55 protein-coding genes (2 of these 55 cut by a window edge) are annotated in these 57,671 nt (G+C 65.9%); 28 read left to right on the top strand and 27 right to left on the bottom strand.

Features of this window, described 5'->3' with window-relative positions; all coding sequences use genetic code 11:
* Positions 1–875, top strand: the end of a protein-coding gene (gene eccA / locus NWF22_RS15865) for a type VII secretion AAA-ATPase EccA (protein ID WP_160903453.1). 901 nt of this gene lie to the left of the window's left edge; 875 of the gene's 1,776 nt are visible here — the last part of the coding sequence; its start codon lies off the left edge, out of view; it ends in the stop codon at positions 873–875.
* A 116-nt stretch (positions 876–991) separates the two neighbouring features.
* Here eccA and NWF22_RS15860 read toward each other — a convergent pair whose 3' ends face one another.
* Genes NWF22_RS15860 through cysD form a run of 3 tightly spaced genes read right to left on the bottom strand, consistent with a single transcriptional unit; the run spans position 992 to position 4,556 of the window.
* Positions 992–1,747 (bottom strand): 3'(2'),5'-bisphosphate nucleotidase CysQ, encoded by a 756-nt coding sequence (locus NWF22_RS15860; protein WP_160903454.1) that lies wholly within the window; start codon positions 1,745–1,747, stop codon positions 992–994.
* Between the two features lie 8 nt (positions 1,748–1,755).
* Entirely contained in the window at positions 1,756–3,594 is a 1,839-nt protein-coding gene (gene cysC, locus NWF22_RS15855; RefSeq protein ID WP_160903455.1) for an adenylyl-sulfate kinase, read from the bottom strand.
* Positions 3,594–4,556: a sulfate adenylyltransferase subunit CysD gene (gene cysD / locus NWF22_RS15850; protein WP_160903456.1), complete on the bottom strand. Its 963-nt coding sequence runs from the start codon at positions 4,554–4,556 to the stop codon at positions 3,594–3,596. The genes cysC and cysD overlap by 1 nt, the downstream gene beginning before the upstream one ends.
* A 46-nt stretch (positions 4,557–4,602) precedes the next feature.
* On the opposite strand from cysD, the gene NWF22_RS15845 reads away from it, so the two are divergent.
* The 12 genes from NWF22_RS15845 (at position 4,603) to NWF22_RS15790 (ending at position 18,992) form a co-directional block, all read left to right on the top strand.
* On the top strand, positions 4,603–5,502 hold the full coding sequence (locus tag NWF22_RS15845; protein WP_160903457.1) for an IclR family transcriptional regulator: 900 nt from the start codon (positions 4,603–4,605) through the stop codon (positions 5,500–5,502).
* 67 nt (positions 5,503–5,569) lie between these two features.
* Complete coding sequence (locus tag NWF22_RS15840; protein WP_160903458.1) at positions 5,570–6,520, top strand: enoyl-CoA hydratase; 951 nt, start codon at positions 5,570–5,572, stop codon at positions 6,518–6,520.
* A 1-nt stretch (position 6,521) separates the two neighbouring features.
* Positions 6,522–7,688, top strand: a complete 1,167-nt coding sequence (locus tag NWF22_RS15835; RefSeq protein WP_160903459.1) for an acyl-CoA dehydrogenase family protein — start codon at positions 6,522–6,524, stop codon at positions 7,686–7,688.
* 4 nt (positions 7,689–7,692) lie between these two features.
* Positions 7,693–8,658 (top strand): acyl-CoA dehydrogenase family protein, encoded by a 966-nt coding sequence (locus NWF22_RS15830; RefSeq protein ID WP_160903460.1) that lies wholly within the window; start codon positions 7,693–7,695, stop codon positions 8,656–8,658.
* A 2-nt stretch (positions 8,659–8,660) separates the two neighbouring features.
* A complete protein-coding gene (locus tag NWF22_RS15825; RefSeq protein ID WP_160903708.1) occupies positions 8,661–9,755 on the top strand; it encodes an acyl-CoA dehydrogenase family protein in 1,095 nt (364 codons plus the stop codon).
* Between the two features lie 188 nt (positions 9,756–9,943).
* Entirely contained in the window at positions 9,944–10,294 is a 351-nt protein-coding gene (locus NWF22_RS15820; protein ID WP_258321167.1) for an L-rhamnose mutarotase, read from the top strand.
* Between the two features lie 78 nt (positions 10,295–10,372).
* Positions 10,373–11,728, top strand: a complete 1,356-nt coding sequence (locus tag NWF22_RS15815; protein WP_160903461.1) for an MFS transporter — start codon at positions 10,373–10,375, stop codon at positions 11,726–11,728.
* A 111-nt stretch (positions 11,729–11,839) separates the two neighbouring features.
* On the top strand, positions 11,840–13,000 hold the full coding sequence (gene rhaI, locus NWF22_RS15810; RefSeq protein WP_160903462.1) for an L-rhamnose isomerase: 1,161 nt from the start codon (positions 11,840–11,842) through the stop codon (positions 12,998–13,000).
* Positions 13,001–13,035: 35 nt separating this feature from the next.
* Positions 13,036–15,072: a bifunctional aldolase/short-chain dehydrogenase gene (locus NWF22_RS15805; protein ID WP_160903463.1), complete on the top strand. Its 2,037-nt coding sequence runs from the start codon at positions 13,036–13,038 to the stop codon at positions 15,070–15,072.
* Positions 15,069–16,556: a rhamnulokinase gene (locus tag NWF22_RS15800; RefSeq protein ID WP_160903464.1), complete on the top strand. Its 1,488-nt coding sequence runs from the start codon at positions 15,069–15,071 to the stop codon at positions 16,554–16,556. Before NWF22_RS15805 ends, NWF22_RS15800 begins: the two co-directional genes overlap by 4 nt.
* Before the next feature lie 20 nt (positions 16,557–16,576).
* Positions 16,577–17,812: an alpha-hydroxy acid oxidase gene (locus NWF22_RS15795; RefSeq protein ID WP_160903710.1), complete on the top strand. Its 1,236-nt coding sequence runs from the start codon at positions 16,577–16,579 to the stop codon at positions 17,810–17,812.
* A gap of 160 nt (positions 17,813–17,972) precedes the next feature.
* The gene (locus NWF22_RS15790; protein ID WP_160903465.1) at positions 17,973–18,992 is read left to right on the top strand and encodes a LacI family DNA-binding transcriptional regulator; all 1,020 of its coding nucleotides are present in this window, start codon (positions 17,973–17,975) and stop codon (positions 18,990–18,992) included.
* A gap of 22 nt (positions 18,993–19,014) precedes the next feature.
* Here NWF22_RS15790 and NWF22_RS15785 read toward each other — a convergent pair whose 3' ends face one another.
* The 7 genes from NWF22_RS15785 to hsaA form a co-directional block, all read right to left on the bottom strand.
* Positions 19,015–19,218: a hypothetical protein gene (locus NWF22_RS15785; RefSeq protein WP_160903466.1), complete on the bottom strand. Its 204-nt coding sequence runs from the start codon at positions 19,216–19,218 to the stop codon at positions 19,015–19,017.
* Between the two features lie 86 nt (positions 19,219–19,304).
* Positions 19,305–20,453: a sulfotransferase family protein gene (locus NWF22_RS15780; RefSeq protein WP_160903467.1), complete on the bottom strand. Its 1,149-nt coding sequence runs from the start codon at positions 20,451–20,453 to the stop codon at positions 19,305–19,307.
* Positions 20,446–21,240 (bottom strand): SDR family oxidoreductase, encoded by a 795-nt coding sequence (locus tag NWF22_RS15775; protein ID WP_160903468.1) that lies wholly within the window; start codon positions 21,238–21,240, stop codon positions 20,446–20,448. Before NWF22_RS15775 ends, NWF22_RS15780 begins: the two co-directional genes overlap by 8 nt.
* Positions 21,237–22,466, bottom strand: a complete 1,230-nt coding sequence (locus NWF22_RS15770) for a hypothetical protein (RefSeq protein WP_160903469.1) — start codon at positions 22,464–22,466, stop codon at positions 21,237–21,239. Before NWF22_RS15770 ends, NWF22_RS15775 begins: the two co-directional genes overlap by 4 nt.
* Positions 22,463–23,035: a 3-hydroxy-9,10-secoandrosta-1,3,5(10)-triene-9,17-dione monooxygenase reductase subunit gene (gene hsaB, locus NWF22_RS15765; protein ID WP_160903711.1), complete on the bottom strand. Its 573-nt coding sequence runs from the start codon at positions 23,033–23,035 to the stop codon at positions 22,463–22,465. The genes NWF22_RS15770 and hsaB overlap by 4 nt, the downstream gene beginning before the upstream one ends.
* 16 nt (positions 23,036–23,051) lie before the next feature.
* Positions 23,052–23,960 (bottom strand): iron-dependent extradiol dioxygenase HsaC, encoded by a 909-nt coding sequence (hsaC, locus tag NWF22_RS15760; RefSeq protein WP_160903470.1) that lies wholly within the window; start codon positions 23,958–23,960, stop codon positions 23,052–23,054.
* A 72-nt stretch (positions 23,961–24,032) separates the two neighbouring features.
* A complete protein-coding gene (gene hsaA / locus NWF22_RS15755; RefSeq protein ID WP_160903471.1) occupies positions 24,033–25,217 on the bottom strand; it encodes a 3-hydroxy-9,10-secoandrosta-1,3,5(10)-triene-9,17-dione monooxygenase oxygenase subunit in 1,185 nt (394 codons plus the stop codon).
* Positions 25,218–25,452: 235 nt separating this feature from the next.
* Here hsaA and NWF22_RS15750 point away from each other — a divergent pair, with 235 nt between their 5' ends.
* The 3 genes from NWF22_RS15750 to NWF22_RS15740 all read left to right on the top strand — a co-directional run bounded on the left by NWF22_RS15750 (position 25,453) and on the right by NWF22_RS15740 (position 27,681).
* On the top strand, positions 25,453–26,670 hold the full coding sequence (locus NWF22_RS15750; RefSeq protein ID WP_160903472.1) for a 3-ketosteroid-9-alpha-monooxygenase, oxygenase component: 1,218 nt from the start codon (positions 25,453–25,455) through the stop codon (positions 26,668–26,670).
* A gap of 4 nt (positions 26,671–26,674) precedes the next feature.
* The gene (locus tag NWF22_RS15745; RefSeq protein ID WP_160903473.1) at positions 26,675–27,076 is read left to right on the top strand and encodes a hypothetical protein; all 402 of its coding nucleotides are present in this window, start codon (positions 26,675–26,677) and stop codon (positions 27,074–27,076) included.
* Between the two features lie 101 nt (positions 27,077–27,177).
* Positions 27,178–27,681 carry a C40 family peptidase gene (locus NWF22_RS15740; protein WP_160903474.1) on the top strand — a complete coding sequence of 168 codons (504 nt, stop codon included), beginning with the start codon at positions 27,178–27,180 and terminating at the stop codon, positions 27,679–27,681.
* Here NWF22_RS15740 and NWF22_RS15735 read toward each other — a convergent pair.
* Together NWF22_RS15735 and NWF22_RS15730 are read right to left on the bottom strand one after the other, a co-directional pair.
* Positions 27,656–28,180, bottom strand: coding sequence for a hypothetical protein (locus tag NWF22_RS15735; RefSeq protein ID WP_160903475.1), 525 nt, complete (start codon positions 28,178–28,180; stop codon positions 27,656–27,658). The genes NWF22_RS15740 and NWF22_RS15735 overlap by 26 nt on opposite strands.
* The gene (locus NWF22_RS15730; protein ID WP_160903476.1) at positions 28,177–28,785 is read right to left on the bottom strand and encodes a TIGR03086 family metal-binding protein; all 609 of its coding nucleotides are present in this window, start codon (positions 28,783–28,785) and stop codon (positions 28,177–28,179) included. The genes NWF22_RS15735 and NWF22_RS15730 overlap by 4 nt, the downstream gene beginning before the upstream one ends.
* A 153-nt stretch (positions 28,786–28,938) precedes the next feature.
* Between NWF22_RS15730 and NWF22_RS15725 the strand changes: the two genes are divergently transcribed.
* Complete coding sequence (locus NWF22_RS15725; RefSeq protein ID WP_160903712.1) at positions 28,939–29,739, top strand: VOC family protein; 801 nt, start codon at positions 28,939–28,941, stop codon at positions 29,737–29,739.
* 151 nt (positions 29,740–29,890) lie between these two features.
* Here NWF22_RS15725 and NWF22_RS15720 read toward each other — a convergent pair whose 3' ends face one another.
* Positions 29,891–30,355, bottom strand: a complete 465-nt coding sequence (locus NWF22_RS15720; protein WP_160903477.1) for an Lrp/AsnC family transcriptional regulator — start codon at positions 30,353–30,355, stop codon at positions 29,891–29,893.
* A 136-nt stretch (positions 30,356–30,491) separates the two neighbouring features.
* Between NWF22_RS15720 and NWF22_RS15715 the strand changes: the two genes are divergently transcribed.
* From NWF22_RS15715 to NWF22_RS15705, 3 genes are all read left to right on the top strand, one after another.
* Positions 30,492–32,822: a thiamine pyrophosphate-binding protein gene (locus NWF22_RS15715; protein ID WP_160903713.1), complete on the top strand. Its 2,331-nt coding sequence runs from the start codon at positions 30,492–30,494 to the stop codon at positions 32,820–32,822.
* Between the two features lie 183 nt (positions 32,823–33,005).
* Complete coding sequence (locus NWF22_RS15710) at positions 33,006–33,611, top strand: TetR/AcrR family transcriptional regulator (RefSeq protein ID WP_160903478.1); 606 nt, start codon at positions 33,006–33,008, stop codon at positions 33,609–33,611.
* The gene (locus NWF22_RS15705; protein ID WP_160903479.1) at positions 33,608–34,105 is read left to right on the top strand and encodes a hypothetical protein; all 498 of its coding nucleotides are present in this window, start codon (positions 33,608–33,610) and stop codon (positions 34,103–34,105) included. Before NWF22_RS15710 ends, NWF22_RS15705 begins: the two co-directional genes overlap by 4 nt.
* Before the next feature lie 3 nt (positions 34,106–34,108).
* Here NWF22_RS15705 and NWF22_RS15700 read toward each other — a convergent pair whose 3' ends face one another.
* Complete coding sequence (locus NWF22_RS15700) at positions 34,109–34,753, bottom strand: TetR/AcrR family transcriptional regulator (protein ID WP_160903480.1); 645 nt, start codon at positions 34,751–34,753, stop codon at positions 34,109–34,111.
* 198 nt (positions 34,754–34,951) lie between these two features.
* Complete coding sequence (locus NWF22_RS15695) at positions 34,952–36,409, bottom strand: aldehyde dehydrogenase family protein (RefSeq protein ID WP_160903481.1); 1,458 nt, start codon at positions 36,407–36,409, stop codon at positions 34,952–34,954.
* A 249-nt stretch (positions 36,410–36,658) separates the two neighbouring features.
* On the opposite strand from NWF22_RS15695, the gene NWF22_RS15690 reads away from it, so the two are divergent.
* Entirely contained in the window at positions 36,659–37,537 is an 879-nt protein-coding gene (locus tag NWF22_RS15690) for an Rv1363c family protein (protein WP_160903482.1), read from the top strand.
* On the top strand, positions 37,534–38,193 hold the full coding sequence (locus NWF22_RS15685) for an Rv1363c family protein (RefSeq protein ID WP_160903483.1): 660 nt from the start codon (positions 37,534–37,536) through the stop codon (positions 38,191–38,193). Before NWF22_RS15690 ends, NWF22_RS15685 begins: the two co-directional genes overlap by 4 nt.
* A 66-nt stretch (positions 38,194–38,259) precedes the next feature.
* Here the strand turns inward: NWF22_RS15685 and NWF22_RS15680 are convergent, their stop codons facing one another.
* The 8 genes from NWF22_RS15680 to NWF22_RS15645 are packed head-to-tail and all read right to left on the bottom strand — an operon-like array spanning position 38,260 to position 46,925.
* Positions 38,260–39,678: an MCE family protein gene (locus NWF22_RS15680; protein WP_202398892.1), complete on the bottom strand. Its 1,419-nt coding sequence runs from the start codon at positions 39,676–39,678 to the stop codon at positions 38,260–38,262.
* On the bottom strand, positions 39,675–40,817 hold the full coding sequence (locus tag NWF22_RS15675; RefSeq protein ID WP_160903484.1) for an MCE family protein: 1,143 nt from the start codon (positions 40,815–40,817) through the stop codon (positions 39,675–39,677). The genes NWF22_RS15680 and NWF22_RS15675 overlap by 4 nt, the downstream gene beginning before the upstream one ends.
* Complete coding sequence (locus tag NWF22_RS15670; protein WP_160903485.1) at positions 40,814–42,049, bottom strand: MCE family protein; 1,236 nt, start codon at positions 42,047–42,049, stop codon at positions 40,814–40,816. Before NWF22_RS15670 ends, NWF22_RS15675 begins: the two co-directional genes overlap by 4 nt.
* Positions 42,049–43,077, bottom strand: coding sequence for an MCE family protein (locus NWF22_RS15665; protein ID WP_160903486.1), 1,029 nt, complete (start codon positions 43,075–43,077; stop codon positions 42,049–42,051). The genes NWF22_RS15670 and NWF22_RS15665 overlap by 1 nt, the downstream gene beginning before the upstream one ends.
* Entirely contained in the window at positions 43,078–44,100 is a 1,023-nt protein-coding gene (locus tag NWF22_RS15660; protein WP_160903487.1) for an MCE family protein, read from the bottom strand.
* The gene (locus NWF22_RS15655) at positions 44,097–45,257 is read right to left on the bottom strand and encodes an MCE family protein (protein ID WP_160903488.1); all 1,161 of its coding nucleotides are present in this window, start codon (positions 45,255–45,257) and stop codon (positions 44,097–44,099) included. Before NWF22_RS15655 ends, NWF22_RS15660 begins: the two co-directional genes overlap by 4 nt.
* A gap of 9 nt (positions 45,258–45,266) precedes the next feature.
* Positions 45,267–46,142: an MlaE family ABC transporter permease gene (locus NWF22_RS15650; RefSeq protein WP_202398893.1), complete on the bottom strand. Its 876-nt coding sequence runs from the start codon at positions 46,140–46,142 to the stop codon at positions 45,267–45,269.
* Positions 46,143–46,157: 15 nt separating this feature from the next.
* On the bottom strand, positions 46,158–46,925 hold the full coding sequence (locus NWF22_RS15645) for an MlaE family ABC transporter permease (RefSeq protein WP_160903716.1): 768 nt from the start codon (positions 46,923–46,925) through the stop codon (positions 46,158–46,160).
* Between the two features lie 435 nt (positions 46,926–47,360).
* Between NWF22_RS15645 and NWF22_RS15640 the strand changes: the two genes are divergently transcribed.
* From NWF22_RS15640 to NWF22_RS15630, 3 genes are all read left to right on the top strand, one after another.
* Positions 47,361–48,557: a cytochrome P450 gene (locus tag NWF22_RS15640; protein WP_160903489.1), complete on the top strand. Its 1,197-nt coding sequence runs from the start codon at positions 47,361–47,363 to the stop codon at positions 48,555–48,557.
* A 59-nt stretch (positions 48,558–48,616) separates the two neighbouring features.
* Entirely contained in the window at positions 48,617–49,453 is an 837-nt protein-coding gene (locus tag NWF22_RS15635; RefSeq protein ID WP_160903490.1) for a mycofactocin-coupled SDR family oxidoreductase, read from the top strand.
* Between the two features lie 77 nt (positions 49,454–49,530).
* Positions 49,531–49,722: a ferredoxin gene (locus NWF22_RS15630; RefSeq protein WP_160903491.1), complete on the top strand. Its 192-nt coding sequence runs from the start codon at positions 49,531–49,533 to the stop codon at positions 49,720–49,722.
* Between the two features lie 99 nt (positions 49,723–49,821).
* Here NWF22_RS15630 and NWF22_RS15625 read toward each other — a convergent pair whose 3' ends face one another.
* The 4 genes from NWF22_RS15625 to NWF22_RS15610 all read right to left on the bottom strand — a co-directional run bounded on the left by NWF22_RS15625 (position 49,822) and on the right by NWF22_RS15610 (position 54,216).
* On the bottom strand, positions 49,822–51,528 hold the full coding sequence (locus tag NWF22_RS15625; RefSeq protein ID WP_160903492.1) for an FAD-binding protein: 1,707 nt from the start codon (positions 51,526–51,528) through the stop codon (positions 49,822–49,824).
* 53 nt (positions 51,529–51,581) lie between these two features.
* Entirely contained in the window at positions 51,582–52,811 is a 1,230-nt protein-coding gene (locus tag NWF22_RS15620) for a cytochrome P450 (protein ID WP_160903493.1), read from the bottom strand.
* Between the two features lie 47 nt (positions 52,812–52,858).
* Complete coding sequence (locus tag NWF22_RS15615; RefSeq protein WP_160903494.1) at positions 52,859–53,053, bottom strand: ferredoxin; 195 nt, start codon at positions 53,051–53,053, stop codon at positions 52,859–52,861.
* A 296-nt stretch (positions 53,054–53,349) separates the two neighbouring features.
* Complete coding sequence (locus tag NWF22_RS15610; RefSeq protein ID WP_160903495.1) at positions 53,350–54,216, bottom strand: SDR family NAD(P)-dependent oxidoreductase; 867 nt, start codon at positions 54,214–54,216, stop codon at positions 53,350–53,352.
* Positions 54,217–54,850: 634 nt separating this feature from the next.
* Between NWF22_RS15610 and NWF22_RS15605 the strand changes: the two genes are divergently transcribed.
* The 3 genes from NWF22_RS15605 to NWF22_RS15595 all read left to right on the top strand — a co-directional run.
* Positions 54,851–55,537, top strand: coding sequence for a TetR/AcrR family transcriptional regulator (locus NWF22_RS15605; protein WP_160903496.1), 687 nt, complete (start codon positions 54,851–54,853; stop codon positions 55,535–55,537).
* A 399-nt stretch (positions 55,538–55,936) separates the two neighbouring features.
* Entirely contained in the window at positions 55,937–56,899 is a 963-nt protein-coding gene (locus NWF22_RS15600; protein ID WP_160903717.1) for an enoyl-CoA hydratase/isomerase family protein, read from the top strand.
* Positions 56,900–56,968: 69 nt separating this feature from the next.
* A protein-coding gene (locus NWF22_RS15595) for a CaiB/BaiF CoA-transferase family protein (RefSeq protein ID WP_160903497.1) crosses the window boundary here: on the top strand, positions 56,969–57,671 show its 5' portion. 1,706 nt of this gene lie beyond the right edge of the window; only the first 703 of its 2,409 coding nucleotides appear in the window; it begins with the start codon at positions 56,969–56,971; the stop codon falls past the right edge of the window.

The raw sequence follows: 57,671 nt of genomic DNA, 5'->3' as shown, positions 1-57,671 counted from the left end.
AGGCCCAGCGCGAACTGTCCGACCAGATCGGCCTCATGTCGGTCAAGGAGCAGGTGGCCAAGTTGCAGTCGGCGGCCACGCTGGCGAAGGTCCGCGCCGACCGCGGGCTCAACACCGCGGCCCGCAGCCTGCACCTGGCCTTCACCGGTCCGCCCGGTACCGGCAAGACCACGGTGGCCCGAATCGTCGCGAAGATCTACTGCGGGCTCGGTTTCATCAAGACCGACAAGGTGATCGAGGCGACCCGCCGCGACCTGGTCGGCGAACATCTCGGATCCACCGCCCCCAAAACGTCGGCCGTCATCGACTCGGCCATGGACGGCGTGCTGTTCATCGACGAGGCCTACACGCTCATCCAGGAGGGGCTCTCCGGCGGCGACGCCTTTGGTAAGGAGGCCGTCGACACCCTGCTGGCCCGCATGGAGGACGACCGGGATCGTCTCGTCGTGATCATCGCGGGGTACGACTCCGAGATCGACCGACTGCTGTCGTCCAACGACGGTCTCGCGTCCCGGTTCGCCCGCCGGGTCCGCTTCGAGTCCTACACCCCCGACGAACTCGCCCGTATCGGCGACTTCATCGCCCGCCGACGCGATTCACTGCTCACCCACGAATCCGTCATCGAACTCGAGCAGGCCTGTGCGCCGCTGTATCACGATGTGCGGCAAGGGCCGTCGGGGATGCGGCGAGCCAGCGACGTGGCCGGCAACGGCCGTTTCATCCGCAATATCGTCGAGGCCGCCGAAGAGGAACGCGAATACCGGCTGTCGGCGTCCGACGATCTCGCGTCGTTGTCCCAGGACGACCTGATGCGTATCGAGGTCGACGACGTGCGCACCGCGTTGCGCAACGTCCTTGCCGGACTACAACGCTGACCCTGATCCCCCCTCCGCTGATCGAGTTCACGGGTTTCGCCCATCGAGACCACCCCTCCGCTGATCGAGTAGCCCGGAGCGCCAGCGGAGGGCGTATCGAGATCCAGCACGGTCCGCTACGACGCGGTCACCGACAGAATGGTGTCACGCAACTCCGGGCGACAGATGATCAGATCAGGCAGATAGGTGTCGTCCTGGTTGTAGACCAGTGCGCTCCCGTCGATCCGGCCGCACCACAAACCTTTCGCCTGTGCGACCGCCACCGGCGCCGCCGAGTCCCACTCGTACTGGCCACCTGCATGCACATAGGCATCCGCCTCGCCGCGCACCACGGCCATCGCCTTGGCGCCGGCCGACCCCATCGACAGCACCTCGCCGCCGATCGCATCGGCCACCGCCTGCGAGAAAGCCGGCGCGCGTGAGGCACTCACCACCACGCGTGGTCGATCCCCCTTGGGCGACGACGCGAGACCGGCCGTTTCGGCCACCGGATCGTCGTTGTCGACATAGGTGATCCCGAGTGCCGGCAATGCCACCGCACCGGCGATCAGACCACTCGCGGCGGACCACAACGCGACATGGACGGCCCAGTCGGCGTGCCCGTCGGTGCCGTATTCCCGGGTGCCGTCGACCGGGTCGACGATCCACACCCGAGAGGCCTCCAAACGTGTCTTGTCGTCGGCGGACTCCTCCGAGAGCACCTTGTCGGCCGGCCGTTGCGCCGCCAACCGTTCGAGCAGCAGATCGTTCGACCGCTGGTCCCCCTCCGCGCCGAGTTCCTTTCCGCGCAGATCACTTTCGGCGCGAATCTGCATCAGCAGGTGTCCGGCCTCGGTGGCGAGTTCGCCGGCAAGAACACGATCCTCCGACACGTTGTCTCCTACAGTCCCAGGTTGCGGATGACCGATTGGGCCACCTCGGCGGGTGAGCCATCCGCTGGCGTCACGAGGATATCGGGATTGAGGGGACGTTCGTACGGCGAGTCGATGCCGGTGAACTGGCTGATCTCGCCGCGTCGCGCCTTGGCGTAGAGCCCCTTGGGATCGCGCTGTTCACACACCTCGAGCGGGGTGTCGACGAAGATCTCGTAGAACGGCAGGCGCCGCTCGGCGTGGATCTCCCGCGCGCGCTGACGTTCGTCGGCGAACGGGCTGATCAACGACACGATGGCGATCGCGCCCGCATCGGCGAACAACGCGGCCACCTCGCTGGTGCGGCGGATGTTCTCGCGCCGGTCGTCGTCGGAGAAGCCGAGGTCGGCGTTGAGGCCGTGCCGGAGATTGTCGCCGTCCATGAGGTAGGAGAACCGGCTCTCGGCCACCATGCGCCGCTCGAGCTCGACGGCCAACGACGATTTACCCGACCCCGACAACCCGGTCAGCCAGATCGTCGCCCCTTGGTGGGTGCGCTGCTCGCGGGTGACCTTGGTGGTCTGCCACACGACGTGGCTGTCCTTGCTGACCGGCGCGGTGATCATGCCCGCGCCGACGGTCTTGTTGGTCGCCTCATCGATCAGGATGAAACTGCCGGTCTCCCGGTTCTTGCGGTACGCGTCGAACAGCAGCGGCTGCTGGGTGTGCAGCGAGATCCGGGCGATCTCGTTGAGCTGCAACGTCTTCGCTTCCCCGTCGCGGTGCAGGGTGTTGACATCGAGCCGGTAGTTCAGGCCGCTGATCTGCGCGCGGGTGGTGCGGGTTCCACACATCATCACGTACCGGTTACCCGGGCGCAGCTCGGTGTCGTCGGAGAACCAACACATCATCGCGTCGATGTCACGGCCGACGAAGGGGCGGTTGTTCGGGCGTGCCAGCATGTCGCCGCGGACGATGTCGATCTCGTCGGCGAGTTCCATCGACACCGCCATCGACGCGAACGCTTCGTCGACCCGGTCGCCGCCGGGCGCCCAGATATCGGTGATGGTGGTGCTGAAACCACTCGGCAGCACCACCACTTCGTCGCCGCGGGAGAACACCCCACCGGCCACGGTGCCCGCATAGGCGCGGTGGTCATTGCCGTCACTGCGCTGCGGACGGATCACGTACTGCACCGGCATCCGCGCGTCGATCAGGTTGCGGTCCGAGGCGATGTAGACGTTCTCCAGATGGTTGAGCAGCGGCCGACCCTCGTACCACGGCATGTTGACCGACTGGTCGACGACGTTGTCGCCCTGCAACGCCGACAGCGGGATGAAGGTCAGATCAGTGACGTTCAGCTTCGCCGCGAAGGCGATGAACTCGTCACAGATCTCGTCGAACCGTTCCTGCGACCAGTCGACGAGATCCATCTTGTTCACACAGATCGTCAGGTGTGGGATGCCGAGCAACGACGACAGGAATGCGTGCCGCCGCGTCTGCTCGAGGACACCTTTGCGTGCGTCGACCAGGATCATCGCCAGATCGGCCGTCGACGCCCCGGTCACCATGTTGCGGGTGTACTGCACATGCCCGGGGGTGTCGGCGATGATGAATTTGCGTTTGGGCGTGGAGAAATACCGGTAGGCGACGTCGATGGTGATGCCCTGCTCACGTTCGGCGCGCAGACCATCGGTCAGCAGAGCGAGGTTCGCGTACTCGTCGCCCCGTTCGGCGCTGGTGCGTTCGATCGACTCCAGCTGGTCGGTGAAGATCGTCTTGGAATCGAACAGCAGCCGCCCGATCAGCGTCGACTTGCCGTCGTCGACCGAACCCGCGGTCGCCAGGCGCAGCAGTTCCTTGGGCATCAGAAGTAGCCCTCCTTCTTCCGATCCTCCATGCCGGCCTCCGAGATCCGGTCGTCAGCGCGGGTGGCACCCCGCTCGGTCACCCGGGTGATGGCGATCTCGTCGATCACCTTCTCGACGGTGTCGGCGGTACTCAGCACACACCCGGTGCAGGTGGCGTCGCCGACGGTGCGGAACCGGACCGTTTCGACCTGCGTCTGCTCACCCGGATACTGGTGCAGGAACCGGGTTTTCGCCAGATACATGCCGTCACGCGGGATCACCTCGCGCTGATGGGCGTAGTAGATGGGCGGCAGTTCGATGTTCTCGGCGGCGATGTACTGCCAGATGTCGAGTTCGGTCCAGTTGCTCAGCGGGAACACCCGGATGTGCTCACCCTTGTGGTGCCGCCCGTTGTAGAGCTGCCACAACTCGGGACGCTGCGCGCGCGGATCCCATGCGCCGAACTCGTCACGGAAGCTGAACACCCGCTCCTTGGCGCGGGCCTTCTCCTCATCTCGACGCGCTCCACCGAACACCGCATCGAACCGATGCTCCTGGATGCCCCGCAGCAGCGCGGTGGTCTGCAGTCGATTGCGACTCGCCCCGGGACCGGTGTCCTCTACGACCCGGCCCGCGTCGATGTCGTCCTGTACCGAACTCACCACCAGGCGCACACCCGTCTGTTCGACGACCCGGTCGCGGTACTCGATCACCTCGTCGAAGTTGTGACCGGTGTCGACATGCATCAGCGGGAACGGAACCGGCGCCGGCCAGAACGCCTTCTGCGCCAGGTGGAACATCACCACCGAGTCCTTGCCGCCGGAGAACAGCAACACCGGCCGCTCAAAGGTCGCGGCCACCTCACGCATGATGTGCACCGATTCGGCCTCGAGCGCCGCGAGATGAGTCAACTCGTAGCCGTGGTGCACACGACCGTCTCGGGCACCCGCGCTTTGTGCACCTGTAGCGCTCGAAACCATACGCTCTCCTTGACATGTCGAATACTCGACACTAAGCATTGACTATGTGACACAGACCGTAGGTGAGTCTGCTGACGCACGTCAACCGGGCTCGCCGCCGACCGCCCGCGTGATCAGCATCCTCGAACTCCTCGCCGGATCGGACAACCCGTCGCTGACGCTTGCCGAGATTGTCCGTCACACCGGGTTCTCGCGCGCCACCGCACACGCCATTGTGGGTGAACTCGTCGCCCACGGCTGGTTGCTGCGGGAACCCGACTCCGGCCGGTACGTGATCGGGCCGGGTTTCGTGACGCTCGCCCGAAGCGCCCGACAGTCCGATCACCTGGACCGGTGGGCCGGAGTGGCCGCCCACCAACTGAGCGAGCGCTTCGGCATCGCCTACTTCGTGGCCCGGCGCACCGCCCTCGACACCATCACCGTCGCCGATCACGTGGTCCCGGCACCACTCGCCGGTGACGACCCGTCACCGTGGTTTCGGCACGGACAACGCGTACGGCTGCGGCCGCCGATCTGCCGCGAGTTCATCGCCTTCGAGCCCGCACGAGTTCGCGCCGAGTGGCTCGGCACAGCTCCGCTGGCCACTCGCGACCGACTCCGCGAGGTCCTCGACGTGGTGGCCGATCGCGGGTACTCGATCGAGCGGATGACCGACGACCACGTCGCCATGGTCGAGGCGCTGAGTTCACTCGACACCATGTCCGAACACCTCCGATCGCGCGTCGGCGACCTGCTCACCGAACTGTCGGTGATCGACTACCTGCCCGGGGAGCTCATCGGCGACGTCGCGGTGGTGACGGTCGGGGCCCCGATCCGCGACGCCGAGGGCCACGCCGTGGCCGCCATCGTGGCCTGCCCCAACACCACCCTCACCGCCGACGGACTCCGCGAGCTCGCCGGGGCGACCTGCTCGGCTGCGGCCGCGATCTCCGCACAACTGAGCTGAGTCCGCATCGCCGGCACGTCGCACCTCGAACTACCAACCAAGCACTTGCTAGGTTAGGCTCGGGGTCATGAGTGATGCCGTGATCCCGCCCACACTCGGCCCCGACGACCTGGGGCCCGAGTCGTCGCCGGTCGCCTACGAGGTCGGCGGCCCCGAGAACGCCGTCGCGTATGTGACGCTCAACCGTCCCGAATACCGCAACGCGCAGAACTCGGTGATGACCTATTCGCTGGATGCGGCGTTCCGCAAGGCCGTCGACGACGCCGCGGTGAAGGTGATCGTGTTGCGGGCCAACGGCAAGCATTTCTCCGCCGGCCACGACATCGGCACCCCCGAAAAGGATTTCGACACCTACTACGACAACGTCGCCACCCTGCACTGGGACCACTCCGACAAGTCGGGTGCCGATCAGCGCCTCGCACGGGAGATGGAGGTGTACATGGGGATGTGCCGACGCTGGCGTGACATCCCCAAACCGCTGATCGCGCAGGTCCACGGCGCCTGCATCGCCGGCGGACTGATGCTCGCGTGGATCTGCGATTTCATCGTCGCCTCCGACGACGCGTTCTTCTCCGACCCGGTGGCCCGCATGGGTATTCCCGGTGTCGAGTACTTCGCACACGCCTACGCATTGGGGACCCGTCGCGCCAAGGAGATCCTGTTCACCGGCGAACGGTTCACCGCAACCCAGGCCGCCGAGTGGGGCATGGTCAATCACGTCGTGACCCGTGACGAACTCACCTCCAAGGTCGACTTTCTCGCCGAGAAGATGGTGTCGATGCCCATGCAGGGCCTGTTCCTGTCCAAGAAGGCCGTCAACATCTGTGAGGACCAGATGGGCCTGCGCAACTCGATGGACTCCGTGTTCGGTTGGCACCACTTCGCCCACGCCGCCAACGCCGAGAGTGGCGGCGACTCCCTCGGCGGGATGGACGCCAAGTCGATGAAGGCGTCCTCCGGTGCGAACGCCGCTGGGAGCGCAGCGAGCGGGCCGCACAGTCACGGGAGCTCGAACTGACATGGATCTCTTCTTCGACGAGGCCGCCGAGCGGTTCCGCGCCGAGGTGCGTGGGTGGCTCGGCGAGCATGTCCCCGCCGAGCCGCTGCCCTCGATGGACACCGCCGAGGGGTTCGAGGCGCACCGCGAGTGGGAGCGAACGATGGCCGCCGACCGGATGTCGGTGGTGAGTTGGCCCGAAGAGTTCGGCGGCCGCGACGTGCCGTTGCTGCACTGGGTGATCTTCGAGGAGGAGTACTACCGCGCCGGCGCGCCCGGACGGGTCAGCCAGAACGGGATCTTCCTGCTCGCGCCCACCTTGTTCGAGCACGCACATCCCGATCAGCTCGCCCGCATCATGCCCCGCATGGCCCGCGCCGACGACATCTGGGGTCAGGCGTGGAGCGAGCCGGAGGCCGGCAGCGACCTCGCGTCCCTGCGGTCCACCGCGACGCGCACCGAGGGCGGTTGGCTGCTGAACGGCCAGAAGACGTGGAGTTCCCGATCGAGCTTCGCCGACCGGGCCTTCGGACTGTTCCGCACCGACCGTGCGGCACAGCGGCACAAGGGATTGACCTACTTCATGTTCGACCTGCGCAGCGACGGCGTCACCGTCCGCCCGATCGCGCAGCTCGACGGCGAGCCGGGATTCGCCGAACTGTTCCTCGAGGATGTCTTCGTCCCCGACGATCCGGCCACCCCGGGAGACAGCGGTGTGATCGGCGCCGTCGACAACGGCTGGAAAGTGGCGATGAGCACCGCCGCCAACGAGCGCGGCCTGTCGCTACGGTCCCCCGGCAGGTTTCTGGCCACCACCGATCGGCTCACCGACCTGTGGCAGCGCAACCACGAGGGCCTGCATCCGACCGCGAATGTCGATGCGCGCGTGGCCGATGCGTGGATCGGCGCACGGGCGTACGAATTGTCGACCTACCAGACCGTCAGCCGACTGGCCGCCGGCGGTCAACTCGGCATGGAATCGTCGATCAACAAGGTCTTCTGGTCCCAGTGGGACATCGCCACCCACGAGACGGCACTCGACCTGCAGGGCGTGGACGCCGAGATCGACGACACCTGGATGGACGGCTACCTGTTCTCGCTGTCGGGCCCGATCTATGCCGGTACCAATGAGATCCAGCGCAACGTGATCGCGGAACGGCTGTTGGGCCTGCCGCGCGGGGACCGGTGACATCATGGACTTCCTCCTCTCCGACGTCCACGACGACCTCGCGTCGACGGTCGACGCGCTGCTGACCAAGGCCGACATCCCGGCGCGCGCCCGCGCCTGGAGCCACGGGGATCACCGGCCGGTCATGGAAGTGATCGCGGCCCTGGCCGACACCGGCGTCAACGGACTCCTCATCGACGAATCCTGTGGTGGCGCGTCGGCCGGCGCGATCGAGATGACCGTCGCGATGGAGCAGATCGGCCGGCACGCACTGCCGGGGCCGATCGTGGAGACCGTCGCGGTGTTGCCTGTGCTGTTCCACACCGCGGGGGTCACCGGCGAGCGGGTGAGCGCACTCGCGGAGGGCGCCCTGGCCACCTGCGCGATCCCGCCCACCGCTCCCCTGGCACCGCTCGCCGAGGCGTCCTACCTCGTGCGGGATGGCGTGCTGAGCACGGCGACCGCCGGTGATCGGGTCGCCACCGTCGACCCCACCCGCATTCTGGCCGAACTCAGCCCCGGCGAGGTGTTGGCCGACGCCGTCGCAGTCGACGACGCCGTGGACATCGGCACCTTGGCCACCGCCGCTCAACTGCTGGGCATGGCCGGTGCGATGCTGACCCTGGCCGCCGATTATGCGCAGGCGCGCAATCAGTTCGGCCGGTCGATCGGGTCGTTCCAGGCGGTCAAACATCACCTCGCGGACGTCGCGATCGCAGTCGAGATGGCCCGACCGTTGGTGTACGCCGCCGCGCTCGGCATCGACGGACTGGTGCCGGAGGGCACCGATGTGCGGCGCGACGTCGCCGCCGCGAAGGTGGCCGCAGGCGATGCCGCCTACCTGGCATCTCGTCGCGCGCTGCAGGTGTTGGGCGCCATCGGATACACCACTGAACACGACCTGTCGCTGTATCTCACCAAGACCCGGGCGCTGCTCACCGCCTGGGGCACCCCCGCCGATCTGCGCCGACGAATTCTGGAGTCACTGTGACCGTGACCGCTGACACCGCGACCATCTCCGCCGACGAACGTGCGGCACTGGCCGACGCCATCCGGGAACTGGTCGGCCGGCGTGCGGATTCGACCAGTGCCCGGGCGGCCATGCGGCTGACGCCGCGCATGGATCGCACCCTGTGGTCTACGCTGTGCACCGAGATCGGCGCCGCGTCGCTACCGATTCCGGAGGAGTACGGCGGTGGCGGCGCCGCATTCAGCGAAACCGGGGCGGTCCTCGAGGAATTCGGACGAGCGTTGACCCCGGTGCCGATCCTCGCCACCGCGGTCGCCACCGCGGCCATCCTGCTCGCCGACGACGAATCGACGAGTCGAGACCTGCTGCCCGGTATTGCGTCCGGCGAGTGCGTCGCCACCGTCTGCTGGGCCGGCCGGCACGGCTGGTCCACTCCCGGGGTGACGGCCGATGCCGGGCTGCTGTCGGGCACCGCCGATTACGTCCTCGATGGCGAATCGGCGGACCTGTTCGTGGTACTCGCCGGCGACGTCGACAGGGTCACTCTGCATGCCGTCGAGTCGAACACCGACGGTGTCACCGTGACGCCGCTACCGGTCGTCGACCCGAGCAGACCATTGTCGCGGGTGACCTTCGACGAGGCGCCGGCCCGATCGATCCCGGCCGGGCCCGATCTGGCCGGCCGCCTGCGCGCACTGGCGTGGGCGCTGCTGTCGGCCGAACAGGTCGGGGGAACTGCGGCCGCACTCGACCTCACCGTCGAATACACCAAGTCCCGCAAGCAATTCGGGCGAATCATCGGGTCTTTCCAAGCACTCAAACACCGCATGGCCGACATGTATGCGCTCGTCGAGAGTTCCCGCTCGATCTCACGCGCTGCCGTCGCGGCCGTCACCGCCGGCACCCCCGACGCCGAGGATCTGGCCGCGGCCGCCCATGTCCACTGTTCCGAGGCATTTCAGGCGGTGGCGGGCGAGGGTATCCAACTGCACGGCGGCATCGGGATCACCGCCGAACACGACATCTCGCTGTTCTTCAAACGCGCTCACGGCAGCGCGCAGTTGTTCGGCCAACCGCACGAAGTCGTCGCGGAACTGGGTGCGCGCATCCTGCCCTGAGACCGGCACCGCCCGCCTGATGGGCCCTCGATCTCCCAGCCGACCCGGGCGTGACGCACCACCCACCTTGACGGAGACACAAGCGGTGCCCTACTGTAGTCGCCATCACATTTTGAAACGTTTCAAAAAGCGCAGATGTGCCACGGCGGATCGCCCGCCGGCCGGAACGACGATCAAGGAGGTGGGCTGTGCCCGAGCGCCAACGCGTCTGCTTCGTGATGCATCTCAAGCCCGAGCGCGTGGAGGACTACCTCGAGGCGCACACCACCGTCTGGCCCGAGATGCTCGACGCCCTGGGCGAGGCCGGCTGGAACAACTACTCGCTGTTTCTACGCCGCGACGACGGAATGATCGTCGGTTACCTCGAGACCGAAGACTTCGCCAGAGCCACGGCGGCGATGGAGGCCACCGACGTCAACGCTCGCTGGCAGGCGCAGATGTCGCAGTACTTCCTGCCCGCGAACACCGCCGACTGCGCCGCCGGCGCCAACCCGGACACCGTACGCAGCGAACTGCTCGAGTACTTCCACCTCGACTGATCGGAGCACCTCCATCCCCGACCCGGCTTGACCTCATCGACCCCACCCTCTCTACTGAGATCGACGCAAGGAAGCACCATGAAAGTAGGAGCGCGCTCCACCACCGGCTGGCGGGCGACCATCTCGGTCGCCATGTCGAACTACATCGAGGCCGGTTCCATCATCGCCATCGCCACCAGCCTGGCGTTCTGGCAGGACGAGTTCGGCATCAGCAACTTCGCCGTCGGGCTGCTCGCGGCCCTGAGCGCGAACGCCTTCGGTGCGGCCATCGGCGCCGCGATCGGCGGCCCGTTGTGCGACCGCTTCGGCCGCAAGAAGATCTACACCTACGATCTGCTCGTCTACATGGCGGGCGTGCTGCTCGCGGCGTTCGCGGTCAACTACTCGATGCTGCTGGCGGCCTTCATCATCACCGGCATCGCGGTCGGGGCCGGAGTGCCGGCATCCTGGACCTACATCGCCGAAGAGGCCCCATCAGTGGAACGCGCGAAGCACGTCGGTACCGCGCAGCTCGCCTGGTCGGTGGGCCCGCTCATCGGCTTCGCGCTGGCCGCGGCGCTCGCGCCCCTCGGACTGCTCGGTTCGCGCCTGATCTTCCTGCACCTGTTCGTGGTCGCCGCGGTGGTCTGGTGGATTCGCCAGGGTCTTGCCGAATCGAAGATCTGGAAGGACGAGGCCGCGCGCGAGCCGCAGGAGATCGAATCCGCGGTCGGCGCCCGTGGCGTCAAGGGATTGTTCTCCCGCAAGGTCAACATCACCGCACTGCTGCTGCTCGGCGGCATCTACCTCTTCTGGAACACCGTGGCCGGCCAGGCGGGCATCTTCATGCCGCGGGTCTACGAGACCGCGGGGCTCGAGAGCGAGGTGCAGCAGAACCTGCTGCAGGTGCTCGTGTGGGGCTGCACCGTGCTGGCCACCTACTTCGGCTTCATGCGCTACGCCGACCGCGTCTCACAGCGCGGCCTCTACGTCTTCGGCGCCGCCCTCGGCATCGTCGGCTGGCTCGTCCTGGTCCTGTTCACCGACAGCGGCATCGCCACCATGCTGATCTTCGCCGTCCTGTGGGGCATCTCGTCCGGCATCGGCGCCCAGGCCTTCTACAGCCTGTGGGCCAGCGAACTGTTCGCCACCCCGTACCGGGCCAGCGCGCAGGGCATCATGTTCTTCGCCGTCCGCGCCGCCACCGGCCTGCTCAGCTACTTCTTCCCGACGATGCTGGCCGCGACCGGCCTGCCGGCGGTCGGCGCTCTGCTCGTCGGCCTGCTGACCGTCGCATTGGTCATCGGGGCCATCTGGGCACCGAAGACCCAGGGCAAGACGCTGCAGGAGATCGAGGTCGAGCGCTACGGTGTGCCGATGTCACCCGACCTCGTCGAGCAGTCACCGACGGTGCGGGCCACCGAGGACGTCGTCGCCGAGCCGGCCGGCCGCTGACTCGCCCGACCGGCGCCTACCGCTCTCGATTGAAACGTTTCACACTTCCCCGCCGCCGGTGCATCTCCTCCCCCGACGCCGGCGGCGGGGACTCCACAGAAGGACCTCCTCATGACCACCTTTGACGAGACGATTCTCGACAACCTCGAGATCGAGCTCCCTTCCTGGGCGTTCGGCAACTCCGGCACCCGTTTCAAGGTGTTCGGCACCCCGGGCACGCCCCGCACCATCCACGAGAAGATCGCCGACGCCGCGAAGGTCAACGAACTGACCGGTCTGGCACCCTCGGTTGCACTGCACATCCCGTGGGACACCGTCGACGACTACCGTGTGCTGGGGTCCTACGCCGCCGATCTCGGCGTCCGGCTGGGCACCATCAACTCCAACACCTTTCAGGACGACGACTACAAGTTCGGCAGTCTCACCCACACCGACAAGACGGTGCGGCAGAAGGCCATCGACCACCACCTCGCCTGCATCGACGTGATGGGTCAGACCGGTTCGCGCGATCTGAAGATCTGGCTCGCCGACGGCACCAACTACCCCGGTCAGGGCGATATCCGCGGCCGTCAGGACCGGCTCGCCGAATCGCTGGCCACCATCTACCAGCACATCGGCGACGATCAGCGGCTCGTGCTGGAGTACAAGTTCTTCGAGCCCGCGACCTACGTGACCGACGTCCCCGACTGGGGCACCTCGTATGCCCACGCCAGCGCGCTCGGCGAACGGGCGATGGTCTGCCTCGACACCGGCCACCACGCGCCGGGCACCAACATCGAGTTCATCGTCGCCCAGCTGCTGCGCCTCGGCAAGCTCGGTTCCTTCGACTTCAACTCCCGCTTCTACGCCGACGACGACCTCATCGTCGGCGCCGCGGACCCGTTCCAACTGTTCCGCATCCTGTTCGAGGTGGTGCGCGGCGGTGGCCTGGACACCGGATCCCCGGTCGCGCTGATGCTCGATCAATGCCACAACGTCGAGGAGAAGATTCCCGGCCAGATCCGCTCGGTGCTCAATGTGCAGGAGATGACCGCACGTGCACTGCTCGTGGACACCGACGCCCTGACCGCCGCCCAGGAGGCCGGCGATGTGCTGGGCGCCAACGCCATCATGATGGACGCCTTCTACACCGACGTCCGCCCGATGCTCGCGCAGCGCCGCGAATCCCGCGGTCTGCCGGCCGATCCGATGGCCGCCTTCGCCACCTCCGGCTACGCCGAGCGCATCGCCGACGAGCGCGTGGGGGGCACCCAGTCCTCCTGGGGCGCCTGACCTTCCGACCCACAACTCGAGGAGTAAACGAACTCATGACGAACCCCGCTGTCGCCGATCTCATCGCGCGGTCCAACCGCCTCGGCGCCGATCCGAAGAACACCAATTACGCCGGCGGCAACACGTCGGCCAAGGGCACCGACACCGACCCGGTCACCGGCGAGAACGTCGACCTGCTGTGGGTCAAAGGCTCTGGCGGCGACCTCGGCACGCTCACCGAGAAGGGCCTCGCCGTCCTGCGGCTGGACCGGATGCGCGCGCTCGTCGACGTGTACCCCGGTCTCGACCGCGAGGACGAGATGGTGGCCGCCTTCGACTACTGCCTGCACGGCAAGGGCGGTGCCGCGCCCTCCATCGATACCGCCATGCACGGCCTCGTCGACGCCGCACACGTCGACCATCTGCACCCCGATTCCGGTATCGCCATCGCCACCGCCGCCGACGGTGAGGCGTTGACCCGCAAGATCTTCGACGACCGCGTCGTCTGGGTGCCGTGGCGTCGCCCCGGCTTCCAACTGGGCCTCGACATCTCCGCGATCAAACAGGCCAACCCGCAGGCCATCGGCTGCATCCTCGGTGGTCACGGCATCACCGCCTGGGGTGACACCTCCGCGGAGGCCGAGGCGAACTCACTGGAGATCATCGAGTCCGCCGAACGCTACATCGCCGCCAACGGCCGCCCGCAGCCGTTCGGCACGCAGCTCGACGGCTACGGTGCGCTGGCCGCCGACGAACGGCGCGCGAAGGCCGCTGCGCTGGCGCCGTTCATCCGTGGTCTCGCCTCGGTGGACCGGCCGCAGGTCGGTCACTTCACCGACGTCGACCCGGTGCTGGATTTCCTCGCCGCATCCGAACATCCGCGTTTGGCCGAACTCGGCACCAGCTGCCCCGACCACTTCCTGCGCACCAAGGTCAAGCCGCTGGTGCTCGACCTGCCCGCATCGGCGACGGTCGACGAGTGCAAAGAGCGACTGACTGCGCTGCACGAGCGCTACCGCGCCGACTACGCGGCCTACTACGAGCGCCACGCCACCGCCGACAGCCCGGCGATGCGCGGCGCCGACCCGGCCATCGTGCTGGTCCCCGGCGTCGGCATGTTCAGCTTCGGCAAGGACAAGCAGACCGCACGCGTGGCCGGCGAGTTCTACCTCAACGCCATCAACGTGATGCGTGGCGCCGAGGCCGTGTCCACCTACGCCCCCATCGACGAGTCGGAGAAGTTCCGCATCGAATACTGGGCGCTGGAAGAGGCCAAGCTCGCCCGGATGCCCAAGCCCAAGCCGCTGGCGACCCGCATCGCACTGGTGACCGGCGCGGCCTCGGGGATCGGCAAGGCCATCGCGCAACGACTCGCTGCCGAGGGTGCCTGCGTCGTCATCGCCGACCTCGACGCCGCGAAGGCGCAGACCGCCGCCGAGGAGATCGGCAGCACCGACGTCGCGATCGGAGTGGCCGCCGACGTCACCGACGAAGCCGCCGTGCAGGCCGCGATCGATGCCACCGTGCTCGCCTTCGGCGGCATCGACCTGGTGGTCAACAACGCCGGGCTGTCACTGTCGAAGTCGTTGCTCGACACCACCGCCGCCGACTGGGACCTGCAACACAACGTGATGGCCCGCGGTTCGTTCCTGGTGTCCAAGGCCGCCGCCCGCGCCCTGATCGACCAGCAGCTCGGCGGCGACATCCTCTACATCTCGTCGAAGAACTCGGTGTTCGCCGGACCCAACAACATCGCCTACTCGGCGACCAAGGCCGACCAGGCGCATCAGGTGCGATTGCTGGCCGCCGAGCTCGGTGAGCACGGCGTCAAGGTCAACGGCATCAACCCGGACGGCGTGGTGCGTGGCTCGGGCATCTTCGCCGGCGGTTGGGGCGCCCAGCGCGCCGCCGTGTACGGCGTCGAGGAGAAGGATCTCGGCAAGTTCTACGCCCAGCGCACCCTGCTCAAGCGGGAGGTGCTGCCGGAGAACATCGCCAACGCCGCGTTCGCGCTGTGCACCTCGGACTTCTCCCACACCACCGGTCTGCACGTGCCCGTCGACGCGGGCGTTGCGGCCGCGTTCCTACGATGAGCCGCTCCACTCGGTCGGCCCAGGTCGCCGCCATCGACCTGGGCGCGACCAGCGGGCGCGTCATGCTCGCCGACATCTCGCGTGGCAGGCTCGAACTCGAGCAGGTGGCCCGGTTCGGCAACGATCCCGTGCACATCTGGAACGGCCGACGTTCCGCGCTGCACTGGGACGTCCCCGGGCTGTTCCGCGAGGCGTGCGCCGGACTCGCCGAGGCCGGCCGGCGCGCCGACGATCTGGTCGGCGTCGGCATCGACTCGTGGGCCGTCGACTACGCGCTGCTGCGCGACGGTCGGATGCTCGGGTTGCCGCATCACTACCGCGATGCGCGCACGGCCGCCGGCGTGGAGGCGGTCCACGCCGAACTCGGGCCGGCGGACCTGTACGTGCGCAACGGGCTGCAGTTCCTGCCGTTCACCACCGTGTACCAGTTGGCCGCCGAGAAGCGGGACGGTCTGCTCGATCACGCCGACAGCGCGCTCCTCATCCCCGATCTCCTCGCCTATTGGCTCACCGGCCGTCGCGGCACCGAACGCACCAACGCCTCGACGACCGGGCTGCTCGGCATCAATGGGCAGTGGGACACCGCGATGATGGAGCGCCTGGATCTGCCGGTCGGCCTCTTTCCCGAGATCGTGGAGACCGGAAGCGATCTGGGGCCGCTGCTGCCCGACGTCGTCGAGCGACTCGGGCTGACCGGGGCCCCGCACGTCACCGCCGTCGCATCCCATGACACCGCGTCCGCCGTCGCGGCCATTCCGATGGACCCGTCGTCGGCGGCCTATATCTCCTGCGGCACCTGGGGCCTCGTCGGTGTGGAGCTCGAATCGCCGAATGTGTCCCGCGCGGGCTGGAAGGCCAACTTCACCAACGAGGTCGGCGCCGACGGACGAATCCGCTATCTGCACAACGTGATGGGCCTCTGGCTGCTCAGCGAGACAGTGCGCCAGTATCAGCGCGACGGCTACCGGGCGGATCTGTCCGAACTGCTCGCCCAAGCCGCGGAGGTCACCCCGACGTTCGACGTCTTCGACACCGACGACGCCCGGTTCCTTCCGCCCGGCGACATGCCCGGCCGTATCCGCGACTGGTACACCGAACGCGGAATGCCACCGCCGCTGACCCGCCCGGAGATGGTGCGCGCCATCGTGGAGAGCCTGGCCGCGGCGTTCGCCGACACCGTCCGCCAGGCAGCCGAGCTCACCGGAAAGGACGTGCGGACCGTTCATCTCGTCGGTGGCGGGTCGCAGAACCGGTTGCTGTGCCAGCTCACCGCCGACCGCCTCGGTCTGTCGGTGCTGGCCGGCCCCGTCGAGGCGACCGCGCTGGGCAACGTACTGATCACCGCGCGCGCCTACGAACTGATCGACGGCGACCTGGAGTCGATGCGCGGCATCGTCGCCGACCGGTTCCCGCCGCAACACTACGTACCCCGCAGTACCCACGCGTCGCCGCGACGTGCCACGGTCGGGGCAGGAAAGGCATGACCATGCAGCGCACCACTTCCATGCAGCGCCGAATCCCCAAGGTGGCAGACCTCGCACCGCTGATGCAGTTCAAGAAGCCGCAGTTCGACGCCAAGAAGCGTCGGCTGGACGCCGCGCTGACCATCGAGGACCTCCGCGTCATCGCCAAGCGCCGCACCCCCAAGGCGGCCTTCGACTACACCGACGGTTCCGCCGAGGCCGAACTGTCCATCGAGCGGGCCCGCCGGGCGTTCTCCGACATCGAGTTCCACCCGGCGATCCTGCGTGACGTGTCGAAGGTCGACACGTCGTGCACGATTCTCGGCGGACGATCGGAGCTGCCCTTCGGCATCGCGCCGACCGGCTTCACCCGCATGATGCAGACCGAGGGCGAGTACGCGGGCGCACGCGCGGCCGGCCGGGCCGGCATCCCGTTCTCGTTGTCGACGATGGGCACCGCCTCCATCGAGGATGTCAAGAACGCCAATCCGTCCGGCCGCAACTGGTTTCAGCTGTACATGTGGAAGGACCGCGAGCGCTCGATGGCGCTGGTCGACCGCGCGGCGCAAGCCGGCTATGACACACTGCTGGTGACCGTCGACGTGCCGGTCGCCGGAGCCCGCCTGCGCGACAACCGCAACGGCATGTCGATCCCGCCGGCGCTGACCGCCAAGACCGTCGTCAACGCCCTGCCACGCCCGCAATGGTGGATCGACTTCCTCACCACCGAACCCCTGGCCTTCGCGTCGCTGGACCGCTGGTCGGGCACCGTCGCCGAACTGTTGGACACCATGTTCGACCCCACCGTCACCTTCGACGATCTGGCCTGGATCAAGAGTCAGTGGCCGGGCAAGCTGGTGGTCAAGGGGATTCAGACCGTCGACGACGCGAAAGCCGTCACCGACCTCGGGGCCGACGGCATCGTGCTGTCCAATCACGGTGGGCGCCAACTCGACCGGGCGCCAATCCCGTTCCACCTGCTGCCCGACGTGGCGCGCCAGGTGGGCGGCGACACCGAAGTCATGCTCGACACCGGCATCTCCTCCGGCGCCGACATCGTCGCCTCCATCGCCCTGGGCGCCCGGTTCACGCTCGTCGGCCGGGCCTACCTCTACGGGCTGATGGCCGGCGGCGAGGCCGGGGTGGATCGGATGATCGAGATCCTCTCCGAACAGATCTCGCGCACCATGCGCCTGCTCGGCGTGGCCTCGCTGGACGAGCTCACCCCGGCCCACGTCACGCAGCTCGAGAGGCTCGTCCCCCGCACCCGGTCCTGACACCCGCGAGTGATACTTCGGCCCCGCGGGAGAGATCCGGCTCGCGGGGCGGGAGGGTCGCTCGTGGTACCCCCGCCGGCAGCCCTCATCGTCTGGCGGCCATAAGGCACATCGGGTGGGCCTACCATCCGAGCGGCCCCGGATCTGGTGAGATGAACCCATGGGTGTGAGCATGCGAGACGTCGCCGCCGCCGCATCGGTGTCGGTGGGCACGGTGTCGAACGTGCTCAATGCGCCCGACAAGGTCTCTCCGGCAACCGTGGCGCGGGTGCAGGCGGCGATCGAGAATCTCGGATTCGTCCGCAACGACGCAGCGCGCCAACTCCGGGCCGGCCGCTCGCGATGCGTCGGTCTGGTGGTCCTCGACGTCGGCAACCCGTTCTTCACCGACATCGCCCGGGCAGCCGAGCGTGCGGGCGGCGAACACGACCTCACGGTGCTGCTCGGCACCTCGGATGAGGATGTGACCCGCGAGACGGCCTACATCGACGCGTTCGACGAACAACGGGTATTCGGCCTGATGGTCTCACCCATCGGTGACGACCTCGAGCGGCTCGACGCGCTGCGGCGACGCGGCATGCCGATCGTGCTGGTCGACCGGGACGCGAGCGGCTCCCCGTTCGACTCGGTGGCCGTCGACGACATCGCCGGTGGACACCTGGCTGCCGGCCATTTGTGCGGCCTCGGCCACCGCCGGATCGCCTATGTCGGTGGGCCGCCCGCACTGCGGCAGGTCGCCGACCGTCGCCGTGGTGCCGAGGACGCGATCGCGGCGGTCCCCGACGCCACCCTGGAGGTCATCGAGACACCGTCGCTGAGCGTGCTGGCCGGACGCGAGGTCGGTGACCGACTACAGCGTCGACGCCCCACCGACCGACCCGACGCGGTGTTCTGCGCCAACGATCTGGTGGCGATGGGTGTGCTGCAGTCCTTCACGATGCTCGGCGGCACCGTCCGGGTCCCCGACGACATTGCCCTCATCGGCTACGACGACATCGACTTCGCGCGTTCGGCAGTGGTCCCGTTGTCGTCGATCAGGCAGCCGACGCGACGCATCGGTTCGACCGCGGTGGAACTGCTGGTGGCGGCGGCCGCGGATTCACCCCAACGGCACACCCCGAACAACCCGGTGTTCCAACCCGAACTCGTTGCGCGGGCATCCACGCTCGGCGCGCCGTGACGGTCCACCTCGCCTTGACGGCTCACCTCATCGTCCCGCGTTCCCGGGTCAGCCCCAGTCTGGGCAGCACCCGGTCTGTCGGGTCAGCGAGGAACAGCAGAAGCAGCGGCCACACACTGATGTCGGGAACGACGATCGCGATCACCAGCGCGACGACGAGCAACAGGAGGGTGGCCAATCCCGAACGATGCGTGAGCCATTCGTCGGTGTCCGCACCCGGCTCCATCAGTTCCGGGTACCGTGCGCCGTGCCAGGTGGGCCATGGCGCCAGAGTACGACGCCGATGTGGCGGATTGCGGGTGACGCGTCCGGTCAGTGCGCGAACGCTTCCGCCACCGCGCGTTCCGTGAGTCCGTAGTCGGCGAGGCTGTACCGGTGCCGGGGCTTGCGATCGCCCGACCGGCTCTCATCGTCGAGGGCGACCATCGCCGCCCGCGCCTCCTCGGTGAAATCGGCACCGAGGGCGGCGTAGACGCGTGCGACGGTTCCGAACGGATCCGCGCGCAGGTCCGCGAAGTCGACGTCGAGGAACTGTGCGGGGTCGTACTGCTGTCGTGCCGACTCGAACTCACGCAACCCGCGCGACCACAGTTCCAGTTGCGTCTCGCCGATCGTGTCGCCCACAAAGGTGTTCGACCATCCCGGCGTGGCGTTCTCCGCCAGGCTGCACATGGACGCGATGATCGTCTCCGGTGGGCGGTGCGTCTGGATGACCAGCGCATCGGGGTAGGCCGCCATCAACGCGTCCAACGCGAACATGTGGCTGGGGTTCTTGAGCACCCACCGCTTGTCCGGATCGTTGAGGCCGATCATCTGCAGGTTGCGTCGATGCCGTGTGTACGCCGGCGTCCAGTCCTGCTGTGCCAGCCACCGCGAGTAGGTCGGCAGGTATGCCAGCGATTCATACGAGATCGACATGACGTTCTGGCGCAACAACTGCCAGCACTCCTCGACTTCGGCGGCACTCATGTAGTGCAGGCCCATGAACTCGGGGTTGTCGACGTGGTGTTGTTCGAGACCGGCGTCGATCTGCTGATACACCGGGTTCGACGACCAGGTCTCCCGCGGCGGCCGTGGCTGCGGGAACTCGGCCAGCCACATCTCCAGTCCCTGATGCCGCGGATCGGCGGTGAGCAACCGGTGCAGGGCGGTGGTGCCGGTGCGCGGCAGACCGGTGACGAAGATGGGCCGCGTGATCGCAACGTCGGAGTAGTCAGGATTGTTCTGCCACAAGGCCTCCGACAGCAGTCGGGCGATCAGTGCGCCTTTGAGGAAGAAGCGGAACATCTTGCTGCCCACTTCGGTCAGATCGGCGTCGCGCGCATACGAGTCGAGCAGCACCTCGAGCGCTTCGAGGTAGTCGTGGTCCCCGAAGTCGTCGAGTCCGGTGGCGCGGGTGGCGGCCTCGTGCAGATCGTCGACGGTGCCCACATTGGTGCGGGGTGTGACGGGACTAGTCATGGTATTCACCGCAATTGACGTCGAGGGTGTGACCGGTGATGGCGCTGGCCATCGGCGAGGCGAGGAACACCACCGCCTCGGCGATCTCGTCCGGCTCGGGCAGCCGTTTGAGGTCCGATTTGCTCGCGGTCTGCTGGTAGACCTGCTCCGGGGTGATCTCGTATTTCTTGGCGATCTCGCCGAAGTACCACTTGAGTTGGTCGTCCCAGATGTATCCGGGCGCGACGGTGTTGATCCGGATTCCCTTGTCGCCCAGTTCGGTGGCCAGGGTCTGCGACATCGCCAGCAGCGCCGACTTCGCCAGCTTGTAACTGCCGTAACGCGGTTCCGAATGTCGGATCACCATCGAGTTGATGTTGACGATCGCGCCATCGGCATCGGCGAGTGCATCGGTGAAGGCCTTGATGACGCGCAGCGTGCCCAGCACGGTCAGTTCGAGACTGGTGCTGATCTGATCGAAATCGGTGCGTGCGAGGGGTTTCATCGACGGCAGCGCGAAGGCATTGTTCACCAGCACATCCACCTGGCCGAATTCGGCGATGGTCGACGACACCAGGGCGTCGACGGCGTCGTCGTCGGAGATGTCGGTGGGCACCACAAAGGTCCGACCCTTGCCACCGAGGTTGTCGACCTCGGCCGCGACCTCCTTGAGTCGGGATTCGGTGCGCGCGGCGAGCACCACGTGCGCGCTCGCCGCCGCGGCACGCAGGCAGATCGACCGCCCCAGCCCCGGTCCGACGCCGGAGACCACCACCACCTTGCCCGCGAGCAATCCGGTACCACTCACAGCAGCATCCTCTCCGCGAACGCACGCTGCCGCGCCGCGATTCGCTGCGCCCACCCGGCCTCGTCAACGGAGTTGTGTGAGAAGTACGGCAGGTGTTGTGCGACATCACCGATGTCGATTACCTGAGCGCTGGGACCGTCGGCGGCGGTGATCGGGTCGTCGGTGCGCTGCCATCGGAACTGCATGATCCCCGTGATACGTCCGGTGGTCTCGATCCAGTTCGCGATGCCGGGGTCTCGGCGGGATACCACCATCCGGATCATGCCGTCCGGATCGACCTGCGCCTGGGCGGAGTTGAGGCTGGTCTGATGGTTCACGTAGTCCAGCGAGATGTACCACATGCTGCCCAGCTGGAAACCCTGGTACGGCGCGGACGATTTCGGCACCGTGACGACCATCGCTTCGTTGTCGGCGAGCCGGAAGTGTCCGACCGACGAATATTGGGTCGCCAATCCGCCCGGCGTGAGCCGTGGCGTGGTGAAGGTGTTGACCGGTTCGTCGAGGTAAAACCACTTGGGGAAGTTGAACCAGGTGTTGATCCGCGACGTCAGCATCTTGCCCGCGGTGGCGTAACGACGTGTCACCCGCGCGAGGTCGGGCTCTGTCGGCGCTGTACCGGTGGTGTCGAGTCGTTCGATGGAGATGCTGCCCTTGCGTTGGGTCCAGTCGCCGTACACTTCTCGCACCGAGAGCATCGACGCTCCGTCGGCCAGGGTGATGTAGTCGGGACGCTTCTCGTCGATCGCGGGGCCGAAGGTGATCTCGAAGTCCCCGTTGGCGTCGATCGGGATGCGTCGGTCGTCGAAGGCTTCGTCGCCACCGGGCACCGATGAGGGTGTGTAGTCGCCGGTGAGTACCTGGAAGCTGAGATCGACTGTGCTGCCCCGATGTCCACGGACGACGTAGGTGCCACCGACGTCGAGGTCGGCGTGATAGTAGAGCGTGTCGGGGTTGTCGAGGCCCATCTTGGTGGTAGGGCCGGTCGACGTGATGAAGTTGGGGTGGCTTTTCTGCCGCGACCGGACGAGTTGCACGATGGCCGCGATGCTGCCGGCGAGGTAGTCGTATCCCTCGGCGAGATCCTGGTCGCTGTGCACGAAGTCGGCCGACGCGATCAGCTGTTCGGCCTCGGCGATGGCGTCGGTCAACGGCTTGGTGACAGCGACCTGTCGGGTGATCGCGGTATTTGCGGATGAGGTGTCGGTAGGGCTCGCCGTCGAGCTCATAGCCAGGTGTCGCCTCCGGTCCAGGTGAGGAAGTTCTCCAGTTCGGCTTGCGCCGGGGTGACGCGCGGATGTTCGGTCGACAGGTAGCCGCCGCGATAGAACAGCAACGGCTTGTCCTGCAGCACCTCTCCCAAGGTCAGCGCGCGCCCCAGCACGATGTGGTGATCGCCGCCGTCGGTGACCCCCTCCACGTCGCATTCGACCCAGGTCAGGGCGTGCCGGATCACCGGCAGGCCGGCCGGCGACGGGTCCCAGACGACGTGACGGAACTTGTCGTCGCCGGGCGCCCCGAAGGCCGCACTCACGTCCTGCTGCCGGTTGGACAGCACGTTCACACAGAACTGTCCGGTCTCTTCGATGACCTTCCAGCTCCGCGATGTCTTGTTGGGGCAGAACAGCACCAGGGGCGGATCGAGCGACAGCGCAGCGAACGACTGGCAGGCGAAGCCCACCGGGTTGCCGGCCGGATCGATCGTGGTGATCACCGTGACACCGGTGCAGAACTGACCCATCGCGGTGCGGAATTGGCGTGAATCGAATTCTGCGGAGCCGTACGGGGTTCGCGTCATGTCGGTGCTGGTCATCTCACTGGAACCCGACGGTGAAATCGTGGCCCCAGAGACTGACCGCGGTACTCTCCCGCGCGATCCACTCGTTGTCGTCCACTGTTCTTCCCTCGCAACCGAATTCGACGTCGAATCCACCCGGGGTCTTCATGTAGAACGACAGCATCAGGTCGTTGACGTGGCGGCCCAGGGTCGCCGACATCTTGACCTTCTTGCGCAGCGCCCGGTCCAGACAGAGGCCGACGTCGTCGGAGTTCTCCACCTCCACCATCAGGTGCACGATGCCGGTGCTGTTGGGGATCGGCAGGAAGGCCAACGAATGATGTCGCGGGTTGCAGCCCAGGAAACGCAGCCACGGCGACTCATCACCCTCCTCGCGTCCAACGGCCTGCGGCGGCAGTCGCATCGAGTCACGCAGCGCGAAGCCGAGCACGTCATGATAGAACGCGAGCGCGGCCTTGTCGTCGTCGCAGGTGAGCACGACGTGTCCCAATCCCTGCTCATCGGTCACGAACTTGTGGCCGTACGGGCTCACCACCCGCCGATGTTCCAGCGCCACACCGTGGAACACCTCGAGGGTGTTTCCGGCGGGGTCGTCGAACACGATCATCTCGACCACGCGGCGGTCGGCGAGCTCCTCGTCCTTGGCCTCGCGGAAGATCACCCCCGCCGCCGAAAGCCGATCGCGGACCTCCTGCAGCGCAGCGGCGTTGGCGCATTCCCAGCCGGACACCTGCAAGCGGTCGTGTTCGCCGGGCACGATGACGAGCCGGGCCGGGAAGTCGTCCATCCGCAGATACAGCGCACCCTCGGTGAGGCCCTTGCCCTCCACCATGCCGAGCACTTTCAGGCCGTACACACGCCAGGCCTCGACGTCGGTGGCCTCGATGCGCATGTAGCCCAGAGACCGGATCGGACTGTCACTCATCTGTTCTCACTCCTCGCAGTCCACGCCGATCAGAAAGCGCGCTGTCGCGCCGCTCCACCAGTTCATCGGAAGTCACACCATCGTGTCGCCGATGGGAATCCCGAACTCGCCGTTGCCGAATGCCACGTACGCGCGCTCGGGGTCGTTGGCCGCATGCACCCGACCGGCGTGGGCGTCGCGCCAGAAACGCTGGATGGGAGTGCCGTTCTCCAGCGCATGTGCACCGGAGTTCTCGAAGAGGCGGTCGATCGCCGAGATCGCCCGTCCCGACGCCCGCACCTGATCACGTCGGGCAGCCAGACGTAGTTCCATCGGGATCTCCTCGCCGGCGAGGATCAGGTCGTACTCCGCCTGGAGGTTTCCCGACAACTGCCGCCAGGCGGCGTCGATGTCACTGGCCGCCTCGGCGATCCGCACCTTGGCGAAGGGGTCCTCCTTGGCCTTCTCGCCTGCGTAGGCGGCACGGACACGCTTGCCTTGATGCTCGACGTGGGCGTGGTAGGCACCGTAGGCCATGCCGACGATCGGCGTGGCGATGGTGCTGGGATGGATGGTGCCCCACGGCATCTTGTAGACCGGCGCGGTGTTCTGCTCGAGCCCTGGGCTCTGCCCCATGCTCATGGTCCGCATGCTCAGCATCCGGTGGCGCGGCACGAACACATCCTTGACCTCGATGGTGTTCGAACCGGTCCCCCGCAGGCCCACCACGTTCCAGACATCCTTGATCGTGTACTCGCTGCGCGGGATCAGGAAGCTGACGAAGTCGACGGGTTTGCCGTCTTTGATGACCGGTCCGCCGACGAACACCCAATCCGCCATGTCGCAGCCCGACGACCAGGCCCAGGAACCGTTGACCTTGTAGCCGCCGTCCACCACCTCGCCCATCCCCATCGGGGCGTAGGACGACGAGATGCGGACGTTGGGGTCGGAGCCCCACACGTCTTCCTGCGCCTGCTGGTCGAACAGCGCGAGATGCCAATTGTGGATGCCGATGATGCCCGACACCCAACCGGTGGAGCCACATGCGGTCGCGATCCGACGCACGCCCTCGTAGAAGGTCACCGGGTCGACCTGATAACCGCCCCACTGCTCGGGCTGCATCAGCTTGAAGAAGCCGGCGCCCTCGAGACTCGACACCGTCTCATCGGGGATACGTCGCAGATCTTCGGTCTGCTGCGCACGCTGCTCGATCTCCGGGAGGAGTGCGTTGATCTTCTCCAGGACCTGTTCGGCCGCTTCGCTCCGTCTTGCTGGCATCTCGCCCGCTCCTACTCGTTGCTCGACGACCTACCCGGCCGCCCTGGTTCCCGTCTGATGATGAGATTAGAACACGTTCTCATTTATGTCGAGCACTGGGACTTTAGGCCCATTTGCTGGTCCGATCAGCATCACGTGACGCGATCGACTCGTCATTTTTGTAACATGTTCTAGTATTGGGTTCGTACCGATTCGAGCGGAACGAGCGAATCACACGCCAGAACAGGAGTAACGGATGTCAGCGACCCCCGAGGCCACCGCAGGCGTCACAGCCCACGGCGACGACGTCGCCGTTCGCGAGATCGACACCGGCACGCCCCCGACCCGGTTCGCGCGCGGCTGGCACTGCCTCGGCCTCATCGACGACTTCACCGACGGCAAGCCGCACTCCGTGCACATCTTCGGCACCAAGCTGGTGGTGTGGGCGGACTCCCACGGCGAGATCAACGTCCTCGACGCGTTCTGCCGCCACATGGGCGGAGACCTCTCGCAGGGCAGCGTGAAGGGCGACAACGTCGCCTGCCCCTTCCACGGCTGGTTGTGGAAGGGCAACGGCCGCTGCGCGGGCGTGCCGTACGCCAAGCGCAACCCGAAGCTCGCCAAGACCCGCGCGTGGCCGACGATGACCCGCAACGGCCAGGTGTTCGTCTACAACGACCCGGAGGGCAACCCGCCGCCCGACGAGTGCATCATCCCCGAACTCGACGAGGTCGGCTCCGACGAGTGGACCCCGTGGACGTGGAACCGCATCGTCATCGAGGGTTCCAATTGCCGCGAGATCATCGACAACGTCGTGGACATGGCGCACTTCTTCTACGTGCACTACGCGCTGCCGGACTACTTCAAGAACGTCTTCGAGGGTGAGGTCGCCGCGCAGTACATGAACTCGCACGGCCGCCCCGACGTCACGCTCGGCACCAACTACGGCGACAGCCGCCTGGAGTCGATCGCCGCCTATTACGGACCGTCGTACATGCTCAACCCGATGGTGCAGTACTACGGCGGTTTCGCGATCGAGACCATCCTGACCAACTGCCACTACCCCATCGACGAGAACTCCTTCGTGCTGATGTACGGCGTGATGGCCAAGGTCCCCGAGGGCCTGACCGCCGAACAGGCCGCCAAGATGGCCGCCAAGATCACCGCGGGTGTCGAGGTCGGGTTCCTGCAGGACGTCGAGATCTGGAAGAACAAGACCCGCATCGACAACCCGCTGCTCGTCGAGGAAGACGGCCCCGTCTACCAGTTGCGTCGCTGGTACGAGCAGTTCTATGTCGACAAGGCCGATGTCGACGAGGAGATGACGCAGCGGTTCGAATACGAGATCGACACCTCGAAGGCGCTGGAGAGTTGGGGTGTGGAGATCCAGGAGAATCTGCGGCGCCAAGAGGAAAAGGCAGCCGAGGAAACCGGGGCGCCGGCGACCGAGCCCACGGAGAAGGCGCAGGTGTGACGAGATGTCACGGGCAGCCGCGCGCGAGGTCGCTTCGGGGGGTCACGGCTGGGCGAAGGCCCCCGACTACCAGGGTGATCCCGAGCGCCTGGCTGTCGTGCACGCCGCGACCGCACGCGACCGCGAGCACTATCTACACGGCGGGATGCACGCGATCGAGTGCCGATCGTGCCATGCGTGCGTGTTCGTCAAGAAGACCAGCGCCCACCACACCAGCGTGCAGTGGACCACCGATGCACGGGCGCGATGCAATGAACTCGAGCGATCCGACGATGCCGGTAGGGCACTGCTGCCGGGCGCGATGATGCCGACCTGCCCGCGGCTGTCGGCGAGTATCGATCACGGTGTCGCCGAGGGGATCATCCCGCCGGAGTCGCCCGAGTCGGATCCGGATGGCTACTGGTGACGAGGGGTCAGCTGCCGTGACGGGGGCGCGAGAGCTGAATTCTTCAACAATCTCAATCAAAGGTTGAGACAATTGGAAGAACATCCGTCACTGTAGATGTCATGCAGAACATCCGGTGTCGGCTGGTCGGCGTGCTGTGCGCGCTCGGCCTGGCGACCGGTGTCGGAGTCGGGACCGCGGCCGAAGTCGCCGCCGACACCGGCTCCTCGGGCTCGTCGGGGTCCGTCGAGATCTACCTCCCGATCCCGACACCTGCGGGAATGCAGGCACTCACGGCCGCGATGACCCAACTCGGGCGACCATATGAGTGGGGCGGGACGGGCCCGTGGTCGTGGGATTGCTCGGGGCTCATGCAGTGGGCGTTCTCCACCGCCGGTATCCGGCTGCCCCGGACCAGCCAGGAGCAGGCCCGGGTCGGCCACTCGATCCCGCTGTCCGCGCTGGCCCCGGGCGACCTCATCGTCTTCTATCGCGACGCCAGCCATATCGGCATCTACGCCGGCTTCGGTCAGGTGTTCAACGCCTACGGGCCGAACGGAGCCCCGATCGGGTTCACCCCGCTGAACCACTGGTCGCACATCAAGACGATCCGTCGGCTGGGGTGAGGGCGGCGGCCACCACCAAACCAATGAGCGCGATGCCGACGATCAGCGTGCCGAGCAGCCCGTAGCCGACGTCGATCAGCGGTGATTCCACGCGCACGGCATCCTGCACCTGCTGATCGAACAGGTGGGCACCAGGGTCGGCCAACGTCGGAATCGTCACTGCCAGTGCACCGATCGCGCTCAAGCCGACGATCAGCACCGCGGGCCACCGCAATCGCGGACGCCACCACGCGAGCACCGAGACCACCGTGACCATCGACCCGAACATCACCGTCCACAGCCCGGGCCGCATGGTGTGTTCCTCGAGGAACGCCACATCCTCAGCGGTGGCGCCGGGCACCCGCACCCGGCCGAGCCCGGTGATCGAGGGCTGCACCCCCTCGTCGGAGACGCCCCAGGCAACGAGACTGAAACCGATCAGCAGCAGACCGCCGAGTGCGGCGATCGGCCAGGTGAACCGCCGGATCGTCGCTCTCGCCCGTTCGGCTCCGTCGCTCATTCCTCCAGGGTGCCATGCGGCCAGAACGGGTCACGGCCGGTCAGGCCGGCAAGTCGGTCGACGAGTCGGGCGTCGGCGGGGACCTCGACGACGGGACCGAACATGCCCTCACGCTCGCTCTGCGGACCCGGCGGATGGTGGAAGTCGTAGACCACTTCGAGGACATCGTCGTCGAGGGTGTAGTCGACGCCGATGGTGCGGGCCACATCCCAGCCGTGTAGCACCAGTTCCGACAGTGCGATGGTGCCCATGACCTCGGCCGGGGCGTCCACACCACCGGCCTGTGTCATCCCCTCCCAGGCATCCGGAGCCTGCCAGGCGTCGGCCAGTTCGCGCACATGACAGCGCAACGCAACGGACCAGCCGGGCGACAGTTCACTGCGTGTCGGGTCGGGCGGGGTGGAGGTCATCGGGCCGAAGTCCTTGTGGGCGGCCGCGGCGAACGCCTGAGACAACCCGTCGATGTGGCCGAGCAGGGTGGCGAGGTCCATGTCGGTACAGGGACTCGGTCGGGTCAGCATGCCGTCGGTGACGGCGGCGGCCATCGTGAGCATCTCGTCGGCGGCAGCCGAGATCTGCCGGGCGTAGGTGGTGTCGATGGGCATGGCGGCCTCCTCGCGTGGGTTCACTCAGGGGTATCGACCGGTTGGCCGACTGTTTTTCATCGGCATGCCACATTCCGGCGTGCCTGCGATGACTTTCGGCCACGCTTGAGGTCAGCAATGGTGTTCGATCCCGAATCCGCGAAAGGATGCATGATGAGCGACTACTCGGCGCCGATCGGCGCACCGATCTGGTTCGACCTGATGAGCAGTGAGCCCGACAAGGCCGCCGAGTTCTACGGCGACATCTTCGGGTGGGAAGCCGAGGAGCCCGACGCCGAATTCGGCGGGTACCGCAACTTCGTCAAGAACGGCAAACGTATCGCAGGGTGCGGGCCGGTGATGGATCCGAACGGCCCGTCGGACGTGTGGTCGGTGTATCTGCACACTGCGGACCCGGCCGCCACCGTCACCGCGGTCGAGAAGGCCGGCGGCTCGATGATGGTGCCGCCGATGGATGTCGGCGAGATGGGCACGATGATGGTTGCCACCGATCCGGCGGGTGCGGTCATCGGGTGGTGGAAGCCGGGCACCCATCCGGGCTTCCTGGAATGGGGAACCCACGGCACCCCGTACTGGTTCGAGTGCCAGAGCAAGGACTACGCGAAGTCGGTCGCGTTCTACACCGAGGTACTCGGCGCGCGCATCGAGGAGGTCGGGACCGGCGGCGACCCCGATGCGGTCGGGCCCGACCACTACGGCCAGGTCTTCCTCGGCGAGAGCTCATACTCGGGGATCATGGACGCGGCCAAGCTGTTTCCCGCCGAGGTGCCGTCGTTCTGGCAGGTCTACGTCACCGTCGACGACGTCGCGGCGACCGTGAAACATGTCGAGGCGCTCGGCGGTGGGGTGATGATGGCCGGTGAGGAAACGCCCTACGGGACGCTCGCCGCCGTCACCGACCCGTTCGGCGCAGTGTTCTGTCTCGGGCATCCGCCGGCCGGCTGGGAGGGCTGACGGCAGCGCGGTTGTGCTGCCGCGGGTCGGCCGCGACCACGCGGGTCGACTCGGAGAGCGCGGGTGGTCGACTGCCCGCGCGAACCGAGGCGACCCGCGACCGCAGACGGCCACGTTCAGCCGTCCGGAACGCGGGGCTCCGGCCGCCAGGTCAATCCAGCAGTTGGTCGAGGCGGTACCCGACGAGAGTCCGCATGCGCAGCGCCGTCGTGCTCCGCTGCACACCGTCGATGTCGAGGATGAGCCCGGCGACACGGTAGAGATCGTCCGCGTCCCGGGCCACCACCTGCACCAGCAGGTCGGTGGCGCCGCTGAGCCCGAGGACCTCGACCACCTCGGGTATTCGTTCCAGCGCCGCCGACACCTCCGCCAGCCTCCGCTGGGTCACCTCGGTGAACACATAGGCGGTGATCGAGTAGCCCAGCGCCTCGGTGTCGATGCGACGATCGAACCCGTGCAGTACCTCGGCGCCCTCCCACCGGGTCAGGCGGGACTGGACGGTGTTGCGCGACAGGCCGGTTCGTTCGGCGAGCGCACTCGTCGTGGCGCGCGGCGCGCGGATCAGCGCCCGCAGGATGCCACGGTCGGTCGCGTCGAACCTCAACTGCTTGCGCATCGTGACCATCCTGTCTGCGCCATCAACTCGATTGCTGCGCAATCTGCGCATTCTGTCGTTGGTGTCTTGCACACTCTGCCAGACCGCGCGCAGACTCAGAAGCGATCTGCTCAGCGTGGGTGCAAGGAGGACGATGATGACGACGTTCACGCCCCGTCCGGACGGCGAGGTCGGCCGCGATGCTGACGAGGTCCTCGACGAGATCTCGCGCCGGGTGCTGTGGACCTCCACGGCGATCGTGCACCACGCAAATCGAGTGCGACCCAATCCGTCCGGACTGAAGGTCGGCGGGCATCAGGCATCGTGCGCGTCGATGGTCTCGATCATGACCGAACTCTGGTTCTCCCAGTTACGTTCGGGTGATCGGGTCTCGGTGAAGCCGCACGCGGCGCCGGTACTGCACGCGATCAACTACCTGCTCGGGGAGCTCGATGCGGACCACCTGCCGCGGCTGCGGGAACTCGGCGGTCTGCAGAGCTACCCGAGCCGCACGAAGGATCCCGACACCGTCGACTACTCGACCGGCTCGGTCGGCATCGGCGCCACCGCCCCCATCTGGGGAGCGATGGCACGACGCTACGTGAGCACGGCGTTCGGCACCGCCGGCACCGGTCGGCAGTACTCACTGGTCGGCGATGCCGAACTCGACGAGGGTGCGGTGTGGGAGGCCATCCTCGACCCAGCGGTCCCCGAACTCGGCGAGATCGTCTGGATCGTCGACCTGAATCGTCAGTCGCTGGACCGAGTGGTGCCCAACATCGCGGCCGGGCGGTTGGCGTCGATGTTCGCCGCGGCCGGCTGGCAGGTGATCACGGTCAAATGGGGTCACCTGCTGCAGAAACTGTTCGCCCGGACCGGCGGCAATGCGCTGCGTACCCGGATCACCGAGATGCCGAATGCGGAGTACCAGCGGTTGTTGCGGTGCCGCGACGACGAGATCCGGTCGCGGCTGCCCGGTGCCGGACCGGAAGCCCGAGCCATCTCAGCGCTGCTCGCCGATCTCGACGATGCCACCCTGCACGCCGCCATCCGCAACCTCGGCGGCCACGACCTGGGTGCGTTACGCGCGGCATTCGCCGAGATCGACGACACCCGGCCCACCGTCATCCTCGCGTACACCATCAAGGGCTACGGACTGCCGACGCAGGGGCATCCGCAGAATCATTCGACGCTGCTCACCGAGGAGCAGTTCGCCGGTCTCGCCGACGAACTGGGCGAGGACCCGACTCGCCCGTGGCACCGGTTCGATGCGCACTCCCCGGCCGGCGAGGTGTGCGCGGCAACCGTCGCCCGGCTGACCCGCGAGCCGGTTCCGGCACCGGTGGGTCTCGCGGTGCCCACCGACCTCACCAGGGTGCCGACGGCGATCTCCACCACCCAGGCCGCACTAGGCCGGACCCTGCTCGACCTGACCCGGGAGGCGCCCGACGTCGCGCGCCGGGTGATCACGGTGAGCCCCGATGTCACGTCGTCGACGAATCTGGCCGGCTGGTTGAACAAGGTGGGCGTGTGGTCGCCGACAGAACGTCGCGACTGGTTCGACGACGACCGCGAGACGATCATGCACTGGCGGGAGCGGCCCACCGGGCAGCACATGGAACTCGGGATCGCCGAGACCAATCTCGTCGGACTGATCGGCGAACTCGGCGCCACCTGGAGTCGGTGGGGTCAGCCGCTGCTGCCGATCGGGGTGCTCTACGACCCCTTCGTCGAACGGGCCCTGGAGCCATGGTCATTCGGGATCTACGCCGGCGGGCAGTCCATCCTCGTCGGCACCCCTGCCGGGGTCTCCCTGGCTCCCGAAGGCGGTGCGCACCAATCGATCAAGACCCCATCCATCGGACTCGAACAGCCCGGCTGTGTGAGCTACGAACCGGCGTTCGCGCTCGACGTCGAGTGGACACTGCTGGATTGCCTGGCGCACATGGGAAAGCCGGGCGGACGATCCGCCTACCTACGGCTGTCGACCCGGCCCGTCGAACAGAAGCTGGCCGCCGTGCCGACCGACCCGGCCGCGCGGGAGCGGCGACGGCGGCAGGTCGTCGCGGGCGCCTATCCCCTGCGACGTGCGGCAGCCCCGGTGGTGACCATCGTCGCCGTCGGCGCCATGGTGACCGACGCGTTGGCTGCCGCAGATCGATTGGCCCAGATGGACATCGCGTGTGATGTCGTGGTGATCACCAGTCCCGGTCTGGTGTTCGAGGCCCTGCAGTCCCGTCGCGGACAGGGCGATGGACCCACGTGGATCCTGGATCAGGTGTTCCCCGCCGATCGCGCCACACCGATGGTCACCGTCCTGGACGGTCATCCGCACACCCTGGGCTTCGTCCCGACGATCAACCGCGTCGAATCGATCGCTCTGGGTGTCACATCATTCGGTCAATCCGGAGCCCTCGACGAGGTGTACCGACTGCACGGCATCGACGAGGATTCGATCATCCGAGCCGCGCTCGATCTGACCGATTGACCCGAGCAGCCTCATCTTCGCGTTCGCGTCCCGCTTCCTCTCCGACGTGCGTGCCGGCGAGTAGTCGGCAGACAACGTCGAGTCCCACTCAGCGGAAGCCCAACACCAATTTTGCTGAGACCCTTGTCACACAGGGGCAAACCAACCTACTGTACGTTCACTAGGTTTGACAGGAGCTTCGACGTGGCAGACACCCGCCCCTACGCCACCCTTCTCGCGAAGGGCGAAGAACGCCGGCAGCGCATCCTGGATCACGCTGCGCGGCGGCTCGCACGCCAAGGCTGGCGGAGCACGACGCTGGCCCAGATCGCCGCGGACGCAGGCATGACCGCAGCGGGACTCCTGCACCATTTCGAGTCCAAAGAACAACTGCTGCATGCGGTTATCGACGCGCGTGATCATGCTGATCTCGAGGAGGCAGATCTCAACGGCGACCTCTTCGTGCAGATTCGCCGCGTGGCCGAACGCATCCAGCGCTCGCCCGAACTGGTAGGCACGTTCACGGTGCTGTTGGTTGAGAATCTGGCTCCCGATGCACCGCTGCACGATCGGCTCCTGCAACGCTGGTACACCGCAGTTGACATCGTCCATGACGTGATCGAACACAATCAGCGAATCGGCACATACCGGGCCGGAATCAACGCACGTCTTCGCGCCATGGAGATCGTCGCGTTCATCAACGGGGTCGAGATGTCATGGCTGCTGGATCCGGAAATCCCGTTGATGGACATCTTCGACGAGTACGTCCGATGCCTCGAGATCGATTTCACTTCAGGGGAGCAAGCATGAAATATCAGCTCGACATCATCAGCGACAGCGTGGGCGACCTGGTACTGCACGCCGGGGGTTGGATCTACGACCGGGTGACAGCAGGTTGGGAGGTCAACATCGCCCTACCGCTCGGCGCGGACCCTCGCCCTGTCCGAATTCTGGGCGCAGCGCCCACGGTGCTCGACATCACCGGTCATCGCCTCCGCGCCTGTCGACCGGCAATCGCCACGTCGGTCGACTTCTGCCGACGTAACGGTGAAGTCGCGAAGGTCGTGGCGTCTGCCGCGCGCAACGAGACAGAGGTCACCATGTGGGGCGAGGATGGCTTCGGAATCGATTCCACGGCAAGTGTTCCGGTTTCTCACCGGCTGAGCGTGGCCGCCCGCGCATTCAAGACGCAAGCCCTGGCTGCCTGCGGCGATCATCCTCTGATGGTGTGCCGCCACGAGACATTTCGCAGCGTCAACCTCGCTGACGCCGACCTGGTCGCCGATCTCGTACCCGCGGGCTAGAACTCACCGGGCAACACCGTGCGCGCAGAAGTCCCACACCTCCTCGGCAGTGATCGGCGTCGGCAACATGTCGGCGCTGGCCGGCTGCGCGATGAACATGATCGACTGCATCATCATGGAGGCGACGCGACGAGGATCGGCGTCTCCCCGTAGACGACCCGCCTGGCCTGCGCGCTCGAGCAATTCGGTGAAGAGCCCGAACAACGAGGTGTAGGCAGTGCGCATCTCGACCGGGTGGGAAATCAACAACTGGGTACCGAACTCGGTGAAGAGCGGCCGGCGGGCAACCGGGTCGGGCTGACACAGTTCATAGAGCAGTTCCACGGCCACCCGCAACTGCTCGACCGGGTCGTCCTCATTCTCGGTGGCCGCCCGGATCTGCGCCGTCATGCGCACAACCGCTTCCTCGTAGAGCGCCAGCAACAATTCATGCTTGCCGTCGAACTGGAGATAGAAACTCCGCAGAGACTGTTTCGAGCGTTCGACCACCTCCTGCACCGTGAAGTCGGTACTCCCCTTCTCCACGATGATCTCCTGCGCCGCATCGAGGAACTTCTGGACCCGCTGGCCCGCCCGCTCCTTGGCGCCTCGCAATGAGCGCTCGACCGCACGTTGCTTCCATGCGGGTTCCTCGGACCCTACGGTCACAACCGGCCACCTTCACTCCGGTCCATCAACATCATCGGGCAATCATATCGGACCCGGTTTGCCCTGTTGCGCACAACTGAGAACAGGATTCTCCACATTTGATCATGGACGATCGACCCAGTCGGCGATCCATCCACGCGGCGCCAGATCGGGTCGGAGGCCGCACGCGGCGGCACCCGAACCCGATGCCGACTCCCGTCACATCTGCGCCCACACCGTCTTCGACTGGAGGTACGTCTCGATGCCGGCCTTGCCCGCCTCGTAGCCCCACCCGGACTGCTTGTACCCGCCGAAGGGCATGGAGTGATCGAACTGCAGCTGACAGTTGAGACCGACCGTCCCCGCCTTGACCCGCTTCGCCAGACGGTGTGCGCGTCCCAGGTTCGAGGTCCAGATGGTGCCGGCAAGGCCGTATGCGGTGTCGTTGGCCAGCGCGATGGCCTCGTCCTCGTCATCGAACGGGAGGACCGTGACCACCGGCCCGAAGATCTCCTCCTGGAACAACCTGCTGGTGGCAGGGTCCACCTTGGTCGCCACCGTGGGATGGACGAAGTAGCCCTTCCGATCGATGCGGTGCCCACCCGTCACGAGTTCGACCCCGTCGGATCGCCCCTGTTCCAGATAGCCCATCACGCGATTGAGCTGCTTCTCGCTGATCAAGGGCCCGATCATCGCCCCGTCGTCGGCGGGTCCGCCGAGTTGCAGGTTGTTCGCTATCGTGGCAACGCCTTCCACGACACGCTCATAGACACCCCGCTGAGCGAAGATGCGCGATCCGAGCATGCAGACCTGACCCGAGTGCAGGAAGCAACCGAAGCCGGCCATCGCGATCGCGGTGTCCAGGTCGGCGTCGTCGAAGATCATGACCGGGGACTTGCCGCCGAGCTCGAGGGTGACCTTGTTGAGGTTGCTCGACGCCGACGCACGAACGATCTCCCGGCCCACCTCGGTCGAGCCGGTGAACGCCACCTTGTCCACGTCGGGATGGGCGGTGATCTGCGCTCCGGCGGTGTGTCCGTAACCGTTGACCAGGTTCACCACCCCCTCCGGTACGCCGGCCTCGGCGAGGATACGGGTCAGGACCAGGGCTGAAAGAGGGGTCTCCTCAGCAGGTTTGACGACGGTGCTGCATCCTGCGGCCAGAGCGGGTGCAAGCTTGGCGCAGAAATTGAACACCGGTCCGTTCCAGGGGAAGATCAGCCCCACCACGTCGTACGGTTCGCGCAGCGTGTATGCGTGCATATGCGACTCCACACCGGTCAGGCCGCCGGTATTCACATCCCGCGCGATCCCGTCGATCTTGGTGCACCAGCCGGCGTAGTAGCGGAACCACTCCGAACCGACCTTCGTGATCACCTCCGCCTGACCGGGCGGGATGCCGGCGTTGACCGACTCCAGTTCGGCCAGCAGGCCGGAGTTCTCGTCGATGAGGTCGGCGACCCTCCACAGCACCTTCGCACGATCGTAATCGGGTACCGCAGACCATGTTCGGGCATCGGCGGTGGACTTCGCGCGGGCCACGGCGGCGTCGATCGCTTCGGGGCCGGCATCGGTGAACTCGGTGATCTGCTCTTCGGTGGCGGGGTCGACGATGGGGATCACCTCCCCCGTACCCGGTAGATTCCTGATCTCGTCCAACACAGACTGCACAGACATCGTCATTTCCCTTCGAGGACTCGCTGCGATCGCTTCGATTCAGCGACGCAGTCGGCGTCGTCCACACGACGCCGCGTCGCGGTTCCGCTCCACGCACGGTCGGCGCACGTCAGCGGTCACGCGAGCGCCGTGCGAACCGTGCCCACCGGCACGGCGAGGGCAAGAATAGCATTCTCGCAATTGCTTGTCGCTGTTTCCGATCGTGGTAGCGTTGCTCTCAGAGACGAGTCGACCGCCCTGGAGGTTCTGGTGCCGACATCAACCGATGTTGCCGAGTGCGGCAGTGATCTCGAACTCGCCGAGGCCGAGGCACTCGCCGCCGAGGCGGAGGCAGCGGCGGCCCGCGCCCGCGCCGATGCAGCGCGGGCGCGGGCCCGTGCGGCTTCATTGCGATCTGCCCGTATCGCCGGGACATACACCAGCCCATGCGATTCCGACGATCCCGAGGCGAATCGGGCGGAGCCGGATCCCGACTCGCAAACAGACCTGGACCATGCGGCAGCAACGTCGGTTCACGAACCGATCGATACCGAGAAGGCCGACGGTGCAGAGTTCGCAACGAGCGCAGTGTCCACAACGAGGAGGGTTCCCCGCGCGCGCCGCGTCCTCGGGGTGGTGACACACCGCCTCACACAGCGGCGGCGGATGACCAAGCGCGGCGCCGCCCTCCTGGCGATGGGCATGGTCACGGTCGCCGCGTTGGCCGCGACGGTCGCGATCGGCTGGCATCACCGCCAGGTCGAGGCCGACCGTGCCCTCGCCGCGGATTTCACCGCCGCGGCCGAACGCGGGGTCACGGCCATCACATCGCTCGACTTCGAGAACGCGAAACGCGACGTGCAACGCATCGTGGACCAGTCGACCGGCGAGTTCCGCAATGACTTCACCGGTCGCGCCGAAGATTTCACGTCGGTGATCGAACAATCGAAGGTGACGACGAATGGAGAGGTCACCGGGTCAGCTGTCGAATCCCTGTCCGACGACTCTGCTGTCGTGCTGGTGTCGGCACGCTCCGACGTCACCAACGCGGCGGGCGCGGAAGAAGAACCCCGCACATGGCGTCTGCGGGTGACCGTAACCGACGACGGTGGAACGAAGAAGATCTCGAAGGTGGATTTCGTACCATGAGCGCACCAGAGGACAACGACCACGACGTCGAGAAGCATCCCGCCGGAGACCTCGACACCGGCGTACTCGAAGTCGGCCAGATCCCCGACGATTCCACACCGGACACACCACCGGCCGGGAACACCGAACCGAAACCCACATGGCGGATACGCCTCTCCCGCCCCGAACGACCGCGCCGGCCGGGCGCGATCGGTGTGGCCGGGGCGCTGGCAGTCGCCTCGGTGGCGACCGCCGGCACCGCCTACCTCACCATCCACCGCGCAGACGCGGCAACCGACGACGCCGCGACACAGGCCGTTCTCGCCGCGGCCGACAACGGCGCCGTGTCGGTCCTTTCCTACTCCCCCGAGTCGCTCGACGCCGACTTCGCGCGGGCACGATCCAGTCTCACCGGACAGTTCCTGAACTACTACCAGGAGTTCACCGACAAGGTCGTCAAACCGGCCGCGACCGAGAACGACGTCGTCACCAAGGCGCAGGTTGTCCGGTCCGCGGTAGCGGAGTTGTCGAAGGACAACGCCCAGGTATTGGCCTTCATCAACCAGACCACCACCAGCAAGAACAAACCCGAGCCCGAACTGACCTCCAGCAGCGTTCGGATCACCCTGCAGCAAGTCGACGGGGACTGGCTGATCTCCTCATTCGACCCGGTGTAGCCCGCCCCGCTCTCCCCCGCGGCACCCGCGGTGGCGCCCGGCACACGGTCACGGCCCGGCGCCGAGTCAGTGTGGCAACATCGTCCGCCATGATCCGACGGGCCTGTTCAGGTCGGCCTGCCGATACTCGCGACCATCCCCGCCGACGTAGCTTCCTGTCGTCGGATTATATTGCGCGGCAGTCACTGTCGGATTGATTCCTGGTGTTGCCGACTCCCCGTTCGCCGATGGCGAGACCACACCCTGACGGATCAGACCGGGGTCCTTCGGATAGGGCCCGACCACCGGCTGGCGGGTGGCCAACGGAACGAACCTCTCGTCGCTGTTGCACATCGCCGCGGTGGGTGCGCGCTTGCCCGGTTTGTTCGCACATGGGATGTTGCGGACGCCGCGTACACCGATGTCGCTGTTCTGGGGTAGCTTGCAGTACAGATCGTCCGGCGTGTCGATGGTCGACGTGTCCTCCGGCGGGCGCCATTGTGACGGGGGCAGGAACCCGACCGTGCATGCGGGCGGATCGGAGATACCGCTGATCCGGAAATCCCCCAGACCCCACTTGGTGCCGTTCCTGTTGGGCTGCACGGCCTGGATCATGGAGATCGCGGGCGGAAGCAGCACGAGGATCTGTTCGAGTCCGGCGTTGTAGGTGACGGCCAGCTGTCCGATACTCGTGATGTTGGCGAGCAGGACCGGAAGGGTGAGCTCGACCGAGTCCAGCGTCTTGGTGACCTCGTCGGCGAATCCTGGCCCGGAGGCGAGCAACTCACGCACTTGCGGGGTGTTCGTGACGACCTGGCCGGTGAAGCCGGCCAGGTTCGTGGTCCACATCCGGATCGCGTCGGTACTCTGTACCTGCGAATCCACCAGAGGCACCGCATCCTTCATCAGGGTCGCGGCTTCGTCTCCCACACCGTTGAGACTCGCGGCGAGCTTCGATGACGAGTCGATCAGAGTCTGCAGGTCGTACCCGCGCCCCCCGAGGCTGTTGTTGAGTTCGTCGACAAGCCCGAAGAGCTGTTCCTTCGGGATGCTCGTCACCAGCCCGTTGAGCTTCTCCAGCATGGGCGCCACCGGCTGCGGAACCTCCACATCGACGGAGTCGATGACCGAACCGTCCCGGAGGTAGGGCGGGTCATCGGTCCGGGGCCGCAGGTCCACATACTGTTCACCCACAGCCGACATGCTCCGGATGCCGGCCGTCAGATCCGCAGGTATCCGTTCGTCGCTGTCGATGGACAACGTTGCACGAACACCGGTGTCGGTCAGACGCACATCGGTGACCTTGCCGACGTCGACTCCACGGTAGGTGACGTTTCCGAACCGATACAGCCCACCGGCCTCCGGCGCATCGAGTGTCACGGTGATTCGACCCACCCCCAATTGCGTCTGTACCTGCATGTACGAGAACAGCATCAACCAGGTGGCGAGGATCGCGACGACCGTGAAGATCACCAGTTGGATCTTCACCATCTTGGACAGGATCATCGGCCACCTCGCTGCGCAGCTCGCAACGGACCGAGCAACGGATCGTGGGTGGGTTGTCGGCTGTACCCGGGATCATCGGGTGCGAAGGGCACCACCGCATTCGGATCACCGAGCGCAGTGCCCAGCAACAGTTCACGCTGCAGACGAGGGACCGTCAGATCGACGGTGGCATGCAAATTGATGTAGTCGCCCCGAACGGCCCGGTCGATCACTTCCTGCCCGTAGGGGAAGACGGTCGCATAGGCCAGCGCGGAATTGATGCGTGGACCGACATCGGCCAGGGACCGCAGCGTCGGTTCCAGATGCCGGAGGTCGGCGAGCAGATCGTCGCGGACCTGGGCGATCACATTCGTCGAGGTGTTGCCGAACACCCGAAGCCGATCCAGGGCCGTGGTGATCTGCGGCAACTGATCCTGCACCACCGCCAATCCGGCCGGAATCCGGTGGAGTGCACTACTGATCAGTTGATCCTGCTCCGCGAACGAGGTGCTCAGCCGACGTGCCTGATCGAGCAGTCCGACGAGGTCGCCGCGCTGCCGGTCGAGTGTGTCGACAAAGGTCGACAACTGGCCGAGCAGTTCACGGACGTCGTCCTCGCGTCCACCGAATCCCTCGTTGAGTGAGCGGATGATGCCACCGAGCTGCCCGAGGCCGCCGCCGTTGACGACTGCCGACACCGATGCCAGCGTTTCCTCGGTGGAGGGATACGACGACGACCGGGCGAGCGGAATCGTCGCTCCCGGACTCAGTAGCCCTTTCGGCTCCACTCCTGGTGGCGGGTCGAGGGCGACGTGCATCGAGCCCAGCAGGCTGGTCTGCCCGACGGTGGCGGTCGCGTTCGCGGGCACCGCTGTGCCGTCGGACAACCTGACCTGGACTTCTGCGTGCCACCCCTCGACACGCATCGAGCCGACGCTGCCCACTTCGACGTCGTTGATGAAAACCGGCGAGTTCTCCGACAAGGTACCGATGTTCGCGATCTCGACGGTGATGTCGTATCCGCCACCCGAGGTTCCGACCGTGCCCGGCAGGGTCATCGAGTTGACGCCGTTCCATTGACAGCCGGCTCCGACGACGGCGATCGAACACATCGCGACCACGAGCCACGCAATTCGCGACCGTCTCGGCGCGGTCGTCATGACGTACCCTCCTGTCTTCCCGGAAGGAGCAGGTCATCACGGGTCCGCATGCTCGTACGCGGCGATTGCGCGGGCCGCAGATCGTTCTCCGTGTAGATCAGGTTGTCGGGATCCGCTGTCGGGCCCAGCACCGGGTTCAGCGGTACGGGCAGGTAATTGAACGTCAGCATCGGCGCTATCGGGCCCAGGTACTCGGCGCAACGCCGCGCGCCCTCGGCCGCCGTCAGATTCTCGATGCTCGCCACCGACGAACAGATGAACTGCACCGGATTGCTGAAGTTGTTCACGGTGAACACCCCGGCCTCCGTGCCGGTATCCGGGTTGTAGATGTTGTAGAAGTTGGCCATGTTCGTCGGGAACACATGCAGAAGTTGTTCGAGATCGTCGTCGTGATCGACGAGGTTCTGGGTGACCGCCGCCAGTCGCCGGATCTGCTCGGATGCCCGGTCCCGGTTCGCGACGACGAAACGCTGGACGTCACCGACGGCCTGCGCCAGATTGGTCAGCGCAGCATCGAGATCGGACTTGCTGCCGTCGAGGACCCCGGACAACGTGGCGAGCCGGTTCTCGAACTGTACGATCTGGGTTCCACTGTCGCGGACCGCGGTGACGAAGGTCTGCAGATTGGCGATGGTGTCGGTGATGTTGCCGCTGTTCTCCGACAGGGTCTGACCCACCTGCGCGAGTTCACGGAGAGCATCGCCCAGCGTGTCGCCGTTGTCGGCCAGTGCCGTGCCGGTCGCATCGATGAACCTGCCCACACTGCTGCTCTCGACACCACTGCGGGGCCCGAGATCTGTGGCCAGACGGGTTAATTGCTCTTTGACCTCGTCCCACTCGACCGGGACTGCGGTACGTGCTCGGGGAATGTTCGCCCCATCGGCCATCACCGGACCACTGGTCGCGTACGCGGGTGCCAGCTGCACGAAACGGTTCGCCACCAGATTCTGCGCGATGATGATGGCACGCGCATCGGCTGGTATGGGGACACCGTGGTCGACGCGCATGGTCATCCGGACGGTCTCACCCTGCGGCTCGATCGCGGAGATGGTGCCCACCTCGACCCCGGCCACCCGCACGTCGTCACCGACATAGATTCCGGTCGTGGTGGCGAAATCCGCTGTGATCGTGGTCGGCCGATTGAGCTGGCGGTACACGGTGACCGCAGCGGCGAGCACCACTGCGACCAGCACCACAACAGCGATGGCCGTGAGGTTTCGTCGATTCGTCATCAGCCACCCGCTCCCGGTATCGGAAGCCTCGACTGGGGAGTGATGCCGAAAGCCTGGTCGATGAATGGTTGCAGCAGCGGCCCGGGGATCAGATTGGCCACATATGCCTGGTAGAAGGGACCGCCGGAGACGGCCTCGCCCTGGGTCTGCGACACCTTCGCGAGCCCCGGGAGCGCCTGGGCGATGTTGTCCCGGTTGCGCTCCAACATGGCTGCGACGGAGTTCAACCGGTCCAGGGTCGGTGCCAGCTGTTCTTCGTTGTCGGCAACGAGTTTCGTCAATTGGTCCGCCACTGCGGCTGTGTTCGCCAGCAGCGACGCGATGGCCCGGCGGCGTTGCACGAGCTCGTCGAGGAGCAGATTCGAGTTCAGGATCAACGTGTTGACACGATTCGCCCGCCCCGCGATGACGTCGGTCACCGCACTGGTCGTCGCCAGCAGTTCGCGCAGTGAACCGTTGCGTGCGTTCAGGCCGCGCGAGATCTCGGCGAGGCCGTCGAACATCGGACCGAGGTCCGGCGCCACGTCGGTGACCGTCGCCGACAAGGTGTCCAACGACGTGTTGAGCGCCGCCGTGTCGATCCCGGACGTGTTGGTGGTCAGCTCGTTGACGGCGTCGTTGAGCGAGTACGGAGACGATGTCCGGTCGGTGGGGATCACATCGTCGGGACCGAGTACGCCCTGTCCGGAGGGTTCGACGGTCACGATGCGTTGCCCGAGCAGCGAGCCGGTCCGAATCTGCACGGAGGTGGTGTCGCCGACGCGAGTGTCCTGGTCCACGGTGAACACCACGCGCGCCTTGCCGTCCACCAGCGAAACGTCGGAGACCGCCCCGACACGGACACCCGACACCAACACGGGTGCGCCCGCCGCCAGGCCGGCGGACTCGGTGAAGTCGGCGCGATACGGCACGGTGGTCAGCCACATGGTGAACCTGGCGAAGTTCAGTCCCGCCATCACCACCAGGAAGATGAGAACCAATCCGACACAGCCGAACCGGACCAGTCTGGAGCCTCGATACTTCCGCATCTAGTCCGAGCACCTCCCGTTTCGCTGCTCGATCCACGGCAGCACGACGACCTTGCCGGCAGGATCGGACACGCGGACCGTGACCGCACACACGTAGTACTGGATGAAGTTGCCGTACGTACCGGTTCGCACCAGCTTCCGGAAGTTGCCCGGAGCCCGCTGCAGTGCCCGTTCCAGCGTCGGTTGGTCGCCGTCGATCGCCGGTGCCAGCCGGGACAGTTGATCGATGCTGCCAGACAATGAGGGCCGTGCGTCGGTGAGGAGATTGGCGACCGTCTCTGTGCCGGTCTCGAGGGCGGTGATCGCAGCGCCGATGGGATCACGCTGTCGCGCCAACTCACCGACCACCGTGTCGAGCCGGTCGATCATGTCGCCGAACCGGTCTCGGTCGGCCGACAGCGTCGCCATGACTCGCGACAGTTGGTCGATGAGCTGATCCATCACATCGACGTTCTCGCCGAGAGTCGTGAACAACGATGCGCTGTTCTCGAACAACGTGCGCACCGTACCCCGCTGCCCCTGCAAAACATCGAGCACCGCCGAGCTGAGCGCGTTGACCTGGGTCGGTTCCAGTCCGTCGATGACGGGCTTCAGGCCGCCGAGCAGCACATCGAGGTCGAGCGCAGGTTCGGTCCGCGAGACAGGTATCTGCGAACCTGCCGGCATGCTCGATGTCGCCGTGCCCTCGGTCAGCTCGAGGTAGCGATCACCGACGAGGTTCAGATATCGCACGGCCGCGCCGGTATCGTGGGGAACCTCGATGGCGGTGTCCACATCGAACCGGACGTGCACCCGGTGGCCGTCTGCAAGCGTGACGTCGTCGACCGTCCCCACGCGCACCCCGGCGATCCGCACCGTGTCACCCGACCGGAGACCCGAAGCATCGGTGAACACTGCGCCGTAGCGCGTGGTGTCCCCCGATCGTTGGTCGCTGAACACCAAGAGCAGAAATCCCGCGACCAGGAGCATGACCGTGGTGAACGCGCAGAACTTCACCACGGTCGAATCGATAGCGCTTCTCATCGCGGCGTCCCATCGGGGACCGGGCCGAACAGGGCTTGTTGCAGGCTCTTCACGTTGAGTTCCACCGATTGTCGGCTGGGATCGAACGGGTTGGCACCGGTGTCGGCCACCACATATGGCGGCTTCTCCTGAAATCCCACCGGCAACATCGAACACTGCGGTCCCCCGGTTGCCGCGACCTTGGGCAGGTCGTCGGGGGCGTGGTAGGGCTCGGCTCCCCAGAGGAAATTCGCCGACAGTCCCAGCCCCGGAACATCGGCCGGAGGTGAGACGGCGAGATCGGCGAATCCGTTGAGCGAGCATGTCAGCGCCTGGTTGTACTCGTCGGTCAACGCTGTTGTGGGCACGAGCAACTCGAGCGCTCTGGCCAGCGGCCGACGGTTGTCGGTCAGCACACGGTCCCCCGTGTTCGACAGGCCGATCACACTGGTCAGGAAGGCGTCGAGCCGTGTCTGCTCGGTCACCAGCGTATCGCTGAGGTTGCTCGCATGATCAACGGTGTCGAGCAGTTGGGCACTGGTGTCGCCATAGACGTCCAGCATCTGCGGTGAGTCCCTGAGCAATGCACGCAGCGCGGGGAGCTCCGGATCCACCTCACGCATGAACCCGTGAAGGTCGGTCAACATCTGGCCGAACTGCTCACCTCGACCCGACAGGGCGGTGGACAGCGCACTCAGAGCCGCATTGAGTTCGGCCGGGCGAATCTGTCCGAGTACCTCGTTCAGTTCACCGAACACCGTGTTGACCTCGACCTCAACGTGTTGTGCGGACAGCATCTGGCGGTCCCGAAGCCCTTGGCCGGCAGGTTCTTCCGGCGCGATGAACTGGACGCTCTTCGCCCCGAAGACGGTGGGCGCCGCGATGCGGACCGTCACATTCTCCGGAATGCGCGCCATGTCGTCGGGGTGGATGGCCAGCGTCAACGTGGCGGTGCCCGGCTGGTCGTAGTCGATATCGGACACGCGGCCGACCGTCACGCCACGCATCTGCACCTTGGCATCGACATCCATCACGAGTCCGGCGCGCGGCGCCACGAGCAACACGGTGGACGTTCTCTCGGTGGCGCCGGTGAACATTGCCGCGGACAGACCGATGATGGCGACAACGGCGAGCACCATCGCACCGCCGGCCAACGATCGGATCGCACCATTCGACATCGCCACGCCTCAGCCGGAGAGGTTGAAGTTGCCGTTGGAACCGTAGATCGCCAGCGACACGAGCAACGTCACCGTCACCACAGCGATCAGCGACGTCCGCACCGCGTCACCCACCGCGATGCCCACCCCGGCTGGACCACCACTGGCGAAGAAGCCGAAGTAGGTGTGGATCAACAAGATCAGCAACGCCATCGCGAACGCCTGGACGAAAGACCACACGAGGTCCAACGGGTTCAAGAACGTGGAGAAGTAGTGCGAGTACAGCCCCGTCGATTGCCCGAGCAACACCACGGTGGTGAAGTGACACGCCGCGAATGATGCGATGAGCGCGATGGCGTACAGAGGCGCCAACACGATCATCCCGGCGGCGATCCGCGTACCCACCACGTAGGACACAGGGTTGATACCCAGTGACTCGAGGGCGTCGATCTCCTCATTGATCCGCATCGCACCCAGCTGCGCCGTCGCCCCTGCACCGAAGGTCGCGGCGAGACCGATCCCCACGACCACCGGCGCCGCGATGCGTACATTGATGAAGGCCGAGAGGAACCCGGTGAGCGCCTCGATCCCGATGTCGCCCAGCGTGCTGTAGCCCTGCACGGCGAGGGTACTGCCGGTGGCCAGGGTCAGGAACCCGACGATCACGACCGTGCCACCGATCAACGCCAGATTTCCTGCGCCCATGCTGGTCTCGGCGATCAGTCGGATGGTCTCACGCCGATGGTGGATGGCCGCATGGGGCACGCTCCGAAGCGCACGCGCGTAGAAGATCGCGTGATCACCGAGACGACCGAGCACACCTATCGGCCGGCGGATCTCCCGGCGTAGGCGTGGATGGAGCACGCTCGGGACCACTGACCGCCCGGAGGCCCGCGAAGACGACATCAGCGACACCGTCGATCACCTCGCCGTCAGCTGGACGCCGATGGCGGTGATGACCACATTCACCACGAACAGGGCCATGAAGGCATACACGACAGTCTCGTTCACGGCGTTGCCCACCGATTTGGCTCCGCCCGAGACGATCAGGCCCCGGTAGCAGGCGACCACTCCGGCGATCAAGCCGAAGACAAGTGCCTTGACCGACGAGATGATGACCTCCTGGGAACCGGTCAGCAGGGTGATCCCGGATGCGAACGCACCTGGGTTGACGCCCTGAACGAAGACCGAGAAGACGTATCCGCCAACAATTCCGATGACACACACCAGACTGTTGAGTAGCAGCGCAACCAAACCCGATGCCAGCACCCGGGGCGTCACCAGACGCTGGATCGGGTTTATGCCGAGCACCTCCATGGCCTCGATCTCCTCGCGAATGGTCCTCGAGCCGAGATCAGCGCACATCGCGGTGGCGCCCGCGCCGGCAACGATGAGTACGGTGACCATCGGTCCGACCTGAGTCACCGACCCGAATGCCGCGCCCGCTCCACTCAGGTCCGCAGCGCCGAGTTCACGCAACAGGATGTTGAGCGTGAAGCTCACCAAGACCGTGAACGGTATCGCCACGAGCAGGGTCGGCATCAGAGAGACCCGCGCGACGAACCACGACTGATTGACGAACTCACGTGTCTGGAATGGACGACGAAACGCGAACGAGAACGCATCGGCGCCCATCATGAACAGACCACCGACTGCCCTCAACGGACCTGCCGAGTACCGGGATATCACCTCGCTCGCCGGCCCCTGACGACCCCGGGCGGGCCGGGTCGCGGTCACCGTCGCACCACCCTGGGCACTGGCGGCGCACCGGCGAGCATGGACTCCGGGCTCGACTTGGTCATCATTCTCCAATGTGGCAATGGCCTTCTCGCATCTCGCAATCAGATAATCACAACGAGCCGACTGAGACAACCGTCCAACGGATAGATGCTGGCCTCGGTAACAGCGGTCGCGATGCGAGAACAGGACTGTCGCAAGCATGTTTCGCGGTCGCGCCCATGCAGACATCGGACCCAGGCTCAGAGAATATGCTTCTCAAGTTTTGATATGGACAGTTGCACGAGCGGGTCGATTACCTCACACTTGATCCAAGCGTCGACGGCCCACGATGGCGTTCGACGCTCTGTCAGATCCGTGAAATGCAGTCCTGCGAGAGGACAATCCGTGACGAGCAGTACGACGAGCGACATCCGATACGACCCGTACGATGTGCAGCTCAACGCCGATCCGTATCCGACGTTCCGGCTGATCCGCGAGGAAGCTCCGCTGTATCACAACGCCGAGCACGACTTCTTCGCCCTGAGCCGACATGAGGATGTCACCGCCGCGCTCAACGACTACGCGACATTCAGTTCCAGCCGCGGGGCGATCCTCGAACTCATCAAGGCGAACATCGACATCCCACCGGGCGTCCTGATCTTCGAGGATCCCCCGATCCACGACATCCATCGGAAACTGTTGGCCCGGATGTTCACGCCGCGCAAGATCTTCGCACTCGAACCACAGGTTCGAGAGTTCTGTGCGGCATCACTGGATCCTCTGGTCGGCACGGGCAACTTCGACTTCGTCAGGGATCTGGGGGCGCAGATGCCGATGAAGGTCATCGGCATGTTGCTCGGCATCCCGGAATCTGATCAGGAGGCCATCCGGGACTTCGCGAACGAGCAGATGCGGACCGAGGAGGGAAAGCCGATGCGTGCCGCCGAAGAGGGCATGGCGACCGGCGACATATTCGCGGCCTACATCGACTGGCGGGCAGAGCATCCGTCCGACGACATCATGACCGAGTTGCTCAACGTGGAATTCGAGGACGAGACCGGAACACACCGCAAGCTCAGTCGCGATGAGCTCCTCACCTACGTCAACGTGGTCTCCGGCGCGGGCAACGAGACCACCACCCGCCTGATCGGTTGGGCCGGCAAGGTCTTGGCCGAACATCCCGACCAACGCCGGGAGCTCGTCGACAACCCCGACCTCATCCCCAACGCCATCGAGGAACTCCTGCGATTCGAGCCACCGGCCCCGCATGTCGCCCGATATGTCACGCGCGATGTCGATTACTACGGCACGACGGTGCCCGCAGGCAGCGTGATGATGCTGCTCATCGCGGCGGCCAATCGTGACGACCGGCGTTTCCCCGACGGCGACACCTTCGACATCCACCGCAGCACCAAGCAGCACCTCACCTTCAGTGTCGGTACCCACTTCTGTCTGGGATCGGCGCTCGCCCGTCTCGAGGGACGTATCGCGCTCGAGGAGATCCTCAAGCGCTTCCCCGAGTGGGAGGTCGATCTGTCGCAGGCGTCGCTGTCACCCACCTCTACCGTCCGAGGTTGGGACACACTGCCGGCCACGTTCTGACCCCCGCTCCGACCAGACATCGTCGAACACAGCACCATCTCAACACGAGGAGAGTTCTCATGACCGGAAGAGTCGAGGGCAAGGTTGCCTTCATCACCGGAGCCGGGCGCGGCCAGGGCCGCAGCCATGCGGTTCGTCTCGCCGAAGAGGGCGCCGACATCATCGCGATCGACATCTGCGAACCGATAGACGGTGTGCCCTTCGACCTGGCCACCGACGACGACCTCGCCGAGACCGCCGAACTCGTCAAGTCGCATGACCGGCGCGTGGTCACCGCAAAGGTCGACGTGCGTGACCTCAATGGCCTGACGAAGGCCGTTCAGTCCGGCGTCGAGCAGCTCGGTCGCCTCGACATCGTCGCCGCGAACGCCGGAATCGCCACCGGCGGGTCGTCACTCGAGGACATGGACACCAAGACCTGGCAGGACATGATCGACGTCAACATGACCGGGGTGTGGCACACAGCCAAGGTCGCCATCCCACACATCGTCGCGGGTGGCCGCGGCGGGTCGATCGTCCTGACGAGTTCGGTGGGTGGGCTCAAGTCGTACCCGTTCTGCGGACACTACGTGACCGCCAAACATGGCGTCATCGGGATCATGCGGACACTTGCCATCGAACTGGCGCAGAACAACATCCGGGTCAACTCCGTTCATCCGACGCAGGTGAACACGGCCATGATCATGAACGACGCGACCTACCAGATGTTCCGGCCCGACCTCGAGAATCCCGGCCCGGACGACTTCGCCCCGCTGTCGCAGATGATGAACACGCTGCCGATCCCGTGGGTGGAACCCGAGGACATCAGCAACGCGGTGCTGTTCCTCGCCTCCGACGAGTCGCGGTACATCACCGGTGTCACCTTGCCCGTCGACGCCGGCGCATGCCTGAAGTAGAACGCGCCACCGCCGGTGTGTCCTCGGGTGAGATCTCGAGTGACACACCGGCTCGACCCTGCCGAGGATGACCGATCATGAAAGTCGATGTGAACTTCCAGGTCTGCGAGAGCAACGGACTGTGCGCGGGTGCGGCACCGCAGGTCTTCGACCTCGATGACGACGACACCCTGCACCTTCTCCGATCCACGGTGACGCCAGATATCGAAGAGCAGGTGCGCGACGCCGTGCGCCAATGTCCGCGACGGGCAATTGTGCTCGCAGAGTGAGCATCACAACCGGGTGAACGACGACCTTGCGGTGAAGACCGCGCGCCTACACGGAATCCGTCACGTGTAGGCGCGCAGTTGTCGTGGATCGCCGGCCGGCTAGACGTCCGCCGATTCGGACGACCGGACCCCGGTTGATCGCGTGTGTGCATGGTCGGCGGCGATGTAGGAGAACACCACCGACGGACCGATCGTGGCGCCGGCACCGAGGTACTTGCGTCCCATGACCGAGGCCGTCGAATTGCCCGCAGCGTAGAGACCGGTGATCGGATCGCCGCCCTCACTGAGCACGCGTCCGTGTTCATCACACAGCACACCGCCATTGGTACCGATGTCACCCGGGTACATCGGCACCGCATAGAACGGCGGCTTCGCCACCGGCCCCAGACATGGATTCGGTTTATGCGACGGATCTCCTTGGTACTTCTCGTGATCGCCCTCGCCGCGATGGAAATCCGGGTCGACGCCGGTCGCTGCGAATGCGTTGAACCGCTCGATGGTCTCCGTCAGCGCCGCCGGGTCGATTCCGCACCGGTCGGCCAGCTCCGGCAATGTGTCCGCCTTCTTCATCGCCCCGCTGGAGATCCAGTCCTTGGGAGTCCGGCCCGGCGGCGCCATCCCGAACACATACCGGGAACGGTGCCGCGAATCGATGATCAGCCACGTGGGCAGCGCCCCGCCGACGGCCTTCTCGTGCGCGAACATGCACTGTCCGGCCTCTTGGTAGGCGACCGCCTCGTTGAAGTAGCGCTTCCCGTGCGCGTCGACCATGATCGACCCCGGCTTGCTGCGTTCACTGATGCACATCGACGGCACGCCGTCGGGCATGATCCAGGACGGAAGCCACCATGCCTCGTCCATCATGTCGGTGGCCGCCCCGTACTTCATCGCGATCTGCAACGTCTCACCGGTGTCGCCCGGATTTGCGCTCGTCCACTCGACACGACCCGGTTGATCTCGGGAGAACTCTTCGCGCATGGTCTGATTGCGGGAGAAGCCGCCGGCGGCCAACAGCACACCCTGGCGAGCCCGCACGCGGATCTCCTCGCCACCACGCTCGAGCACCGCGCCGGTGACCTCCCCGTCCTCCACGACGAGATCCACCAGGGCGGTCTCGGTCCAGATCGGCACACGCCGCGTACGCAGCGCCCTGAGCAGATAGCCGATCAGCGCGGCCCCGTTGGTGACGTTCTTGCGCCCGCGCAGTTTTCCCCACACGGTTCGTGCCATCACCCGCGACATCACACCCGCGCCCTTGCGGGTGAACAGGCTGGACACATACGCGGCTTCGTAGGTGTAGAGGGTCATGTTCCCCGCCACCGGAGGGCGCAGACTGTTCGCCCACTCACCGAGTTGCCGGGTGTCGAAGGCGGTCGCCTCGACCGACCGTGATCGGGCCACCCCGCCGGTGACTCCGCGAACCCCGGAGTAGTAGTCGCTGTAGCCCTCGCAGTGGAGAAACTCCACGCCCTCCTGCTCGAGAAAGCGCAGCATGTCGTTTCCCGACGTGAGGTACGCCTCCCGGCGGGCCGTCGACGACGCCGGGCTGCACTCGGCAGCCTTGCCGGCAACGGAATCGAAGTACGCGACCGCGTCCTCATGCGAATCGGCGACGCCGGCGCGGGCCATGATCTGGTTGTCGGGCAACCAGATCACGCCACCGGACATCCCGGTGGAGCCGCCGATCATGTCGGATTTCTCGGCCACCACCACATCCATGCCCAACGCCGACGCGCGAAGGGCGCCGACGAGTCCGCCGCCCGACCCGACGACAAGCATGTCGGTGACATGATCCCACTCCTGCATGGCCATACCTCAGTTCCGAGAGTCGATGTTGCCGAACGCCTTCTGAAGACCGATCACCATGTCACCGGCAGCGAGTACACCCCGTAGGCCAGTCGATCGGATTTGAACTCGATCGTCTCGGGCTCGACCGCGATTCGGAGATCGGGCAGTCGGGTGAACAGCGTGCGATACACGATCTGCAGTTCGGCCCGCGCCAGTTGTTGGCCGATGCACTGGTGGGGTCCGAAACCGAAGCCGGTGTGCAGGCGCGCCGAGCGGGTGATGTCGAGCTTCTCCGGTTCCGGGAAGGCCGCCGGATCCCAGTTGGAGGAGCTGAGTTCGACGATCACGCCGTCGCCCGCACGGATCGTCTGACCGGAGATCTCGATGTCCTCGAGCGCGATTCGACGCTGGCCATTGTGGATGATACCGAGGTAGCGCATCATCTCCTCGACCGCGTTCACCACGACGTGGTCGTCATCGGCGTCGCGGATGAGTGCGAGTTGATCCGGGTTCTGCAACAGCGCGAGTGTGCCGAGCGCGATCATGTTGGCGCTCGTCTCGTGTCCGGCGATGAGCATCCCCAAGCCCATCTGGGCGGCTTCGGCGGCGTCGATCTCGCCGTCCCGGGCATAGCCGGCGAAATCACTGAGCACATCGTCGGCCGGATCGACCATCTTCTTCTCGACGATCTCGTGCATGAACAAGAACATGTTGGCGAACGCCTGCATGTTCTCTTCCGGCGTGGCATACCGGTCGACGGCCTGGACCGAATTCTCCTGAAAGAAATCGTGATTCTCGTAGGGCACCCCGAGCATCTGGCAGATCACGATCGACGGGACCGGAAGAGCCACCGCGGTCACCAGGTCGGCCGGCCGGGGTCCGTCCACCATCGCGTCGAGCAACTCGTCGACGGTCTGTTGGATGAACGGCCGAAGGGCCTTGACACGCTTGACGGTGAACGCGCGCGTCATCATCCGACGGAATCGGGCGTGCTCCTCACCGTCGGAGTTGAACACAGATTTCGGCCGGATCGAGACATTGGCCTTCATCCCCTCGTTCCAGTGCGGGAACCCGGGCAGCGTCTCGTCGACGCTGATCCGCGGATCGCCCAGGAGCGCCTTCTGCGCCTCGAGCCCGGTGATCAACCAGGGCGTGGAGCCATCCCAGATCTCGACCCGACTGACCGGATTGATCTCGCGTAGCCTCCTGGTTCCGTCCGGAGGGGCGAAGGGGCATCGCGAATCCCGCTCCATCGGGAAGTAGGGTGTCTCGTTCTGTACTTCGGTCACGGTTTCTGACATGAGTTCTGGTCCTTTGCAGGGTCGGGGTGCGGGAAACTGCGAACCGGTCAGTCGTCGACGACGATGGCCAGGGCAGGGCAGACCGCTGCCGCGTGCCGGACGTCATCGGCCTCCGACGTCGGCGGATCCTCATCGATCAGAAACGCGATACCGTCGTCATCTCGCTGATCGAAGACCGCATCTGCGGCCGCAACGCACTGGCCCGACGCGATACATTTGTCCTGATCGATGGTGATCTTCATGGGGTTCTCCTAGCTGAGGGCCGCCGGCTGCGCCGCGGTCAGAGTTGTTGGGCTGAACACTGTCTGGTGGCTTCACGTGCGGCAGGAGATCCGTTCGCTTCGACGGCTCGGCCGATCCGGCCCCGGTGACGGCGCGGCTGCTTGGCCATACCTTGACAGGGGTGGCCGGTCGCACGGCGCGTGCAGTTCGGCTCCGATCACGGTGCTCTTCTGGCCATACCCACTGCGGCGCAAAGCGTCTGCGGTCGACAGGCCGGCGTCGGATGCGCCGACGATGAGAACGCCGGCGGCGTAGTTCATCCCTCCCCACCCCGACCGGAGCCGACGAGCTCGGAGTCATCCGACTTCCGCTCTTGTCCGCCGCTCTGCTGAGTCTGGGTGGGCGCACCGGCGGACGTCCCGCCGTCCACCGGCAGCAACGTCGCGGTCACGTAGCGCGACCGCTCGGAGGCCAGGAAAAGCGCGGCCTCGGCGACGTCTTCTTCGGAACCGTCACGTTTGAGCGGTCGGTTGGCCGCCATCATCTGCCGGACCATGGCGACGAAGGTATCGGCGTCGGCGCCCATCTTCTCTGCCGACTTGGCCAGAAGCGGAGTCGGGATGCTCCCCGGAGCAATACAGTTCACCCGAACGTCGTGTTGCGCGAGGTCGATGGCCACCGACTTGGAGAAGTGGATCACCGCGGCCTTGGAGGCGCGGTAGGTCAGTACGGCGGCACCGGCCTGTATCCCGCCGATCGAGGAGATGTTGACGATCGAACCACCGCCTGTCTTCGCCATCTGGGCCGCGGCGTACTTCGTACCTGCCATGACGCCGAGCAGGTTGACCTTCATCACGCGCTCGAAGTCCGCGAGGTCGTCGTCGAGAAAGCTCGGGTGCATGGTGCCCGATATCCCGGCGTTGTTGACCATCACATCGAGGCGCCCGAACTTCGCCACCGCGTGATCTATCACTGCCGCAATCTCATCGGGGACAGAGACATCGGTCGGGACGAACTCGACGGAGTCGCCGAGGGTCGCACGGAGTTCACGTCCGCCGTCCTCGTCCACGTCGGCGATGACCACGCGGGCACCTTCGGCGACGAACTTCTCGACGATGCCCCTGCCGAGCCCGGACGCACCACCGGTGACGACGGCGATCTTCTGAGACAACTCATTGGTCATTGTGTGGCGCCCTTCGATCTGGTTGGGATTGCGGATGTGCTCGGATGACTGTGATCCGATGACGACAGGTCCCGGAGCGGATCACACCGGAAGCCGCTCTCGTGCACGCTCTGGCGAACCCGCGGTCACCGACCATCGATGACCGCGGACAGTGTGCAGCGCACCCGCGGAAGGAAGCCTTCGGACGACGAACCCGCTCGACCGGTGTCGGTCCTCCGCCCGCGGAAGAGTCATTGGCCCCTGGCCGGACGACCAGGTGTGTGCTACGTCTCACTCTGCGAACCAGAGTGGCAGCGTCACACAATGTTGTCAAGCGATTGATTGAAATTTGCGATCGCAACGTCGGCGGCTCAGTCGGACATGCGAATCTTGTCGCCGAATCATCGGGCGGGACGGGTCGATATACCGCCTATTCGGCCGCCACGGGGTCCGCTACGCACGAATCGCGCATGTACTCAATCAATCGGGTGCTTTACCCGTGCGGTAAGGTTGAATCGCCGCAGGGTTGCGCAACGAAGCGCGTGCGCGACGGGATCCGGCCGAGGTGTTGCGGTCCGTCGCACACGGCGCGGAGGTCCGCGTCGGCGGTGAACAGTTGTGACGAACCCAGTCGAGGACAAGCGAGGTCAGGTGGATGGCTACCGTGTCGGGCTTCTCCGACGAGCCGGCCGATCACGGTTCGGCGACCCGCCAGCGCAAGAAGGAAGCCACCCAGGAACTGATCCTCGACACGGCCGAACGCCTTTTCGCGGAGAACGGGATCTATGCCGTGTCGAATCGGCAGATCGCCGAAGCAGCTGGTCAGGGCAACACGGCGGTCGTCGGGTACCACTTCGGAAGTCGCACCGACCTGATTCGCGCACTGGTCAGGCGCTTTCATCAGGGCATCGAACCCACCCGTGAGGCGATGCTCGAGCAGATCAGCGGATCCACCCAGATCCGCGACTGGATCGATTGCCAGGTCCGTCCGATCACCATGCGATTCGACGAACTCGGCTCGCCGACGTGGTTCGCACGGTTCGGGGCCCAGCTCATCTCCGATCCCGAACTCCGGGATGTCATGCTCGAGGAGTCATGGAGCGACTCCCCGTCCCTGCAGCAGACGGTGGACGGCGTGTCCAAGTGCTTGCCGTTCCTCCCCGCCCAGGTGCAACCGGAGCGGACCGAGTGCGCGCTGCACTTGATCATCAACATGTGCGCACAGCGGGAGCGCGCACTCGCCGACGGGCTACCACTCATCCGCAACACGTGGTCCGAGATGGCCACAGGCCTCGTTGACATCATCGTGGGCATCTGGACTGCGCCCGTCACACCCGCCTGACCTGCAGCGACGTACCCATTGGACCAGCACGGGTCCTCGGGATCCCCGGTGGGCGCGCTGCGCAGATCCGCGTCCCCTCATGTCGACCACGGGTTCCACCAAACATAAATCAAGCAGTTGATTGACTTTGTGCCTGTGATGCGGTTCACTTACTGCCATGAGCGCGGGTGACCGCACAATCCCGCTCAGGCGCTGCGCATTCGAGATGGCAGCGTACGCATACCGGTTGTCGGGCAAGGACATACAGATCACCGGCGCCTCGCGCGACCCACCTCGACGTTCCGCACAACCCGAGCAACAGTGCATCGGACCATCCGGATCCAGAGATCTGGCGAATCCGACCGCACGGCCGATACGGAGGTTCCCATGACAGATCCCACTCACACGACTGGGGCGACGATGTCAGACGATCGACATCCCACCGCAGAGGAGATCATCCGCTACGACAAGGACCCGGCAACCAAGATCGCCACCATCACCTTCGACCGCCCGGATCACCTGAACGCACCCACCGCAGATGCGCGATTGCGCTACGCCGACCTGCTACACCGCGCCGAGATCGACGACGACGTCAAGGTGGTGGTGATCCGCGGAGTCGGATCCAACTTCGGTTCTGGCGCAGACATTCCCGAGGCGATGGAAATGGAGATGGATCCGACCGCGGCAGGCCGCATCCGGGAGCTGCGTGTCGACGACGCCGATGCCATCAACTTCCCTCCGCCCGGCTCCTACCGGCGCGGCGCGTCGATAACCCAGTGGTATGCGAACTCGGCGGCCGGCTGCCGCAGCCTTCAGGACTTCAAGAAGATCAGCATCGTCGAGGCGAAGGGCTACTGCTACGGCTGGCACTTCTACCAGGCCGCCGACGCAGACCTGGTCATCGCGAGTGACGACACACTGTTCGGTCATCCCGCCTTCCGCTACATCGGTTTCGGGCCTCGGATGTGGACATGGGCCCAGACCATGGGCATTCGCAAGTTCCAGGAGATGGTGTTCACCGGCCGGCCGTTCACCGCGCAGGAGATGTACGACTGCAACTTCGCCAATCGCGTGGTCCCCCGGGAGGAACTCGAGGTAGAGGTGGAGAAGTACGCACTCGCCTGCGCGCGTACCCGTCCCACGGACACCGTGTTCATGCAGAAGATCTTCTTCGAGCTGATGAAGCAGCAGCAGGGCGAATACATGGGCAGCATGATCACTGCCCTGTTCGAGTCACTCGGCGGCACGGCGATGCCCGACGCCGCAGACCTCAGCCTCGATGAGGACACCTTGTCGGCCGGTATCAACAACGCCGTCAAATCCAACGACGACCAGTTCCCTCCGGACTTCCGGCTCAGCAAGTCGGGTCGTCGCCGGCCCTGACCGTTCCCCTGCCACCCGTCGCCATCCCGACTCCCCGACAAGCCCATGTGAGAAAGGTCAGGTCCGCCGATGTCCGCACCCACCCCCTTGGACAACTACCTCGTCGTCGACATGTCCGACGGGATCGCTGGTGCCTATTGCACCAAGATGCTCGCCGACGGCGGCGCCCGCGTCGTCACAGTCGAACCGCCAGAGGGTGATTCGCTACGGTCCTGGTCAGCGTCAGGGTCAGCTGCCGACACCGACTCCGACGGCGCTCTGTTCGACTATCTCGCCTGTTCCAAGGAGAGTCTTGTCGTCGACCCCGACGTCGCTGCCGATCTCGACATGCTCAACCGGTTGTTGTCGAAAGCCGACGCGGTGGTGTGGTCACGCGGATCGCGGCTGACCGCGCAGACCGCCCTTGCACCGTCGGCGATCTGCGACGCGCATCCCCACCTGGTGGTCACCGCGATCACGCCGTTCGGTCTCGAAGGTCCGTGGAGCGAGCGAGCGGCAACCGAGTTCACCTTGCAGGCGTGGTCGGGCGGCATCGTCGGACTCGGGCGCGGTGCACCCGACCGCGCTCCGGTGCACGTGGGCGGACGAATCGGTGAGTGGTTCGCCGGCGCCTACGCTGCCGCCGCCACCATGACTTCCGTATTGCGCGGCGGTGCCGGCGAACTCGTCGACCTGTCCATGCTGGAGACCGAGATCCAGGGACTCACCTATCATTCCACCACCTTCCAGGAGCTGCGTGGCCGCCCCTTCCGGTCCGAGCGATCGATCTTCA

Source organism: Gordonia mangrovi (genome assembly GCF_024734075.1).
GTDB lineage: Bacteria > Actinomycetota > Actinomycetes > Mycobacteriales > Mycobacteriaceae > Gordonia > Gordonia mangrovi.
The sequence above is the reverse complement of the archived record's forward strand: the minus strand, read 5'-3'. Positions and strand labels throughout refer to the sequence as shown.

Bases quoted from the DNA above. Each gene is read 5' to 3' on its own strand.
- rhaI (WP_160903462.1), top strand. From the start codon at position 11,840: ATGACCACCTTTGACGAGACGATTCTCGACAACCTCGAGATCGAGCTC.
- NWF22_RS15635 (WP_160903490.1), top strand. From the start codon at position 48,617: ATGACCGGAAGAGTCGAGGGCAAGGTTGCCTTCATCACCGGAGCCGGG.
- NWF22_RS15620 (WP_160903493.1), bottom strand. From the start codon at position 52,811: ATGTCAGAAACCGTGACCGAAGTACAGAACGAGACACCCTACTTCCCG.
- NWF22_RS15805 (WP_160903463.1), top strand. From the start codon at position 13,036: ATGACGAACCCCGCTGTCGCCGATCTCATCGCGCGGTCCAACCGCCTC.
- NWF22_RS15665 (WP_160903486.1), bottom strand. From the start codon at position 43,077: ATGCGGAAGTATCGAGGCTCCAGACTGGTCCGGTTCGGCTGTGTCGGA.
- NWF22_RS15685 (WP_160903483.1), top strand. From the start codon at position 37,534: ATGAGCGCACCAGAGGACAACGACCACGACGTCGAGAAGCATCCCGCC.
- NWF22_RS15735 (WP_160903475.1), bottom strand. From the start codon at position 28,180: ATGAGCGACGGAGCCGAACGGGCGAGAGCGACGATCCGGCGGTTCACC.
- NWF22_RS15730 (WP_160903476.1), bottom strand. From the start codon at position 28,785: ATGCCCATCGACACCACCTACGCCCGGCAGATCTCGGCTGCCGCCGAC.
- NWF22_RS15840 (WP_160903458.1), top strand. From the start codon at position 5,570: ATGAGTGATGCCGTGATCCCGCCCACACTCGGCCCCGACGACCTGGGG.
- NWF22_RS15740 (WP_160903474.1), top strand. From the start codon at position 27,178: ATGCAGAACATCCGGTGTCGGCTGGTCGGCGTGCTGTGCGCGCTCGGC.
- NWF22_RS15720 (WP_160903477.1), bottom strand. From the start codon at position 30,355: ATGCGCAAGCAGTTGAGGTTCGACGCGACCGACCGTGGCATCCTGCGG.
- NWF22_RS15670 (WP_160903485.1), bottom strand. From the start codon at position 42,049: ATGACGAATCGACGAAACCTCACGGCCATCGCTGTTGTGGTGCTGGTC.
- NWF22_RS15785 (WP_160903466.1), bottom strand. From the start codon at position 19,218: ATGGAGCCGGGTGCGGACACCGACGAATGGCTCACGCATCGTTCGGGA.
- NWF22_RS15750 (WP_160903472.1), top strand. From the start codon at position 25,453: ATGTCAGCGACCCCCGAGGCCACCGCAGGCGTCACAGCCCACGGCGAC.
- NWF22_RS15680 (WP_202398892.1), bottom strand. From the start codon at position 39,678: ATGATCCTGTCCAAGATGGTGAAGATCCAACTGGTGATCTTCACGGTC.
- NWF22_RS15790 (WP_160903465.1), top strand. From the start codon at position 17,973: ATGGGTGTGAGCATGCGAGACGTCGCCGCCGCCGCATCGGTGTCGGTG.
- NWF22_RS15800 (WP_160903464.1), top strand. From the start codon at position 15,069: ATGAGCCGCTCCACTCGGTCGGCCCAGGTCGCCGCCATCGACCTGGGC.
- NWF22_RS15675 (WP_160903484.1), bottom strand. From the start codon at position 40,817: ATGACGACCGCGCCGAGACGGTCGCGAATTGCGTGGCTCGTGGTCGCG.
- NWF22_RS15815 (WP_160903461.1), top strand. From the start codon at position 10,373: ATGAAAGTAGGAGCGCGCTCCACCACCGGCTGGCGGGCGACCATCTCG.
- NWF22_RS15795 (WP_160903710.1), top strand. From the start codon at position 16,577: ATGCAGCGCCGAATCCCCAAGGTGGCAGACCTCGCACCGCTGATGCAG.
- NWF22_RS15715 (WP_160903713.1), top strand. From the start codon at position 30,492: ATGACGACGTTCACGCCCCGTCCGGACGGCGAGGTCGGCCGCGATGCT.
- NWF22_RS15630 (WP_160903491.1), top strand. From the start codon at position 49,531: ATGAAAGTCGATGTGAACTTCCAGGTCTGCGAGAGCAACGGACTGTGC.
- cysC (WP_160903455.1), bottom strand. From the start codon at position 3,594: ATGCCCAAGGAACTGCTGCGCCTGGCGACCGCGGGTTCGGTCGACGAC.
- NWF22_RS15605 (WP_160903496.1), top strand. From the start codon at position 54,851: ATGGCTACCGTGTCGGGCTTCTCCGACGAGCCGGCCGATCACGGTTCG.
- NWF22_RS15705 (WP_160903479.1), top strand. From the start codon at position 33,608: ATGAAATATCAGCTCGACATCATCAGCGACAGCGTGGGCGACCTGGTA.
- hsaC (WP_160903470.1), bottom strand. From the start codon at position 23,960: ATGAGTGACAGTCCGATCCGGTCTCTGGGCTACATGCGCATCGAGGCC.
- NWF22_RS15660 (WP_160903487.1), bottom strand. From the start codon at position 44,100: ATGAGAAGCGCTATCGATTCGACCGTGGTGAAGTTCTGCGCGTTCACC.
- NWF22_RS15695 (WP_160903481.1), bottom strand. From the start codon at position 36,409: ATGTCTGTGCAGTCTGTGTTGGACGAGATCAGGAATCTACCGGGTACG.
- NWF22_RS15835 (WP_160903459.1), top strand. From the start codon at position 6,522: ATGGATCTCTTCTTCGACGAGGCCGCCGAGCGGTTCCGCGCCGAGGTG.
- cysD (WP_160903456.1), bottom strand. From the start codon at position 4,556: ATGGTTTCGAGCGCTACAGGTGCACAAAGCGCGGGTGCCCGAGACGGT.
- NWF22_RS15610 (WP_160903495.1), bottom strand. From the start codon at position 54,216: ATGACCAATGAGTTGTCTCAGAAGATCGCCGTCGTCACCGGTGGTGCG.
- NWF22_RS15770 (WP_160903469.1), bottom strand. From the start codon at position 22,466: ATGAGCTCGACGGCGAGCCCTACCGACACCTCATCCGCAAATACCGCG.
- hsaB (WP_160903711.1), bottom strand. From the start codon at position 23,035: ATGACGCGAACCCCGTACGGCTCCGCAGAATTCGATTCACGCCAATTC.
- NWF22_RS15600 (WP_160903717.1), top strand. From the start codon at position 55,937: ATGTCAGACGATCGACATCCCACCGCAGAGGAGATCATCCGCTACGAC.
- NWF22_RS15615 (WP_160903494.1), bottom strand. From the start codon at position 53,053: ATGAAGATCACCATCGATCAGGACAAATGTATCGCGTCGGGCCAGTGC.
- NWF22_RS15830 (WP_160903460.1), top strand. From the start codon at position 7,693: ATGGACTTCCTCCTCTCCGACGTCCACGACGACCTCGCGTCGACGGTC.
- NWF22_RS15780 (WP_160903467.1), bottom strand. From the start codon at position 20,453: ATGACTAGTCCCGTCACACCCCGCACCAATGTGGGCACCGTCGACGAT.
- NWF22_RS15725 (WP_160903712.1), top strand. From the start codon at position 28,939: ATGAGCGACTACTCGGCGCCGATCGGCGCACCGATCTGGTTCGACCTG.
- NWF22_RS15625 (WP_160903492.1), bottom strand. From the start codon at position 51,528: ATGCAGGAGTGGGATCATGTCACCGACATGCTTGTCGTCGGGTCGGGC.
- NWF22_RS15745 (WP_160903473.1), top strand. From the start codon at position 26,675: ATGTCACGGGCAGCCGCGCGCGAGGTCGCTTCGGGGGGTCACGGCTGG.
- NWF22_RS15650 (WP_202398893.1), bottom strand. From the start codon at position 46,142: ATGTCGTCTTCGCGGGCCTCCGGGCGGTCAGTGGTCCCGAGCGTGCTC.
- NWF22_RS15655 (WP_160903488.1), bottom strand. From the start codon at position 45,257: ATGTCGAATGGTGCGATCCGATCGTTGGCCGGCGGTGCGATGGTGCTC.
- hsaA (WP_160903471.1), bottom strand. From the start codon at position 25,217: ATGCCAGCAAGACGGAGCGAAGCGGCCGAACAGGTCCTGGAGAAGATC.